Origin of the sequence: Acinetobacter sp. V115_6, assembly GCF_031799025.1 — a bacterium.
GTDB lineage: Bacteria > Pseudomonadota > Gammaproteobacteria > Pseudomonadales > Moraxellaceae > Acinetobacter > Acinetobacter pittii.
In genome coordinates this window covers 1-57,671 of the sequence record NZ_JAVQNO010000016.1, presented here as the reverse complement: position 1 = coordinate 57,671, position 57,671 = coordinate 1, and the positions used below count along the sequence as shown (strand labels likewise).

Here is a 57,671-nt window from a genome sequence, read left to right as displayed (position 1 = left end):
TGTTTCTTGTAAATGTATTTCACGACTTTTGGGCTGTTCATGCATGAATACAATAATAGGTTTAGCCTGACTTAACGCATATTCATATTCTAAAGACAAATAACTCACACCCGAAATCGATTGCTCTCCATACTGGCTACCTAAAAGTAGGATTACATAATCACATTCATCAATTTGTCGACGAGCAAGCGTAGTGGTTAGGGGTGTTCGTTGTTCTAATCCCCAAGCAAAGAAGCCCATCCCTACCAAGGTTTGAGACAGAACCATCCGCTCTGGCTGCATATCGCGGCCGGATGTTGAAATAAAAATCTGATAGCGTGTATCGAGCATAACAATACCCTTTCGCCCCATGATCTGTCCGTGACTTAATATCAGCCAAGATCATGAACCGCCCCAAATAAAATAATAAATCTAAAAAACACTAGTTTCTAAATGATGCTAAAAGATCAGTTCAGATTATGAAGTGTCCAAGTTAACTCTTGTGGAATCATATGTTGTAAAACAGGTTGCAGTGCCTCAGCATTATTACCGCTGACATAACATTCAATACGTGCAACATTCTGACCTATTTGGTCACATAATAACTCATTTTTTATTAAAATACGGGCTGTTTGTCGGGCAACTGCCAATCCAGAGTCAACCAGTGTGAATTGGTTATCAAAAAGATGATGAATTGCTTGATTTAAGAAAGGATAATGCGTGCAACCGAGCACTAAATAGTCGGCACCTTGCTCAGCGGCGGGCTGTAAAACTTCTTTTAATGCCTTTAAACATGCCTCACCCATTTGCTGACCTGCCTCTACACAGGGAACAAGTTCAAGGCTAGTTAAAGTCATCACCTTAACGCCAGCCGGAACAGCAAACTTCTTGACAACATCTTTAATGAGTTGGCCGCGAAAAGTAGCAGGTGTGGCCAACACAGCAACCACTTTAGAGCGAGTCTGTAATACAGCAGGTTTTAATGCTGGAACCAACCCTACAATTGGAAAGTGTTCACCATAATGCTCACGCAAATGATCAAGGCTAAATGCGGAAGCCGTATTACAGGCTACGACTGCAATTTTACAACCTTGACGATATAGCCAATCAACAGCACGTGCAGTCAGTTCCCTAATTTCTTCATCAGAACGTGGACCATAAGGCACGTAGGCAGTATCGGCATAATACACAATACGTTCATTTGGTAAATATTTGGCAATTTCTGCTGCAACTGACATCCCTCCAATTCCCGAATCAAAAATACCAATTGGAGCATCTGCTGATGCTTTAGGCATAGGTTCTAACTCGGAAAATAAAGGTTGTATGGCGGTCATAGCTGTACTGAAGTGTCAGAAAATTTCACTCCCTAAAGCTTAAACCTCAAGTGCCTAATTGCAAGAGCAAATTACCACTTTTTAGCTCTAAAATGGTTTCACCTTTATCGTTTTCAATTAGTGTTCCATAGTTCACCAAATGATAGAAAGCCTGACGTTGAATCAGCGCATTAATTCCAAAACGGACATGCACGTAAGGACGCAACTCTCCTGCATATTCACGCATAAAAATAGGATGTTCTGCATCAACCAAAATTACATCTTGGTTGGTGGTAGTCAGTTGTAAAAATTGCTCACCTGAAATTTCGACCTGATCTGCCTGATTGACTAATAAAGGTTCATCTTCAACTTCGATTTCAATTTGTTCTACAGGGGTTTTCAGGTAGAATTTGCCTTCTTCTTTCCATAGGACTTTGGTAAACAGATCTAATAGAGCTTGGCGCTTGATTAATTGACCTTCGTGCCACCATTCTCCATTGGATTTCACCGTCAAATCCATTTTGCCGCAATGCTTTGGATGCCACTGCTCTAAAGGTGGAATTGACCTTTTGTGACTTTGCTGTACACCTTTTAAGTATTGTGCAATGTTCATTAAGTTTTTATCATCAGATAACGGTATTTTTCCCATATCCGATGGTGAATTATTTTGATTTACCATAGTTTATGCCTTGCTGACGAAAAAATGTTACGACTCAGCCAATTGGCTAGATCATGGTTTAAAACTATACTAGCCCAAACGATAAAAGGCACAATAGCATATTTGCGCCTATGGATTAAAACACTCACGGCAGCACCGAATTATCTGAATATGACGGTTGCCACCTTTAAGTATTGAGGAGTCCTACATGGAACACATCGAACGTGAATCGATGGAGTTTGACGTTGTCATCGTAGGTGCAGGACCTGCAGGTCTATCTGCTGCGATTAAGATCCGTCAATTAGCGATTGAAAAAAACTTACCCGATCTTTCTGTTTGTGTAGTTGAAAAAGGCTCTGAAGTAGGTGCGCATATCTTGTCTGGTGCTGTGCTTGAGCCACGTGCCATCAATGAACTTTTCCCGAACTGGAAAGATGAAGGCGCCCCTCTTAATGTCCCTGTAACTGAAGACAAAACATTCTTCTTACTTTCAGACACCACCTCAAAAGAAGTTCCTCACTGGATGGTTCCTAAAACCATGCACAACGACGGTAACTACGTGATCTCTTTAGGTAACGTGGTTCGCTGGTTAGGTCAAAAAGCTGAAGAGCTAGAAGTTTCTATCTTCCCTGGCTTTGCTGCATCTGAAGTGCTTTATCATGAAGATGGTACTGTAAAAGGTATTCAAACTGGCGACATGGGTGTTGGTAAAGATGGCGAACCAACGCATAACTTTACTCCAGGCTATGAGCTTCACGCTAAATACACCCTCTTCGCTGAAGGTTGCCGTGGTCACTTAGGTAAACGCCTAATTGCGAAATACAACCTTGATAAAGATGCTGATCCTCAGCACTACGGTATCGGGATTAAAGAGCTTTGGGAAATTGACCCAGCAAAACATAAACCGGGCTTAGTTATGCACGGTGCAGGTTGGCCTTTAGCTGAAACAGCTTCTTCAGGTGGCTGGTGGTTATACCACGCTGAAAACAACCAAGTGACTTTGGGCATGATCGTGGACTTGTCTTATGAAAATCCACACATGTATCCATTTATGGAAATGCAGCGCTGGAAAACTCACCCACTGATTAAACAGTATTTAGAAGGTGGTAAACGTATTTCTTACGGCGCACGTGCGGTAGTGAAAGGCGGTTTCAACTCTCTTCCTAAATTAACTTTCCCGGGCGGTTGCTTGATTGGTGATGATGCAGGTTTCTTAAACTTTGCAAAAATCAAAGGCTCACACACTGCCATGAAATCAGGCATGTTATGTGGTGAAGCTGTATTTGAAGCGATTGCTGCGGGTGTAGAAAAAGGCGGTGATCTTGCGATTGCACGTGTTACTGAAGGCGAAGATTTATTCGTTAAAGAATTGACTTCATACACTGACAAATTTAACAACAGCTGGTTAAAAGAAGAGCTTTATAACTCTCGTAACTTTGGCCCAGCGATGCATAAATTTGGTCAATGGATGGGTGGTGCATTTAACTTTATCGACCAGAATGTCTTTAAAGTGCCATTCACTTTACATGACTTGAAGCAAGACTTTGCTGCATTGAAAACTGTTGATGCAACAAGCTTTAAGCCAAACTATCCAAAACCGGATGGCAAACTTACATTTGACCGTTTATCTTCAGTATTTATCTCAAACACTGTACATGAAGAAAACCAGCCAGCTCACTTGAAGCTTACTGATCCTTCAATTCCAGTGAATGTGAACTTACCGAAATGGGATGAGCCTGCACAGCGCTATTGCCCTGCTGGTGTTTACGAAATCATGGAAAATGATGATGGTTCTAAACGCTTTCAGATTAACGCAGCGAACTGTGTTCACTGTAAGACCTGTGATATTAAAGACCCATCTCAAAACATTACGTGGGTAACGCCTGAAGGCGGCGGTGGTCCGAATTACCCTAACATGTAATTCCTTGCGCCGCTTTAGCCGCGGCTCATATCCTAATATGTAATAAAAAAGCCCCGATTATTCGGGGCTTTTTTATTAGTATTCACTTATTGAAAAGGCGGTATTTTTGCTACGTTTAAATTAAAATTCTTTTTATAGAAAATAAATGTGCCTAATAAAAATAAGCCAAGAAAACCAAAGTTCCGCGCTAAATCGTAGTACCAAACCGATTTACCAAATAATAAATCAAGAATTAACATCAGCCCGAGAAACCTTGTATGCAAGATCAAACTCATCTTTATCTTTGGTTCAGGAGCAAAATATGTATTTCTATAACCGAGTAGAATTGAACCTAAAATAATAAGAATAGATTTAATAATGATAGCAACAGTTTCAGACAGCCAAGAGATCTCTAAATGTAATAAACCAGCAATAGTAAAAAACCAAAGACAGATTAATAAGCTTCTTTTCACAAAATAATCATTCATTTTTATACGTCATTTATATACTTAATTTTATAAATTATATAACGATTCTTATTTGTAAAAAATTATCATTTCAAATTAAAGTTGAATTACTCATGGCTTCTAATCATCTTTATTAGAAGCCTTATTATTCTATTAACCTTTCTTCACTAAGTAATGAAATTCTTTATGACCATTTTCATCTAAGCGTTCTTCTTGCAACAACAACTCATGTCCTAAATGCATACAAAACTTAGGAATATCCCACGAGGTCGAATTATCTGTTGCGAAGACTTCAACCACATCCCCAGACTTAGATTTGCGGATGGCTTGATGCAACATCATGACAGGTTCCGGACAACGTAAACCACGCGTATTGAGTTGTACAGTAGGTGAAATGGGTTGCTCTGACATAACAAACTCGAACAAATAGAATTTTCACATTTTAGCATAAACAAATTACTGAGCTGTTAACTGTAACTGGCTTTTACATAACAATATACGTTTTGTCTTTTAGCTTGTTTTATAGATGCATAAGCATCTTTTCTTCGGTATGATCTGTGTATTCATTTGATACATTGAGTCTTTAGGAAAGATCATGCAAGAGGAACCAAGTCCGTCGTGGGGAATGCGAGGCTTACGAAAATGGTTAGGTACAGCGCCAGAAACCCGTGATGAATTATTAAAATTAGTCCAAAATTCACGCCGCTTTTTAGAACCAGATACTGTTGCTATGCTTGAAGGCGTTCTTGACCTTCCAGCTACAAAAATTCGTGAAGTCATGACGCCACGAACAGCAATGATCAGTTTACAAGAAGATGATCAATTACTTGATATTCTTGATGTACTGGTTGAGTCTGCTCACTCACGCTTTCCAGTCTTCTCTGCCGATCAGCCAGACAATGTTGTCGGGATTTTGCTCGCAAAAGATTTGTTGCCGTTTCTAACTGAACCGAATACCAAAGTTGATATTCGAGTTCTTATGCGTCAACCGTTATTTGTTCCAGAAAGTGCGCGTTCCGATCAGGTTCTACGCATGTTGAAACATACTCAGACTCACATTGCGATTGTGATTGATGAATATGGCTCAACAGCCGGTCTTGTTACGCTCGAAGATATTCTTGAAGAGATCGTTGGCGAAATTGAAGATGAGCACGACACGGTCGATGAAGATGCTCAGTACATTGTTCCTGACAATGACCATACGGTAGCAAATGCGTGGATGGTGCAAGCACTTACACCAATCGAACATTTCAATACTGTTTTAGATGCTGATTTTTCTGACGATGAAGTAGAAACTGTCGGCGGTTTATTGCTTCAAGAGATTGGTCTGGTAAGTGATTTACAAGGTCAAACTGTTGAGCTTGGAAATTGGTTATTTACAATCGTTGAAGCAGATGCCCGCACTATTCATCTGATTCGAGCTGTACGTCAATGAGAGCATACTTTGAAAAGCTGTTAGATTCTTCGCAACAACAAAAACAGCTTCCTTTAATTTTTCCTTTACTCATTGCTTTATTTTCAGGTGCCGTGTTCAGTTTTTCACTGGCACCTTATTATTGGTGGTGGTTGGCAATTTTATCTCCAGCCCTACTCTATGCAACATTACATAAGCGCTCAGCTAAACAAGCCTTTGCGATTGGTTGGAGCTATGGCTTTGGCTTATGGTTTGTAGGCGCTTTCTGGCTCTACACTTCCATCCATGTATATGGCGATACCAATGCGTTTCTAAGCGTATGTATGATTGCTATTATGGCCCTTGTGATGGGTCTATTTACGGCATTTCAGACATGGGTTTACCGACGATTCTTCCCTGAAACACCACTTACTTTTGCCCCACTTTGGATTGTTTTCGAATGGGCAAAAACTTGGGTATTTACAGGTTTCCCATGGTTATTTGTAGGTTACGCTTTTACTGAACGCTTACTCGATGGTTATGCACCGCTATTTGGTATTTATGCAATTTCCTTCGTCGTCATTGTATTAGCATGTGCCTTAGTCGAAGTTCTTCGTAAACGTATTTTTTGGGTTATCCCTTCTGCCCTATTGGTTTTGGGTGCATGGGGAGCATCATATATACAGTTTGTAAAACCTAAAACTGCTAAACCACTTAGCGTTTCACTCATTCAAGGTAATATTCCACAAGATTTAAAATGGCTGACTGAATATCAAGTTAGAACATTAGAAATTTATGCTGGCTTGACACAATCTGAATGGGGCCGTGACCTGATTGTATGGCCTGAGTCTTCAATTCCGCTCTTCCAAACCGACATTGAACCGTTTTTGGATGCAATGGATGCACAAGCGAAAAAGAACCATACAGCTTGGGTAACCGGAATTCCCTACTGGGATGTTGCGAAATCACATCAAGTTGGTAGCCCACTGTATTACAACAGTATTATGGCTTCTGGCAGTGATTCAAGTGGACTCTATAAAAAGCAGCGTCTTGTTCCATTTGGTGAATACATCCCTCTTTCAGGTTTACTCTCTTGGGTGTTACCAGCCATGCAAAATGATATCAGCATGAGCGGTTTTACACGTGGTGAGAGTGACCAGAAGCCCCTCTTAATTAAAGGGCATGCACTTGCTGCTGCAATTTGTTATGAAGTGGCTTACCCAAACCTGACAAGACGTAATGCAGAAGATAGCGACTTCTTGGTGACTGTATCGAATGATGCTTGGTTTACGGGTACTGCTGGGCCTTGGCAACATTTACAAATGGTGCAGATGCGGGCGAAAGAAAATGGCCGCTGGTTTATTCGTGCAACCAACACAGGTGTAACAGCGTTTATTGATCAAAATGGTCATATCACTGAACAAGCACCAATCGATAAAGAGTTTGTCTTGAGAGGTGATTTACCTGCTATGCAAGGTCAAACTCTTTATAACCGTTTAGGTGATTATCCAATTTTAGGATTTGCGGTCTTACTGCTGATTTTAGGTTGGGTTTATCGTCCGCGTAAAGTTGACGTTTCTTTTAAATCTCGTCGCTAAATCATAATAACTTTGTACCCAGAGGCACTTCAAACTCTGGGATACAAAGTGCGACATCACCATCTGCATTATGAAATCCTGTCACCAAACATTCTGACTGAATAGGCCCTATTTGTTTTTTAGGGAAATTTACTACAGCAACGACTAATTTACCCACCAAATCTTGTGGTTGATAGAGCTTGGTAATTTGTGCACTTGATTTACGCACACCCAATTCTTCACCAAAATCTACATGCAAAATATAAGCAGGTTTACGCGCCTTTTCAAAAACCTCAGCTTGAATAATTTTACCAACGCGAAGCTCTACTTTTAAAAAATCATTCCAATCGATTTGTTCCATTTCATATTTCTCGTTTTCTTAAATTGCTGATTTGAAGCATATAATATGTACAAATGAAGAAACACCCTGTTTTTAAGTCCAGTTAAAAAATAAAACGTAGATGTTTAATCTACGTTTTATCTAAAAATTTGGTTTTAAAATATTATTAAAAAGCAATCGATAGTTGCAGAGATAAATAAGCAACTAAACTCGATAAAAAGACCATAGGTACATAACGGTAAGCTTTAAAAAGAAATTGCTCATATTGAGTAGATAATTGTTTAGCTTTCCAGACACTCGCTTTTAATGCTGTAAAGAAGCTCACCATTAACCATGCGCTCACAATACTTAATGCGAAGAAACCAATCATGATTTGGCTACTTCCCTCTGTACTCAGCCATAACTTTAATGAAACTTCAGCAATCGGCAATAAACCCAAAATCAATAGGACAGACTTGAGCATTACCCAATGAAACTGAGTCAGTTCATCTACTATGAGAAATGCTTTCATTTAATCTCTCCTTTTAATTGAATAAAGTGCTTTTTATTTATTATGCAAAGCTTTCATTTAAATATATAGCTTATTTTTCTCTATATTTTAACTTTCTTGTAACTATTAAATATGGGAATAATTCTTATTATAAATCTCAAATATCAATATTAATTTTAGTTTATAATTTTCAATTATTTATTATATTTTTCTGATTGAGAGAGATTATCAATTCGTATTTATCATTTTAACTGTTTAACTGAATTGATAATCTCCATTACATTTTAATTAAGGTTGGTAATAAATATCTGCATCATTACCTTCACCACCTTCTTTGCCATCTGCTCCAAATGAGTACAAATCAAAAGCTCGCCCGTCTGCCCCAGGAATGACATATTGAATATCATTTTTCCAGCTGTCTTTAGGATAACCACCTTTTACATAACCACCTGGCATCCAGTTTTTCGCTGTAGCAGGCTGGTTAACCAAAGCATCTAACCCACCTTCTTGCATGGTTGGGAAATGGCCATTATCTAGCTTGTACTGATCTAAAGCACCCGCCACACCCTTTAATGCAATTTGAGTCGTATCAATTTTAGCTTTTTCACTACGCCCCATGACATTTGGTACGATTAAAGCTGCTAACACACCTAAAATTACAATCACGACCATGACTTCAATGAGGGTAAAGCCTGAGGCACGCTTCATTCGAGCACCGCTCGAACGTGCCGCAAGTCCGAAAGCTGTGCTTGAGGAGCAAACATCTGATAGAGAGCAATGCTCGGAATGGCACGTTGGCTCAAACTGATTTGAAACCGCAGATTCACTATGTTGTTCCATCGCTGTTTCGCTTTGAATATTTTTTACTTTCATCATTATCTCTAATATCAAAGTTATTAAATCATATTGTTCATATTTACGATTGGCAGCATAACCGCGATTACAATAACCAGTACAATGCTTGCCATTAAAACCAGCATAAGCGGTTCAAGTAATGCCAGTAAGGTTGAAATAAATGTCGTCACCTCACGGTCTTGCATGGTCGATGCTCGTTCTAACATCCTGTCAAGCTCGCCTGATGCCTCTCCACTTCGAATCATTTGTACCATCATTGGTGGGAAATAACCACTGCGCTCCAGTTGCGTACCTAAGTTACCCCCCTCTGTCACTCGCTCAGCCGCATGAGCAATTGAGTCGCGAATAACCCAGTTATTGGTCACTGCTGCACCAATTTTTAAGGCATCGACCAAAGGGACACCTGAACGGGTCAAAATAGATAAGGTACTGGCAAATCGTGCAGCATTAATACCACGTGACAGTTTACCGAATAATGGCAATTTGAGTGTTAATCGATCAAAAGCATAATGTCCAGCAGTGGTTTTTAAAAACCGAACGAATGCGATAACCCCCACCACTGCAAAAAGAATAATAAACACCCACGCGTGGCGAATAAAATCACTCGCTTTCATTAAAGCGACTGTAATCCACGGTAAAGCATCTTTATTTTGATCAAAAGTTTTTACAATCTCTGGCACAACATAAGTCATTAAACCCATCACAATACCAAAAGACATTAGCATTAAAATAATTGGATAAATCATGGCGCCCTGAACTTTCTTTTGCATGGCAAAGCGGTTTTCGGTGTAATCCGAAAGCTGATCTAAAATGAGATCTAAATGCCCAGAACGCTCGCCAGCAGCCACCGTTGCAATATAAAGGTCAGGGAAACGTCCAGACTGCTGCATACCTTGTGCGAGTGAATGCCCTTCTAAGACTCGAGAACGCACAGATAATAAAAGATTTTGCACATGTGTTTTTTCACTTTGCCTACTCACGGCGCGCAAAGCTTCTTCAAGTGGAATAGCAGCGGCAACCAAGACCGAAAGTTGTCTAGTCATGAGCGCCAAATCGTAAGCGCTGAACTTTTTTTGGAATAATCCCTGACTCTGATGTTTATCTTTTTGTTCAACAGGGTCGACACTAATGGGAGTCCATGCTTTATCGCGTAATTGTTGGCGAATCTGGCGTGCTGAATCTCCTTCAAGCACTCCTTTTTGCTGCTTCCCTGAAGCATCAATGGCAGTAAATTGATATGCAGGCATGGTAATGTTCTAATTTTCCAAAAATAATAGTCGCTGCTGTTGCATCTATGCTACGCAATCATTCATATTCGTTCTATAGCCTGTGTAGAATACCCAAGTCCTCTTCACGACGCTATGCCGTTTTTTAAAATTGACGAAATGAGCCTCTATGACCATAACGCCAAAGCCTGATTCAGTTGTTCATCGTGTGCGTGTAGCCGTACCTGTACATCTGTACGACACTTTTGACTATACACTCACCCAAGCACAATATGAACGGGCTCATGTAGGCTCACGCGTCGCTATTTCATTTGGGCGCCAAAACCTGATTGGCATCATTACTGAAAAAGTTGATCCAAGTGAATCATTTACAGGCACCTTTCAGCTTAAAGCCATTTCTGACCTTTTAGATGAAGAACCAATTTTAGATGAACAAGTTTTAAGTTTATTGACATGGTCCGCGCAATATTACCAATTTCCAATTGGTGAGGTCATGCAAACTGCCCTACCTGCATTATTGCGTCAAGGCAAACCAATGGATGTTTTGTTCCATCTTTGGAAAATCACACCATGTGATAATGTTGAAGCACTTCTTAAACGCTCTGTTAAACAACAAGATGCGTATCAAATTTTAAAGTTACACCCTGCCGGAACTACAGAGAATATTCTTAATTTAAGTGGTGTAGAAACGGCTACGCTTAAAGCACTTCAAAAGAAGGGACTAGTCGACTGTACGCTTGAACCGCACGACTTTAGCCCATCACCTGTTCAATTGGCACAAATGCCACTTACACTCAATGAAGACCAAAAGAAAGCAACTCAGCACGTCGTAAACGCACAGCATCAATACCAAGCTTTTTTGTTAGATGGTTTAACAGGAAGTGGTAAAACTGAAGTTTATCTGCACATCATGCACGAAGTGCTCAAGCAAGGTAAGCAAGTACTGGTATTAGTCCCAGAAATTGGTCTAACCCCTCAAACGATTTCTCGTTTTAAGTCTCGTTTTAACTGTGATATTGCTCTATTGCACTCAGGCTTAAATGACTCCAAACGCTTACAAGCATGGCAACAGGCTCAGACTGGCAAAGCATCTATTATTTTAGGAACCCGCTCAGCCATCTATACGCCACTGCCACGTTTGGGCTTAATCATTCTAGATGAAGAACATGACCTCTCTTATAAACAGCAAGAAGGTTTCCGTTACCATGCACGTGATGTCGCACTGTACCGAGGTCACTTACAAAACTGTCCAGTTATTTTAGGTTCAGCAACACCGAGCATCGATAGTTATTATTTGGTCGAAACTGGTAAATTAACTTCACTGCAACTTAACCAACGTGCAGGCCATGCGCTTTTGCCTAAAATGCATTTGATTGACCTTAAAATTGTCAAAAAGCAACATGGAATTAGCCAACCTCTTATTGAGCAAATCAAGCATACGTTAGCAAGAAAAGAACAGGTTTTAATCTTTTTAAACCGTCGTGGCTATGCACCTGTACTGGTCTGTGAAAGTTGTGGGTGGCAAGCAAATTGTCCACATTGTGATGCACATTTTACGTTGCACACTCAGCCTTATTCTTATTTACACTGCCACCACTGCGGTACTGTTCATCGCTTACCCGATCACTGCCCTGAATGTCAGCAAAAAAGCCTAAAAACCCTAGGTGCTGGAACAGCTAAGGTTGAAGAGCACTTACAAGAACTATTTCCAGACTATGATGTGATTCGGGTTGACCGTGACAGCACCAGTCGTGTCGGTAGCTGGCAAAAAATCTATGATCGGATTCATCAAAACAAACCAACAATTTTGCTTGGTACTCAAATGTTGGCAAAAGGTCACCATTTCCCACACGTGACTTTGGTTGCTATTTTAGATATTGATGCTGGGTTACTCAGCGTAGACATTCGTGCGCCAGAACGTACTGCACAGTTAATTGTACAAGTCGCGGGTCGTGCAGGCCGTGGTGAACATAAAGGCCATGTTTATTTACAAACCCTAAGACCAGATCACCCTTTACTGACCACGCTCATCGAAAAAGATTATCGGGCGGTTGCCAAACAAACTCTTGCGGAACGTAAAGTCGCATTACTGCCGCCTTACCGTTATGCAGTACTGATACGTGCGGAATCCAAAGATCGTGACTATACCTTGCAATTTTTAAATGAAGCGGCAGAACATTTACGCCAAATTGCGGGTGAAATTGTTGATATTTGGGGGCCAATTCCAGCCCCTATGGAGCGTAAAGCTGGACGCTACCGCGCCCACATGGTGATTTTATCTGCTGACCGTGCTCGCCTCCATTTTTACTTAAGACAATGGTGGTCACAATTGGTTCATGCATCAAGGCAGCATCAACTTCGACTCTCAATTGATGTTGATCCGCAAGAATTTAATTAGATGGCTTGAATATCATAGTGTGAAGAAGCCTTTTTGGCTTTACACTTAAAAGAGACTAATACATTCGAGGCAATGAATGTCATTCTTACTGCAAGCAACAATTTTTCTTGGAGCTTCTCTGATTTTAGTCCCTCTTGGCAAACGCCTAGGGATAGCAACAGTTTTAGGCTATTTATTTACAGGAATACTTCTGGGCCCTAGTGTTTTAAATATTGCACATGACCCTGAAGCGATTATGGAACTTGCCGAATTTGGCGTTATCTTATTAATGTTCCTGATTGGTTTAGAGTTGCGCCCACAACGTTTATGGGAAATGCGTAACTCTATTTTTGTAATGGGAAGTCTGCAAGTCCTCATTAGTGGGGCTATTCTTATGCTGATCGTACTATTACTGTTTCAACAGCAGCTTTCTGTCAGCTTTGTCATTGGTTTTGCCCTTGCGCTGTCTTCCACCGCTTTTGTATTACAACTTCTGACCGAAAAGCAGCAACTCAATACGACTTATGGTCAGCAGTCTTTTTCCATTTTACTTTTCCAAGATATAGCGGCTATTCCTTTACTTGCCATTATTCCATTATTGGCAGGAACAGAATCAACCCATCATGGGGTAGCTTATTTTGCGGCTATCATTGCAACCTTTACTGGTCTATTTCTGTTTAGTCGCTATGTGATGCGTCCATTCTTCCGCTTTGTTGCCAAAAGTGGAGCGACTGAACTTATTACAGCAGTAGGATTATTTATTATTCTTGCTGTTGTCTTGCTTATGGACACTTTAGGAATTAGCACCACATTAGGTGCATTCCTCACAGGTGTATTATTAGCAGATTCAGAATTTCGCCACGAAGTTGAAGCGAGTATTGCACCATTTAAAGGTTTATTGCTTGGCTTATTCTTTATGACCGTTGGCATGACCACACAGCTGTCACTGCTCATTGAAATGCCTTTGCTTATTATTGGTGGTGCAGTCAGTTTATTACTCATCAAAACGCTGATATTGACCGCTATTGCCCGCTATAAAAAATACAGTTGGAATAACAGCTTGCTTTTAGGTACTTGCTTGGCACAAGGCGGAGAATTTGCTTTTGTAATTTTGAGTCTTGCCAAAAGTGAGAAGGTTTTAACTCAAGCTATATTAGAACCCGTGACTCTGATCGTGACGTTGTCGATGGTACTTACACCAGTAATTTACTGGATCATGGCAACTCAGGTCATTCCTCTGTTTAATAAAGAACGTCCTCCCGAGTATGATGAAATTCCTCAGCAGGATAACCCGATTATCATTGCCGGCTTTGGTCGGTTTGGACAAATCATCGCGCGTATTGCTCGCCTACAACATTTAGGCTTTACTGCAATCGACAACAATCTTCATCAAGTGGACTTTGTTCGCCGATACGGCGGTAAGCTCTATTATGGCGATGTGACCCAGCCCGATTTACTGCGTTCTGCTGGTATTGAAAAAGCCAAAGTATTTATTTTAGCAATCGATGATGTTGAAGACTCTATGAATGTCGCACGTCATCTTAGATTAAATTATCCAAACTTAACGCTGTTGGCTCGTGCTCGCGACCGTCACCATGTCCATCTTTTAAGAGATTTAGGTGTTGAATACATTTGGCGTGAAACGTATCTATCTTCATTAGGTATGGCTTACCGCGCTTTGCGAGAACTCGGTATCTCTGATGAACAAGCCTATAACAATATCGAAATCTTTCGGGATTATGATGAGAAATTGCTCATACAGCAGCAAAGTATTTATACAGACGAACAGAAGATCTTTGAAACACATCGTAATGCCTTAGCCGAGCTTGAACATTTGTTTGAAAGTGATGCGCAGCAACAGGCTACATCAAAACATGATGTTAATTTAAAGCGTCATTTACAACCAAATCGCATCGACATTACAAGAGATCATCTAGAATAACTTGAGATTTCAGAAAATGGCTATATTAAGGACTTATTCACATTGCCTAAATAATTGGACAATGGGCACAAAGCTGCCCCCTGTCCGGCTTGCGGCTTCGCTGCATTTCCTAAGCTTGATTAAAACGAAATAGTTATACTCTGCTTAGGGCCCTGGAGAATATTATGTCTGATTTACGCCAACGCTTTTATATAGAGAACTTTCCAGTACGTGGAGAAGTAGTTCATCTTGAAGAAGCCCTACAAACCATCTTAGCTCAACGTGACTATATGCCTGCTGTTAAAATTCTGCTAGGTGAAATGTTGAGTGCGACTGCATTACTTGCAAGTACACTAAAAATCAAAGGCCGTATCAGCTTGCAAATCCAGGCTAGCGGCACCTTCAAATGGGCGATGGCTGAATGTAACCATTTAGGAGAGGTTCGTGCTTTAGCGGACTATGAAACCGACCCTCGCTTTGTTGAAGCAACAGACAGCAGCACAGTTCTTGGCGCTTTAGTTAATCCGGTTTTATTTATTAATATTGAACCGGAATTTGGCGAACGTTATCAAGGGATCGTGCCGCTTGATCAAGTGACTTTAGCAGGTTGCTTGATGCAGTATTATGATTTATCTGCTCAAATTCCAACTCGTATTGTGTTGGCAAGTACAGATAAGCGTTCTGGCGGTTTATTGATTCAACTCTTACCACGTCATGATGAAGAAGAGCAAAACTTGGTCGATGAAGATTTATGGCCACGTTTGACGATGTTGACCGAAACATTAAAAGCTGAAGAGCTTACCAATTTAGATGCAAATGAAATCTTATATCGTTTATATAACGAAGAAGAAGTTCGTTTACCAGAAATTGAAGCATTAAAATTTGGCTGTACATGTTCAAAAGAACGCTGTGCAAATGCCCTGATTCAAATTGGTGTAGACGCTGTTCATGAAACCCTAGAACATCAGAACCCGATTCGTATGGACTGTCAGTTCTGTAATACGCAATATACCTTTACCGCTGAAGAGGCTTTAGCGTTATTTGGTGAACATTTAAGTTAATATTTTAACTTTATAAAAAGGCGGTTATACCGCCTTTTTATTTACCTGTATTTTTTGATGATAATTTTCAACATGTTAATTTAAATAGGATAATATAAGGCTACTTTTTAGCCTAATAAATAAGATGCCTAAATACCATGAATTATTTTGATTATTTTCTCTTTATTTTTAGCGTAGTTATTATGATTGCGACCCCTGGCCCTGTCATGATTTTAGTTGCAAGCGCTGGACTTAAAGGGGGCTATAAAAAAGCACTGGAAACCATTTTTGGTACAAACCTAGCATCCCTTGTCTTAATTTTTATTTCAGTACTAGTTTTAAAAGGAGTACTGAGTGTCAATGATAGTTACCTCAATATCATCCGTATTTTAGGCTGCCTATATATTGGCTATCTGGGGTTGAGTATTCTCAAAGAAGTTATTCAGGCTCCTCATCCAGAAGCGATACAAACAGTTTCAGCACAAAATGGTGGCTTTAAAAAAGGCTTTCTTGTCGGTATTTCAAACCCAAAAGATATTATCTTTTTCTCGGCTTTCTTTCCGCAATTTGTCTCTATTACCCCTCAATTAAATTTAAGTTTAATCCTACTTACGCTGACATGGATTGTTTTAGACTTCCTCACCCTATCTTTGGTTTATATCTTTTTCCGCCGCCTTTCTAACAGTCATTTATATCCAAAAATATTAGGCCTCTGCGGTTTATTACTTCTACTTATTGCTCTGTACGGCTTATATCAGAGTTTCATCTAATTCATTAGAGGTATAGTCTAATTTTGCTATACCTCCTTACGTTCCGCTGGATTTCGTAATAGAACAACTCTTATACAATCTAGCTTATTGAAAACTCTAAAAATCGTTTCATAATGAAATAAACAACACCATCGTGATAAAACATTATGGCAAAAAATTATTATGAAGAATTAGGGGTTACACGCAAAGCCTCTGCTGATGAAATTAAAAAAGCTTATCGAAAATTAGCCCGCAAATATCATCCAGACATCAGCAAAGAAAAAGATGCCGAGGAAAAGATGCAGGCCATTAATGTTGCCTACGACACATTAAGCAATGCAGAAAAAAAAGCCGAATATGACCAAATGTTAGATCATCCTCAAGGTTTTAATAACTTTGGTCAGGGTGCTGCACAAGGTGGTTTTGATGGAGCACAGTTTTATCGCCAAGGTTTTACAGGTGGTGAACAAGCAGACTTTAGTGGTTTTGAAGATTTATTTGGTCGCTTTGGTGCAGGCTTTGGCGGTGGGCAACAACAATATCAAAGACAACAACGTAGTTATCGCGGTGAAGATCAACATGCCAGCATAGAGGTTGATCTTGATATTGCCTATCATGGTTCAACACAGCAAATTACTTTGCAAATTCCAACCATAAACGCTTATGGCGAACCTGAAGTTCAACGCAAAACCTTGCAGGTGAAAATACCAAAAGGCATGAAAGAAGGTCAACAAATACGCTTAAGTGGACAAGGCCAAAGCGGGATTAATGGCGGTGCCAACGGCGATCTTTATATTGAAATCCAGTATAAAGATACAGACCGTGTTCATGTTGAAGGCAGTGACGTATATCTGACCGTAGATGTAGCTCCTTGGGAAGCGGCACTAGGTCAAGGTATTGAAGTAAAAACTCCAGCAGGATCCTTACATGTCAATTTACCTAAAAATGCCAAACAAGGACAACAGCTACGCTTAAAAGACAAAGGGATACCAAATAAAACGCCAGGCCATCTTTATTTAATTTTAAATATTGTATTCCCCCCAGCAAATTCTGAAAAAGAAAAAGAAGCGTATCAGCAACTGGCAGAAGCCTTTGCTTCATTCGAACCTCGTTCATCTCATTAGGGAGCAAGATCATGACAACCATTCACTATCGAGAAATTGTATATGACGGCCATACCTTTAGTGCAGAGGTCGTTGATGAACAATCGACATTTGATTTACAACAATTTGCCCAAGCTTGCGGCCAAAGTCCTGACTGGATTCTTCAGCTCATTGAATATGATATTTTATCAGTCGAGAACACACCTGAGGCACACCAGTTTATGGGTGAAGATGTCGCACGTGCACGTAAAGCGTATCGTCTACAACGTGACTTTGACGCAAGTTTGGCAGCAGTTGCTGTGATGTTAGATTTGATTGATGAAGTGCAACAACTTAGAAAACAGTTGAAGCATTTTCATTAGATTAGATAGTGACGACGGAGTCCTACGGGCACTCACTATCTATTTCATCAGCCAATTACGTTACTTTTGTTTTGGCAAAAGTAACCAAAACCATTGTCATCCACAAAACCTGTTCACTTCTTTCATTTAAAATATTACTTTGCAAAAACAATAACTTCTAAATTATGGGCAGGTTGTGGATGACGCTTAGCTCAAGCAAATTTGGAAAAAATTCAATAAAAATTGAAGAATTATTTCAACCGAGTAATCTTTTCCACTTCCTTCAAAGTCTGCTTAATCGGTTCATATTCCAGAAACCAAAACAAATTCATCCGATCTTGGCGATGCTGTTGAGCTAGTAAATCAATCACACTTTTTTCACCGCGCCCCACTAAATGTTGTCGATAAAAATAGTACAGTAACAAAACAGTACTTAGCAGCATAACACCGAGCATAATCCAGAAACCTACTGGTGATTTAAGCCCTGGAATAAACTCAAAGTTCATTCCATAAATACCGGTTAAAAGCGTAAGCGGTGCAAATACAGCAGTAATAATGGCAAGAATACGCATATTCTCATTGGTCTGGTTGGCAATTGCTGAGAAGTGCAAATCAATCGCCGACTGAATGGCGCTACGTAAACGCAAAGTATGTTTTTGAATACGTTCGACATGACTCATTAAATCATTCAAACGAACTAATAAAAGATCTTGAGAACTATGCGTCTTCTCACCAATAACATGATGATAGTTTTCTACAATTTCATCACGAAACTCTTGTAAGGTTTCGATTTGTTCTTCGCATAGATTTTCGACCTGCTGAAAGGCCATATTTTCATGAAACAGTTGATGCCACTGCTTAAAACGCCGATTCCCTTGTAATAGCTGTTGTTGCCAATGCTCAACCCTTCTAGTTAAAGGTGAACGAATATCAAGGTAGCCATCCACCATGCTATTCAGCAGGCGTAAACATAAATCTACAGGCGAATTAGGCAGCTTACGGGTTTTGTTTTGTTCTTCCAAAGTTTTACATAAAATATTTTCGAGACGTTGAATATAGTTTTCAATCGACTTATTGCCTTGCTCACGAACACTAATCAGAACTTTAGGGGTAAAAATAAAGCTAATCGGCGTGGTTGCTAGACCAAATACACTCTCATGGGATTCCCCATTTTTAATTTCATCATCAGGTGTAACGAGCTTTCTAAAAATAAGCAGGTCGTATTCTTCAAGCGTATCAAATGCACAAGGATGCTCAATATTCGCAATATCTCGCATATGAAATTCATTGATAACCACATCTGAAAGCTGTTGAATTGTTTGTTGCCATTCTTCGTTATGGTTCACCACATCCGTTCTGACACTATCAATCCAGAAAAACTCCAGAATGTGTTCATTATGTTGCTCACGGCTTAAAAAGACATAGCCGTCAGCGTGATGACGATAAAAGTAATAAACCTGCATACCACAATGATCTGTTTTTGTATTACTTGCATCATGCCATAAAAAAAGTCCGCATCAAGCGGACTTTTTCATGTCACCAGAACAATTATGCTTGTTCAATGTCTTTCATAGTCAATTTGATACGACCACGATTATCAACATCAGCAACTTGTACTTTCACTTCCTGACCTTCTTTAAGAACATCAGTTACGTTCGCAATACGTTCATTTGAAATTTGCGAAATGTGAAGAAGACCATCAGTACCCGGCATGATGTTTACAAACGCACCGAATTCTACAATACGAATTACTTTACCGTCATAGATCTTACCTGGTTCAACTTCAGCAGTAATTGCTTGAATCTTAGCAATTGCAGCTTTAGCAGCAGCTTTAGTTTCACCAAATACGCGAACAGTACCGTTGTCTTCGATATCAATTGCAGCTTTAGTTTCTTCAGTAATTTGACGGATAGTTGCGCCGCCTTTACCAATAACATCACGGATCTTGTCTGGGTTAATGTTAATAACTTCAAACGTCGGTGCATGAGCACTGATTTCAGCACGCGCACGTGAAATGACTTTATTCATTTCGTTTAGGATGTGCATACGACCAGCAAATGCTTGATTTAATGCAACTTCCATAATTTCTTCAGTAATACCTTCAATCTTGATATCCATTTGAAGCGCAGTAATACCGTTTGCAGAACCTGCTACTTTAAAGTCCATATCACCTAAGTGATCTTCATCACCCAAGATGTCAGAAAGTACTGCGAAACGCTCGCCTTCCTTCACTAAGCCCATTGCGATACCCGCAACTGGTGCTTTAAGCGGAACACCTGCATCCATAAGTGATAATGAAGCACCACATACAGAAGCCATTGAAGATGAACCGTTAGATTCAGTAATGTCAGATACAATACGAATTACATACGGGAAGCGGTCAGCAGCAGGAAGAACTGCTTGAACACCACGACGTGCTAAACGACCGTGACCAATTTCACGACGCTTAGGACCAGATTCACGGCCTGTTTCACCTACAGAGTATGCAGGGAAGTTGTAGTGCAACATGAAGTTGTCAGTTTTAGTACCAGCAAGGGTATCAACCATTAACGCATCACGAGTATTACCCAAAGTTGTTGTTACCAACGCCTGAGTTTCACCACGTGTAAATAATGCAGAACCGTGTGCACGATCTAATACGCCAACTTGAACGTCGATAGCACGAACAGTTTTAGTATCACGGCCATCAATACGTGGCTTACCTGACAAGATGTTGTCACGTACTGTACGGTATTTAAGGTCTTCGAATAATTCGTTTACTTCATCAGCAATACCAGTTTCGTCATTTTCTGGAACGAACTGAGCTACAGCTTCTGCATAAAGTGCATCAAGTGCTGCATAACGATCTTGTTTAACCGCAATTGTATATGCTTCAGAAATTTTAGCTTCGAAAGCTGCTTTTAATTGCTCAAGAAGAGCTTCGTTTTTAGTTGGAGCAACCCAAGTTGACTCAACAGCACCAGCAGCGGCAGCAAATTCTTTGATCGCTTGAATTGCGATTTGCATTTCGTCATGACCGAAAAGAACAGCACCCAGCATTTGGTCTTCTGAAAGTTCTTTCGCTTCAGATTCAACCATCAATACAGCAGATTCTGTACCTGCAACCACAAGGTCAAGGTCACTTTCTTTCAACTGTTCGAAGTTCGGGTTAAGAACATATTCACCGTTGATTAAACCAACACGTGCGCCACCAATTGGACCACGGAAAGGAGTACCAGCAATAGACAATGCTGCTGATGTACCAAGCATTGCTGCAATGTCAGCATCCATAGTTTTGTCAGAAGAAACAACAGTTGCTGTTACTTGGATTTCGTTGAAGTAACCTTCTGGGAACAACGGACGAATTGGACGGTCAATAAGACGTGAAATTAAAGTTTCAGCTTCAGAAGCACGACCTTCACGCTTACCGTAACCACCAGGGATACGACCAGCTGCATATTGTTTTTCTTGATAGTTAACTGTTAACGGGAAGAAGTCTTGACCCGCTTTTGCTTTAGGTTGAGCAACAACTGCAACTAAAACAGTTACGCCACCCATAGTGATTAAAACTGTGTTTGCTTGACGTGCAACGCGACCCGTTTCTAAAACGACTTGATGTTGACCGAATTGGAATTCTTTACGAACGATATTAAACATTGACATGTATTGTATTTTCCTAATTTTATTCTAGTGAGACCCCTAAGGTTTGGCATTCAGACTACACCGATTGGTAGATAAATGACAAAGCTTAGAAGCCATCACACTAGATCAATTATTTAAAATAAGTTAAACGCAAAGAAGGAGCGCACAAGCGCCCCTTCTAAAAATCACTTAACCTAACATTAAGTGAAACTCTCTTTTCAGCGATAAAGCATTGCGACATGCGAAATAGCGAAAACAAAGTAAAAATCGAATTAACGACGTAAACCTAAAGCACCGATCAAAGCAGTGTAACGACCGTGGTCTTTACCATTTAAGTAGTCGAGCAATTTACGACGTTGGTTAACCATACGGATCAAACCACGACGGCTATGGTGGTCGTGTTTGTGAGCTTTGAAGTGACCTTGTAAATCATTGATTTGAGCAGTCAATAAAGCTACTTGTACTTCTGGTGAACCAGTGTCATTTTCAGCGCGAGCAAATTTAGCAATGATCTCTGCGCGGTCTGCATTAGTTAAAGCCATTCGATTTCTCCGAGATGCTTAAAAAAGTAAACGATATGAATCAGTTGAGGCAACTGACTGCCGTGCATCACTACAGCAAGTCGCCTATTTTAAGGTATCTATAGGTGGATTGCAAAATAGTTTTCAGTAACTTGTCATTTTAGACACTGACATGAAGACCTTAACCCTGCACACTAGCCTCGAATAAAAAGAAAGAAGCGCGAGGGACGTGTGAAAATTTTTTCAACCAACACTTGTCCAGTACCGGACAATATTGAGCAAGTCATTCGACAAAAAGATGAAGTTGCTGCTGAACAGGGTGGAATGAGCGATCACCAGATTCAAAAAATCTGGAAAAGTATAGAAGGACTATATAAAACCGGAAACTATCCACTCATTACCTTTTGTTTACGCAGACAAGGTAAAATTTTACTCAATCGAAGCATTGGATATGCTCAAGGGAACTCTCCAGCAGGCCTTCAAGAAAATGCCCTGATTGCAACACCTGACACACCTGTTTGCCTATTTTCAGCATCAAAGATGATTACAGCCATGTTGATTCATCTATTAGATGAAAAAGGCGAAATCAACTTGCTTGATCCCGTGAGCTATTATGTTCCTGAATATGGGGTAAATGGTAAGCGTCGTGCAACGATCTTTCATTTATTAGCACATCGTGGCGGCATTCCTTATATTGATGGCGATGTCACACCAGATTTATTATTTGATAAAGACGAAATTTTAAAACGTTTATATGCTGCCCGACCTGTGTCTCCTGCTGGTAATCACCTTGCCTATCATGCTGTTACGGCAGGTTATATTTTAGGAGAAGTTATTGAACGGGTGACTGGGCAGGATTTACGTGAGTTTGTACATCAAACTATCGAAAAACCAATGGGGATGCCTTATTTCAATTATGGCTTAAAACCAGAATACCGTTCAGAAGTCGCCTTAAACTGTGCAACAGGTCTGCACCCACGCCTTGGTACCGATCACTATCTGAATCATGTATTAGGTGGCGGTTTACAACTTGCAGTTGATGTAACTAACGATAGTCGTTTTATGGACACCATTTGCCCAGCTGGGAACATCTATACCAGTGCAGAACAAGCTGGCCGCTTCTTTGAAATGCTTTTAAGTGGAGGAAGCTACGGCGGTCGGCAAATCTTTAGTGAGAAAACAATTTTCAGAGCAACACTGCCAACCACAGGCGTTAACATTGACCGTACTTTGCTGATTCCAATGCGCTATGCTTTAGGACCAATGTTAGGTAGCAATCCTGTAGGTCTTTTTGGCCCAATGACAGGACAAGCATTTGGTCATTTAGGATTCTCTAACATTTTATGTTGGGCCGACCCTGAAAGAGATATCAGTGTTTCCTTATTAACAACTGGTAAATCTGTAGTGGGTACTCACCTACCTGCTTTAGCTAAAGTGCTCTATCAAATCTCAACCCAATGTCCACGTATACCGAGAGATCAACGCCGTTCGTTATTTGGTAGTGATTCTCATGAAACTGACTTAGTGTAGAAACAAATAAAAAACCCAAGCATTTCTGCTTGGGTTTTTTGCGCTGTAGTTTTTGTTTATCGTGTTATTACTGTTTTTATTGTCGTTGGTGAGATGCTAGTCACATCCTTCTTGTTGTTTTAACTCACTTCCGATGTTTTCGTTTCTATTTCCTTATGTGATGTATTGTGACATATCCAATTATGAAGAAAAGTAGTATTTTTCTTATCATCATGTAAGTGAAAACGTACAGGTCTGTATAATATTTGGTAAATAGCCATTTTTTACCTTTAACGTACAGTTCTGTATAACATATAACTTAACAATTCACAGGAAAAATGCCTGTTTTGAAATCATATTATAGATAAATATATTGATATTATTGATTTAAATCTTTAGACAAAAACAGAGTGAAGATAGTGTTAAAAACGAAACGTTCGAATGCTTTTTGAAACATGGTGAAAAGTAGAATATAAAAAAGCCCTGTAGTCTCTCCCAAAACTACAAGGCTTAGCGGCTGTAAGTTTCCTCTTTATACACCTACTTCATTGTAAGTTCGCAGTCTCTCGACTTAAGTTATTATTATTGTGCGATTTTGCCCGACATTCCGTGCCAAGCTCGTTGTGCGTTTATAATCTCAAAAACACGGGGTGTACTCTAGCAGCAAATATCTCGAATCTATGTAAGCTTTTTCTTACAAGGGTAAAAATATTAAGTTTGTCTTAACGAACTAACCGATTAACTTTTTGAACTAAACCGCTTTTTCGTGTAGTACGAACTGTAAATGCTTGTAATAAAGCCTCTTGATGCACTAAAAGACTGACTACTTTCTTAGCTCGTGTAATCGCAGTGTAAATAAGTTCTTGGCTTAATAAGTTCTTGGCAGCCTGATCTAAAACGACAGCAGTATGGGTAAATTCAGACCCTTGCGATTTATGAATTGTTAAGGCAAATGCACTTTGAATACTTTTAGGTAATCGATTTGCAGCAACCCATTTGTTCAAACTTGGAAAATATACTTCGAACTGCTGTGGCTGAGTTCTGTGCTCAAAACACAAACCAATATCGCCATTTGAAATACCGAGCTGATAATCGTTATAAGTCATCATTACAGGACGACCCACATACCATCCTCCAAGAGTCACTATTGAAAGTTGCTGCTGCAACCAACGCTGCGCACATTGGTTTAACTGCTGCAACCCAAACGGGCCATGCCGAACCGCGGTTAAAATCCGGTAGTCATCAAATGCTTTTACTACATTTTGGACCTGTTCAATCGAGCGCTCTTCTTTTAAATAATTTTTTAGACTCTGTACATACCCTTGGAAACCGAGCATTAGCTTTTGATAATAGGTATCTAGGTCTAATAGATTCCCTTCTGGTAAATATTCAAGCTGAACAACATCAGGCATATCTCTTTGTAAAAGTATGGGCTTTAATTCTGAAACCTGAACAATATCAACTTCAAACCGCTGTAAAACCTCTACATGGTCTTGTTGATAGCTTTGAGCCTGAATAAATTTAGCCACTTGTCCAATCAATGCCCCTTCAGCAAAACGACGACTGGTTTGTAATTGTACTCGGTTATCAGCCAACGCCTGTATTTGCTGCAAATCTGCAAGAACCGCGCCGACATCGACAGAAGCAAGCTGATTTGCATCTCCTAATAAAATAATTCGACAAGACTCAGGCACAGCTTCAAATAAAAGAGTAGCCAGATTTAAATCCAGCATGGAAGCTTCATCGACGACAATCACGTCATAAGGCAAAGGCTGTTTTTGATTAAACCGTGGTGTCTGGCTATGTCCCATCCCCAACAAACGGTGAATCGTTTGTGTTCCCTGATTTCTGAGCTCTTCGCCAACTAATCCGGACTCAAGCAATTTAGGATCATTAAACGAGTTCTGTAAAGCTTCTTGCATTCGCTGTGCTGCTTTACCTGTTGGAGCAGCCATCGCTACACGAATATGTGGAATTGCTTGGCTAAGTACAGCAATAATACGTGCCAGCGTATAAGTCTTACCTGTACCCGGCCCACCGGTAATAATACTCAGGCTCTGCCGAGCAACCATTTGTAAAGCTGCCTGTTGATGAGGATCGGTAAGCAGGTCTAAATAGTCATCACAAGAGACAGGTTGAATTAATTGTTGCTTTAATCGACAAATTTGTTCTGCAAGTCGTTGCTCTAGGTGCCAATATCGGTATAATGCCAACCCCTGCTCATCGTAGACGCACGGCGCAACTTTTGAGGTTGCTTGATCGGCAGATATAGCAAGCTGACCAAGTGCTGCAATTTGCTCTGAACTGATATCAATACAACTATCGCCTTGTAAGCTCGCTTCAATAAGCTGCTGCAAGTAAGAAGTAGCTTCTGTCACTTGCGATTGTTCAGTAAATGGAGCCTGATTTAAGAAGTTACTCCACGTTGTTAACCAGCTTAAATCGGCTTGTTCAGGGCTGTTTAGATTGTCCACACACTTATCCACCTAGTTTTCCACACGCTTGTCCACATGGTTATAGACAGGCTTATCCACATGCCAAGTATTTGTTAATCTTCAAATTACGCATTTTATCAGCATTTTTCATGCTATTTTATCCTCAGCAAAATACCCCAAAATGGCATCAAGACGCAGAATAAACTCAATGCTAGGCTGCCAGTAATAATAGCCCTGCTCAGCTTCACCATTCATGCCACGTAAATAAAGATAAGTTGCCCCACCTAAGTGTTGCTCAATTTGGTAATCCTGCATTTTGACTTGCAAATAGCGATGTAATGCAACGAGATATAAACCTGCCTGTAGCCAATAACTTGCCAAAGACATGCTTTGGGCAATGCTATCGCTACGATAATCTGCAAGATCATCACCTAAATAATTACTTTTATAATCGGCAATGTGGTAACGCTGCCCATCAAAATAAACTAAATCGATAGAACCATTGAGGTAACGCGCTGAACGTGCTTCAAGTAATTCAGGCATATTCAAACCATACTCAGCGAAAAGCTGCTGAATACGTGTCATCGCTAGAACCCGATCTGAGAGTGCTAAATAAAAAGGAAACTCTGACAAATACTGCTCTTGTTTAAGCTGATTTAGTCGGAAACCTTGATCAAGCGGCGTTTGCAAAATATCTTTCAGCCACTCTGCAACGGACTGGTAAAGCAGATTCTCGGCATCTTCTTGCTCTGGGAAGCTCTCGTTATATTTATTAAGTAAATCTTGCCAAAGACTACTATAGTCATTTTTAAAACGACGACGTATTTCACTTACCCAGTCATCTGAACATTGAAAATCGATGTGCTCAAAGATTTCATGTAAGAAATTACCAGCAAGCGTTCCTCGAGGGAAGTTACTCTTGATCCAGTCAATCGGCTGAGCACTGATTGCCTCAGCAGTGTTAATTAAATCTAGCTCATCTTCTGCCAATACAGCATCATTGCTCTGACTCGCCAATAAATCTGTGCCAGCCTTATGTTTTAAATGCTGTGCCAAATAACTGAAACTGGTTTTACCTCTCGAATAAAAACGTTGTTCAGGAAACCGTTGCGCTTGTATTTCAATAATACTTGTTTGTTTGGCTAAATGAATTGCCTGTGGAATCTGCTCCAAAACCATTTCATCCGTACAGCAACGGTGTTGAAAAGGCTCAGTCCTATTTTTCCAAAACGCGAGGCCTGATACTGATTTACCATCCACATCTTGTAAAAGTGCATAGACGCGGTGGCTTGCTCGCGTTAAAGCGACATACCAAAGACGATTCTGTTCAGCGAGCGCTCGCTCTTCATGTTGCTTAAGTTCAACTTCATTCAAATAAGTCTTATCAGCAATCGCAACTACACGTTGAGTCAAGGTCTGACTTGAGTCTGGTTGAACTATATCTTGGGTCGAAAAATTGAGTGTTTTATTATTTTCTCGAAAGGGCTTGTCTGCACCTAATAAAAATACAATCTTAAATTCCAGCCCTTTTGACTGGTGAATTGTCATGAGCTGAACACCAGCTTCACTCGATAATTTACGTTCTAATTCCCAATCACGGTCAAGAGGAGAACGCAACTGTTTGAGATACCAGTGATAAAGGTTCTGAGCACCTGAGTATTTCTCACTGTGCTGACTCAGAATTTCAGTTAAATGACGCAAGTTCACCACAACCCGTTCATTATCTTTACTTTGAGCTGCAACCAAATTTTGCCATATATCAAACTGGATGAGGCATTGTTGCCATGCCACTAAAAAGCCTTGAGTGGACCACAACTCTCTAATCGTGTCAAAACCAGTCATAAACTGGCTTAACCCTTCGGCTGTCTGCTCAAGTTGCAAGAGTTGTTTTAAATCCATGGCAAATAGACGGCTAATCAAAGCTCGCTTCACTTTTGCTTCATCGTAAGGATGAAGTATGGCGGTCAGCAAAGCCCCCACGTCTTGAGCAATCGAGCAATCGAAAACACTTCGTTTTGATGGCCTATTAACCCTAATTCCTAAACGTTCTAGCTCAAATTGAACTTTATCCAGCCCATCATGATTACGAGACAATACCGCAATATCATCTTCGTTTAAGGTTTGAGTCTGAGTATCTTTTTGAAAATATAGTTGTCCAGCATGTGACTGGTTAAGTAGATCTCGAATCTTCCATGCAACTTGCTGAGCCTCTGTTTCTTTATCTTTGAGCATTAACCAGCGTAAAGGGTGAGGATTATGATTATTCTGCTCAATCAGTACAGGATGAGGCCGAGTGCCTGCTCGAATTGGGTCATATTGAACTTCTTCACCAAAATCAATTTGTCGTTGAAATAAGGCGTCGACCACATCAACCAGATCAGCAACAGAACGATGGTTATGAATTAACTTATATTCACGACCATGTTTGGCTTGAATATCTTTATAGGCATTTAAGAAGGTGAGCATATCCCCACCGCGGAAACCGTAAATCGCCTGTTTACGGTCACCCACCATAATCATGCAACCTTTTTGGTAGCGCTCTGGATGGCGCCAAATGCTCGCCAGCATATCGTCTTGATCTTGGTTGGTATCCTGAAATTCATCAACCAAAATTAAGGGATAACGCGCCTGCACAAACACAGCGAAACGCTGTCCCTGTTCACCTTTTAAAGCTTCAGAAAGTGTTCGAATTTGCTGAGAAAAAGTAGTTTCACCTTTATTTTGTAAAACTTGTGGTAAACGTTTTTTAACCTCAACACATAAATAGGCTTTTAAAAAAATATGAAGCTGGTCGAACTGCTCAGCGTAGTTTTTCAGCACACCAAATAGCTGTTGAATCTGTTGAATACAAGGATGTTGATAGAAACCATCTGAAATTTCAGCAGGACATTTCTTAAAAACTTTCTGATCGGCAAGTTGACCTAAAAACTTAAAAACAAGTTCTCGTTGTGCGGCTAATGACCCATCAAAAACCAAAATGCTGTCGCTTTGCTTTAGAACTTGTAGTAGCTGCGGTAAACATTCACTAAATAGTTTATTAAATGCCCCATTTCTAAATACTGTCCCGCTCACATGTTTATAGTGCTCGCCATCAAGCAAGTAATATGCTTCTAAAAGACTGATATCAATTTCTGTCGCTAATTGTTTGAGCTGAGCAAGTTGTTCAAACTGAATGGTTGGCTTTTCAGGAAGTTTAAAATGAGCAGAACTAAAGTTAAGTGAGTCTTCGACCAGTTTGACAAAACTATCGACACTTTTTAATTCACCTGCCAGATACAACGCATCAATCACGGTCTGAGGTTGAGACTGTATCCATTCACGCAGTACATCATGAATCAGTTGTCGACTATAGGTTTTAGCATCATCGGTGATTTGAGCACGTTCAATTTTGCCACTCTCAAAGGCAAACTCACGTAATAGTTTTTGGCTAAAGCTATCGAGTGTCCCGACAAATAACTCGTCTAACTGATCTATAACCAATTTCAAACGTTCACACGCATAGGCAATACGCGTCGCAAAATGCTTTAGAATATGCTGGAGTAATAAATCAGGTTCTTGCTCTGCCTGCATAAGTAATTCTTGTTCTGTAAAACTACGCTTGGCATCTAAATAACGGTACGTTTCAACCAAACGTGCACGAATACGGCTTTTTAACTCGGCAGCAGCAGCACGGGTAAACGTGGTCGCAATAACTTGTCTAGGCAAGTACTTTTCAAGAAAGATACGGACCATCAAGCTCGATAAGGTATAGGTTTTCCCTGTTCCTGCCGAAGCTTCAATTAAATGTAAGCCACTAAATTCAATATCAATAATAGGTTGATAAGACACCTGTACTCTTGAGTTCATGTCTTACTCCGAATGTTGAAATTGAAAAACTGGATGATACAAATCATATGCAAACTCATCACAAGCATGTTGAAGCAAAGCTTGAGCATCTTGTTCTTGTAAAATAAAGCTCCAGTCTTGATGCAACTTACAAGCTTCATTTTGAGTCATATCCATTGTGGTAAATGACCCTGTTTCATTCCAGTATTTTAACAGCTCAGTGTAGCTCTTCTCATCCAGTTTTGCTTTTTCTGCCTGATTTGTTGTTTCCCACTGATATGCTTTGGCTTTTTCTAATGGTTTTAATAATAAGGCTGCTGGTAGAACCAATGGTTGTTGCTGTGCATGACGCCAGATTTTAAACCATGGCTGTAAATATTGCCGAGCTTGCTCAGAACTTACACCACTACAAATCACAGTTTGATCGCTAAAAACCACAATACGGCGTTTTTCAGCTCCTGCACTACCCTCATTCAAATAAGCTAACCAGAGCAGATATTCTAACCAAACTTTAGCCCGTCTTTTTGCGCGAGCACTTGAAGGTTCCATGCTGACCCAGTCCCGAGTTTCAGACTTCGGAACGGTAATATTCATATGAAGCTGTTTAGCAATTCGCCAAATACGCTGAGTTGTTTGTGTCACTGCAGGTGCATAATGATGAAGGCGTTCAAGCAAACATTCTTGCTCGAACACACCTTGTTGCCATGCGCTATATTTGACTTTACCTACAGGCAACTGATCAATTAATACTTCAGGTTGTGCTTGCTGTTTAGATTGTTGTAAAAAATGTCGAATCGCATAACGCCCTAAACCATCTAATAGCAAAGGTTCATTTTGGTCGAGCACTCCAACACTTCCTAAGTTTTCTACCCCTAAAGTCTTCAAATATAACCGTGCAGGGAATGTCACATCCTTTATCCACTGCTGACTTTCTAAAACCAACATATCCGGTGCTTGTAGCGGATAGGCTGTGTTCGCCCAAGGTTGACGGTTTCCTGAAATTTGCTGAATTTGTGAAGCGACCTTAAACCAGTGATCTTGGTAACGGATAACACTTTTTTCTACAGTGAAACCTTTCGGGTCGAAGGGCTGTAAATTATGTAAGTGATAGAGTTGTTTTAATTGTGATGGAATTTCAATCCCTTCAATAACGACACTTTCAGGTACACCGTCTTCAGCTTTCACAATCAAGGCAAGATGTTCACGGAACTCTTGAAGAATACTGGAGGGTTCGCGCACCTCGCCATCGTTCACATCAAAGCCGTTATAAAACAGCCATAAATTTTCTTGGGCTAATAATAAAGCATCTAAAAACGCCCCTTGATCATCTTCAAGTCGAGAGCGATCGCCTAACTGTTGACGCAGTGCATCCATTAAATCAAATGGAACATGGGTATCGCGGTTTGGAAATTGCCCTGCATCCAGATTTAGCAGGACCATTAAACGATAAGGTAACGGTCGAATGTGTCCAATTTGGGCAAAAGTAATTTGCCCAGTCGGCTCAGCTTGCGCACTTTGACTTTCTAAAGTCCGTTGAATTTCTTCAATAATATAAGGCAGAGGCAAAGTAATTTTGCGCAAAGTTCCTGTTTCTGTCTCGGCGTAATAGCTTGCGAGCGTTAACATTCGTTCTTGTTTTTTAACAATTTCACGCACAGCTTTTAGAGCAGCAACACCGACCTGCTCAAATTCAACAATATCTTTGCCCAGCACTTGGAGCCAATATTCAACCGTATAGACTTTCCCTTGTTCATGCAGAGTCAGCCAATCACGGCGCTCGTTCAAATCTTGATAAATCTGAATGAGTGTACCCACCAGCTCAAAATCACTCGGTTGAACTTTCGCATAACTCAACACTTGATTGAACGTTGCATGCACAGGCACAGCAATGCCAAGAGCCAATCGCTCTAAGGCAAATTTAAAGCTATATCGGTAATCATCATCCCCTTCACACAAACTACGTTTGAGATGCTCTGCATCTAGCCCTCGTTTAAAGCCCGCATCGGCAAGTAAATTTAAAATTCGCTCAACCTGAACATACTCAAGTTCATAACGTTGCTGGGTCGCATGCAAACTTAACCAGTCAGCAAAATCATCAAAGCTAAAACGGCCCTGCATCAGTTGAATACGCCCAATTACGGCACGCCAAGCGTTAAGTGCATCGAGTGATGCAACACCTGCAATTTTCACTGGCAAATGTACACCTTGCTCAGTGGCAGTAGCGGGAAATACACTTCGAATTAAAGGCTCTATATCAGCCAAATTAGGAACTAGAACTAAAATATCGTTTGGACGGCGCGGCTGTTCATGTGGTTTAGACAACCAACCAATTAACTGCTCTTTTAAAACTTCAAGCTGACGTAAAGTTGAATGACAAACATGAATCTGAATCGAGTCATCGTCTGGAGCGAGTTCATATTGTTTCGCTTGAGGTTCCACTAAATGCAAAATATCTGACTGAACTTTACCGAGCAGACTTTCAGGAAAATCATCCACAAAAGCATCAACCCACTTACCTTCTTCACCCGTAGATAAATTCGACAATAGTGAAAAGTGGTCGCGGGCTTGTTTTCCTAATCTGGTTAAAAGCGGATGTCTAGACTCACGCGCTTCAGCATTAAAATTGAGTGTAAATTTATTAAAGAAATCGCTAATTTCAGCATCAGTAGCCTTTGGATTTTTCGCAATAAAACGCTCTTTTACACCTAAATCATAACGCTGCTTCCAGAGCGGATCGACACTATCGGCCCAATATTCTTGTGAAGGGTTATAGTGCAAAATCAAGACATCAATATATTGACCTAAACGGCGCAAGAACTGTAACTGACTTGGTGGTAAATCTAATAATGTAAAAATCACTACTTGATTAGGTAATCTTGAAATAGCACGCTTACTGCGGTCCGGATGATCTAACTCTTGCCAAAACAATGCATCAATTTGCTGCATTTGCAAAAAGTCATCATGAAAATGTTGCTGCCACAACCAACGCTGCCAACGTTCTAGCTCCTCAGTTTGATGTAATGCAAAAGCAGTCACTTCTTCATCTTTCTGCACAATATATTTTTCAATATCGAGTGCTCGGCCCTGTCCCCAAGCAGATAACCAGTTTTCCGGACAGGTACAACTATTTTCACAACCACGCTGGCACTGTCCACGATAAATCATATAGTTGCTAAATAGATCGGCAACCTGCTCAGCGACCCAATACAGCATTTTTTGTTTTTTTAATTGTTTATCTATGCCTTGTTCGAGTCGATCTGCACTGTCATAAATACGCTGAACAATAGAATGTAAAGGATGCGACGAATCTATACTTATCGTGTCTGGTTGAATGAATTCGTGCAAAGCTTGATGCACTCGCCATTTAAAAATTAAACGTGGAATGTTCGCTTTACGAACCTGTTCTTTATGCGCAGTTAAAACTTGCTGGTAGGCGTACCACTGGAAGCCACGTACCCGTTGGTGAAACTGGTAATTAGCACTCATGCCTTGCTGTTCTGCAAGTTTTTGTATCAGCCACTGCTCGACCGCAGGACTTGGAACAATAAAATGCTGGGTTTTCAAAACCTGTAATGGATGCGTTGAAGCTTGAGATGTAGACGTCAATACACCTTGCAACAACACATCAATACGTTGACTTTGAATAACATGAATCCCCATTTATTTCATATCCTGCTTGCATAATTTATGCACAAAATCATAAACATTCATTACTATACAACTGAATCTGACTATGTCACGTTGGTTTAAACACAGCATAATTTAACTTTAGGTGTCACTTACACTTGGTTTAAATGACGCCATCAAGAAACTTATACAGGTAGACATTATGAAAATTGACAAGATTCCTGACTATATTGATCCTAGCCTAAATCTGGAACAAATTCGCGATGAGTGTCATGATCTCATCAAAAAAAGAGCTTACGTCTCAGCAGGAGCGGCAATTGTACCGATTCCTTTTTTTGACGTGGCAGTCGATTTGGGAATTTTGTCGTACCTTATTCCAGATATCAATTCCCGTTTTGGCTTAGCACCTGAACACGTGAGTGTCTACGACCCGAAAACTAAAACAGTTCATTGGGATGAACTACGTAAACGCGGTTTTGAATTTTCAGGCTTTGTAGTAGCGCGTACTACAGTTAAAAAAACATTTAATGGCTTTCTTGGCAAAATCGTAACGAAACAGGTGACTAAATTTATACCACTAGGTGGGCAAATTGTAGCAGCAAGTTTAGGCTATTTCATGATGAAAAAAATAGCAGAAACTCATCTGAATGATAGTTATAACCTTGCAAAACGTATTCAGCAAAAAAGCCGTAGCACTATTGTAAATTAATGTTTGCCTTGTAGCTGAGAGCTTAGTCTGCTCTCAGCTGTTTTAAAATGGCCTTCAACACTTCTAAACGTGCCGTATATTTATCATCGGTTGCGACAATATACCAAGGTGCATATTCAGTACTAGTTCGCTCAAACATATCTGCGGCCGCTTTTAAATAATCGTCCCACTTATCACGATTACGCCAATCTTCCGCAGTGATTTTAAAGCGTTTATGCGGTGTTTCTTCTCTGGCTTTAAAACGCTGCTCTTGCTCATCTTTACTAATCGCTAGCCAAATTTTTACCACTATCGTTTGACTATCAAATAAATCTTTTTCAAAGCGATTTATTTCATCGTAAGCACGCTGCCATTCTAAAGGTGAAGCAAACCCTTCAACTCGCTCTACCAGCACTCGGCCATACCAAGTACGGTCAAAAATCGTGATTTTTTCAGCTTCATTAATGCGGTTCCAAAAGCGCCATAAGTAAGGATGTCGAGCTTCAAAGCGTTCAGGTGCACCAATACAATGAATATCATATTCACGCGGGTCTAAGTTTTTAACGATTCTCTTAATGGCCCCACCTTTACCAGCAGCATCCATGCCTTCAAAAGCAATCACGACATTGCGTTTATCAAAACGCATGGCATCGGCAATTTTTTTACTCAGCTTATCCAGCTCTTTTTTATATTCAGCTTTTTCAAGTGGTTCATTAGAAGGTTTTAATAAACTCTCTGGAATTTTAGCTTGCTGCCATTTTCCTTTAACTTCAGTTTCATGCTCTGGAAGTTGACGCATGTGTTGTAAAAGGTATTGAGCAAAAAATTGATCACGCTGCTTTTCATCTTCGCCATCAATAATGTACCAATCATCGGTAAAACGACGGCGTAACTTTTGCAAAGTGTCATATTGTTTTTTATTACGCCAGTCTAGACCATGCAGCTTATGCCAGTGTTGCTCTGACGGATCTATTTTATCTAAACGTTTTTGCAGCGATTTCCATGATAGATCGAACCAGACTTTAACCACATCGACATAGTTATTTTTTAAATCTTGCTCAAATGCCCGCATATTTTCAACGTATTCATCAAAACGCGAATCATCTAAAGGCTCGGAAACATGCGTTGCGGTGACGAGCAAATCGCTATACCAGTTGCCGAACATCACCACAATTTGTCCTTCAGTCGGAATAAACTCCGAGTAAGATTGCCAAAATGCTTCTGTGTCTGTCAGCACACGTGGCGCGTCTGCTTTGACTCGTAAATATCGTGGATCTAGCCACTCACGAAGCTGCTTAACGGCCTCGCCTTTTCCAGCCAGTTCAATACCACTCATTAATATCAGTGTGCTTTTAGCGTTGGGTTTGCCCCGACTTTCTTTTAACGCATATTGTGCTTCAATCAAATCGACTGAAAGCTGTTCTTCATCACGAATCTCAAATTTTGGTTGTTGTTCACTCATAGTCCACGGCTCTAATCTTTTATTGTTTAATTTCGATGATCTTTAACTTATGCGGTTAAATGATGAATTGCTATACAAATTATGTCATTGCGACAAAATTCTGTTTAAAAATTGACGCATGAATCATTTTTTTTACATCTACTCGCCATAGTACAAGGTTACAATGCCTTTTATGATTTTTTGCAAATAGCCCAATATTAGAGCCTTAAATGTCTAAACTCGCTGCTTTTGATGATCTTTTACAACAATATAAAACATTTAATTATCACGATAATCCAGTACTTGCTCAGCGTTTGCAAGATGTACAAACATGGTTAAAAGAGCGGATGAAAGATACGCATCATGACTTTTTTAATCTGCCAGCGCACAAGCTCATGTCAGAGTACTTTTTAAATCGTTTATATGGTGGCCCAGAATTTGATGCTCTTGCAGCTCAAATCGAACGCTTATTGAAATATGCGCATAAAGCAGAAAAAGTCTTGCCTGAGAATGCAATTAAAACAGGTACTAAATCAGTAAGTTTGGCTGTACTTGCAACCCAACTTGATGAGCAAGTAGCAATGCAACTTCTTGAGGACTATCCGGCAGATACAGTACTCACTGATGAAATTATGCGTTTAACCTTAATCAAGCTTGATCAGGCCGAAGCTCGTTACCAGCAACTTGCTCTTCTTGACGATTTAGGAGCAGCGCTCGATAAATACATGCGTTCATTTATGATGTTTACTGCTTTTAAAATGTGTAAAGGTATTGCCCAAAAATATCACTTCGAATTGATGTATGATTTCATTCAAGATGGTTTTAGTGCGATGAAACCGTTAAAATCGGCCGAGACCTTTATCAAGACTTTTACTGAAAAAGAACGCCAGATTATTGAAAATGTACATTCAGGGCATCCGAATCCGTTTAGAGTGTGATAAGGTCGGCACATAGAAAAACTCAACCTCGCGAAGTTGAGATTTTATTCATTATATTTGCATGATGATGCCTGTAAAAATAGACAAAATCTGTCATCATGCAGAACTTATTCCGTTTCACTTGAGTTTGAGTCTAGGAGAGACAATATGTCTAACGAAAACCAAAAGCCAACATCTCCAACTGAGCAGGCACAAAGTTCAGACAAAGTTAGCCCATTCCTAAGCTCACCTTTACCTCAAGGTACTCCTCAAGGGCAACAACAAACTTTACAGCAAACCTTAACAGACACACCTGTGAATGGTTCTGTACCTAAATACAATTTACCTCGTGGTGCTGGTAATACTGGCAACGTTGGTGAAACAACACACTTCGGTTACTCAACCGTTAGAACTGAAGATAAAGCACAAAAAGTTGCAGAAGTTTTCCACTCAGTTGCAAGCAAATATGACTTGATGAATGACTTGATGTCATTTGGTATTCACCGTTTGTGGAAGCGTTTTGCAATTAACATGTCTGGTGTCCGCCGTGGTCAACACGTGTTAGACATTGCTGGCGGTACAGGCGACTTAGCAAAAGTATTTAGCCGTGAAGTTGGTCCGCAAGGTCATGTTGTACTTTCAGACATTAACGAATCTATGCTCAATGTTGGCCGTGACCGTCTAATTGATGCAGGCTGTACCAATGTTGACTTCGTTCTTGCCAATGCTGAAACATTAGAACCTTTTGCAGACAACAGCTTTGACCTTGTAACCATTAGCTTTGGTTTACGTAACGTGACAGATAAAGACGCAGCACTTGCTTCTATGTTCCGTGTATTAAAACCAGGTGGCCGTTTACTGATTCTTGAATTTTCTAAACCTGTATTTGAGCCATTCTCAAAACTTTATGACCTCTATTCATTCACTGCTTTACCGATTATGGGTAAATTGGTTGCAAATGACTCAGAAAGTTATAAGTATTTGGCTGAATCTATTCGTATGCATCCAGACCAACGCACCTTAAAAGGTATGATGGAAAATGCTGGCTTCCAGAACTGTGACTATCACAACCTTACTGCTGGTATCGTTGCCGTTCACCGTGGCTTCAAACTGTAAGGGATAACGATATGTGGTCGATTTTGGCACTTGGTGCAGTCGAACGTATCATTCATCATCTGATCGATTTGGATGCGGTTACTCGCATTCAGCTTAATCAGTTACAGGGCAAAATGTTGCGTGTTGTGATTGATAGCCCGCAGCTTTCTGTCGATGTGTTCTTTGACCAAGAAAAAGTACGTCTTGAACCTACCGTAACAGGTCATAGTGAAAAGCCTTCTATTTTTGAACAGCGTCCTTTTGATGCCCAATTCAAAATTTCTGAAGCAACCGCAACTTTGCATGTTAAAGATGTCGTTGAACTGATTAAATTATTGGTCAGCGATCCAGACCAGATTGGGAATATCCCGCTCCAAGGTGATTATCACCTATTACAGGATATTCAAAAAATTATGCAGCAAGCTGAACCTGATTTAGCTGCGCATTTATCAAGATGGGTGGGTCCTCAACTCGCTCATGAAATTGGCAAGATTCAACTTGCACCAAAACATTTAAAACGCTCGGTGCAAAGCCATCTGTTTTTTGCTGAAGATGCCTTAAAAGAAGATAGCGGCCTATTCGCCCCTCGCTGGGAAATGGATGACTTAACTCAAGCAACTCGCAAGCTTAATCAAGACATTGACCGTCTTGAAGCAAGATTGCAGCAACTCAATGCACAACTACAACCCTCTCAAGACTAGGTAAGACTTTATATGATTCCGCACGTTTCACGTTTACTCGAACTTTGGCGTATTGCAGCGCACTATAGACTCGATACGTTGTTCCCTGCGGATGAATTACCAGTTAAAGCTCAGCATGCATTAAATATTATTAAAATGCATCCAGCTGCATGGTCGAGTCGTGAACGTAAAAATCCTTTAAAGCTTAAAGAAGCTTTAGAAGATATGGGACCACTTGCAATCAAGCTTGGTCAATTACTGTCTACTCGCCGTGACCTAATTCCACCTGAGGTACTCGCTCAACTGGTTTTACTTCAAGATCAAGTAAAACCTTTTGATGGAGATGTTGCCAAACAACGTATTCAAGATTCGTTAAAAGCTGACGTTAATACATTGTTTGCTCGCTTTGATGACCAGCCATTAGCTGCTGCATCAATTGCCCAAGTGCATACTGCTGCATTGCATGATGGTCGCGAAGTCGTTGTTAAAGTGACTCGCCCTGATATTCGCAATCAAATCTTACAAGATTTTGAGATTTTGGCATGGTTAGGCAATACCTTAGAAAGCCGCCTTGAAGCTGCTCGTGCATTGCATCTCACCGAAATTATTCAAGACTACCGCCAGATCATTTTAAATGAACTGGACTTGAGTATTGAGGCAGATAACACACGTCGTATGCGCCATTACTTTACTGGCTCAACTATGATGTATGTGCCAGAAGTCTACATGGACACCAAAGATGTCATGGTGGCTGAGCGCATTACTGGTGTGCCTATTTCAGATACGGCAACCTTTGACCGTCTAGGCATGGACCGCGCACAACTTGCAGAAAAAGGATTAACCATTTTCTTTACGCAAGTCTTCCGCGATAACTTTTTCCATGCCGACATGCATCCTGGTAATGTTTTTGTAGAAACCATTAATCCAAACAATCCACGTTTTATTGCGTTGGACTGTGCGATTATGGGTGAGCTATCTAAACACGACCAGATGACGGTTGCCCGCATGTTGCTTGCTGTCATGAACAGCAACTTTATGCAGCTTATTCAAATTGTGCATCAAGCTGGCTGGATTCCACCGGGTACAGATCAAGACGCGTTAGCACGTGAAATGCGCCGAACTGTTGGGCCAATGGTGTCTAAACCAATGGATCAACTTGATTTTGCGGGTATCTTAATTCAAGTGATGGACATTGCTCGTCGCTTCCATTTAGAAATCCCACCACAGCTCATGCTGCTACTCAAAACTTTAGTGCATGTAGAAGGCTTAGGGACTGACCTTTATCCGCAGCTCGACATCTGGAAATTGGCAAAACCAATTTTGACGGAATGGGTCAAATCCAACATGAACCCAGTCAAAAATGTAAAAGAGCTCGGCCAGCAATTACCTGATCTGCTTTTAGGTGCTCAAGATTTCCCAAGCTTAATTATTGACAGCCTAAATGGTTTAAAAAATCAGTCAGCTTGGCAAGACCGTCAGTTACGTGAAATTCAGCAACTTCGTTTGCAAATGGAACACCAACAACGCCGCAGTTGGATGTTCGGTAGTAGCATGCTGATTTTACTGACTATTGCGATTATTAGTCCTTGGTTTGTCTCGATTATTCTGATTGTGCTGAGTAGTTTATTAGCACTTTGGCGCATATTGAAATAAGTTCAAAATCCCTTGCCAGTGCAAGGGATTTTTTATGGAAAAACTTTAGTTTTAAAAAAATTTATAGCTCAACTATTCATTCATTGCTAAATTGAACCCATAAATGCTTCAAAAGAATAAACAATGAAAACACCTCATTTTGCCATTATTGGTGCAGGCACGGCAGGTTTAGCCACTGCGATTTTGCTCGCCCGTGAAGGCAACCACGTTACTATTTTTGAACAAGTTGATGAGTTATCTCCAGTAGGTGCAGGTTTACTGCTACAACCTGCGGGCTTAGCCGTATTTGAGCACTTAGGTGTGCTCGACAAAGCCCTAACCTTAGGTGCGAAAGTCACAGGCTTAGAAGGACAACTTCCAGACAAGCGTCTTTTAGTGAACAGTCACTATCACGAAGCATCAGCAAATCTTTATGGTTTAGGTATACACCGTGCCACTTTATGTCATGTGCTCACTCAAAAGCTTAGTGAATATTCAAGCCAAATTACTTGGCGTATGAACCACTCTGTTGAAAGTTTTGAAGAACGTAACGATGAAATTCGGCTATTCAGTATACATAAAAACCAAAAGGTTGATGCTCGCTTTGATGCCGTACTTATTGCCAATGGTGCTCGTAGCCAATTACGCCCCAAAGCATGGGTAAAGGTTGACCAAGCTTACCCTTGGGGTGCGGCGTGGAGTATCGTGCCTGAGTGCCAAGTACTCGACTCTGAAATTCTGCATCAATTTTATGATCGCTCGAAAATTATGATGGGAATTCTTCCTACAGGAGCTATTCCAACCGAACCTCAACAACGCCTTTCAAGCGTTTTTTGGAGCTTACCTACTCCACAATTACAAAGCTTTTTACAAGATGAGCAGGCTAAACAAGCTTGGTTAAAGCAAGTCTCAGAACGTTGGCCCACAGTTGCAGAATGGCTAAAAGAGATTTTATATAACAGTCCAACTCAGCCCAAATGGCTATCTGCAAACTACCGTGATGTCGTTATGACTCAATTTGGTCAAGGTCGAATTGGGGTAATTGGCGATGCAGCTCATGCAATGAGTCCACAGTTAGGTCAAGGTGCAAATATGGCATTATTGGATGCTTGGGCTTTCTCTCAATCATTACAACATGCTCAAAAGAACCAGAATATTGATTGGTCCCTGCTCTGGCAGCACTACCACCAGCTTCGCCGTTCATCCACCCAGTTTTATCAATTTCTTAGTCGCTTATTAACACCACTTTATCAATCTGATCATTGGTGGGCTGGAGTTTTAAGAGATCTAGTTTTTCCGTGGATGTATCAAATCCCTTATTTTCGAAAAGAAATGGCAATCACAATTTCAGGCTTAAAAACAGCGCCATTCCAACAAATGGCCTATGATCAGGTTGCTCAATTACCTAAAGAAAACAGTGCATTTCATTTAGAAAGCCAATCTTTGTCTGACTATTAATCCCACCAAATAATAGTGATTAACACATGAAAATCAGCCATCTTGATCATCTTGTTTTAACTGTCTCAAATATTGAATCTACCTGTCATTTCTATCAAACCGTATTGGGGTTTGAAGTTATCACGTTTAAAGGTGATAGGAAGGCTCTAAAGTTTGGAAATCAAAAGATAAATTTACACCAGCAAGGCAACGAGTTTGAACCCAAGGCATTACAGCCAACTCCCGGATCTGCCGACTTGTGTTTTATTTCAGACACTCCCATTTCAGAAGTGGTTGCACACCTTAATCAATTAAATATTCAAATTGAAGAAGGTCCGATTGAGCGTACTGGTGCAATGCATCCTATTCTTTCAGTTTACATTCGCGATCCAGACCAAAATTTGATTGAGATTTCAAATATCCTCACGCCCTAGTCATTTGAATAAGTTACAGATTGGTAAGTGTTACAAGCTATTCATTACGCTAGCAGAGACAAAAAGGACAAAGAATTTTTCCGCAAAGCGACGTTGATGCCGTACACTATACAAGCTATTTTTTAGCATCAGATTGAAATCAATTTATAGTTCATATTTCTTTGGTGATTCCTCATGAATAACACGCAATGGCTCGATGAAGTAAAATTTAACGAACAAGGTCTTATCCCTGCCATTGCTCAACATCATCAAACCGGACGTATTTTGATGGTGGCGTGGATGAACCGTGAATCACTTGCGCTCACAGCAGAAAAAAATCAGGCGGTGTATTTCTCTCGCTCTCGCCAAAAACTTTGGCACAAGGGTGAAGAATCAGGTCATTTCCAAACAGTTTATGAAATTCGTTTAGACTGCGACGGCGATGTAATCATATTACAAGTTGAGCAACACGGCGGTATTGCATGCCATACAGGTCGTGAGTCTTGTTTCTACCGTAAACTCACCCCACAGGGCTGGGAAATTGTCGATGCACAATTAAAAGACCCTACTGCAATTTATGGTGACAAAGCCAAAACTGAAAGCCACGATCATGCTCATACTACTGAACAAGTTGATGTACTTGCTCACTTAGGGCAATTGATGCAAGAGCGTAAACAAGCTGAAGCGGATACGTCATATGTTGCAAGCCTCTACAAAAAAGGCATCAATAAAATCTTGGAAAAAGTCGGCGAAGAAAGCGTAGAAACTATTATTGCTGCGAAAGACTACGCTGCTCAAAATACAGAAAGCAATTTAAATGACTTGATTTATGAAACTGCCGATTTGTGGTTCCATAGCATTGTCATGCTGGGTTATTTCGATCTTAATCCACAACTTATTATTGACGAATTAGCTCGTCGTCAGGGTTTATCTGGTTTAGTTGAAAAAGCTAACCGCAACAAGGTTTAAAATCACTCAGTGTCGAATATCGAAAAACCTAAAGCCACCTATGAGCAAGCTATTGCCATAGATAACGGACGTCTTGGGCAATCATTTAAAGTGATTGCCTATGCGGGTACAGGTAAAACTACTACGTTACAAATGATTAGCGATGCCATGCCTGAACGGCGCGGTATGTATTTGGCTTTTAACAAAGCCATTGCTGGTGAAGCACAAAACAAATTTCATCGTAATGTAGACTGCCGGACTTTTCACTCACTCGCGTTTCGCAGTGTGCCACGAGGTGTGACTGATAAATTACGCTTACCTCGCTTAAGTCCAAGCTTTATTGCCAAAGAATATCGACTAGAACCTATTACTTTACGACGCATGATGGGTGGACGTTATGAAAAATACGTCTTAATGCCAAGTCGCCTCGCAAGCCTTGTCGCTAATGCTGTCAGCTATTTCTGTTCAACCAGTTCTCAATACCCTGCTCCTCGACATATTCAGGCACCAAACTGGTTACATCCAGACGATATTACCGAGCTACAAACTCATCTTTACCCTGCTGTTGAACGCCGCTGGTTAGAGTCGATCGACCCAAATCATCAAGCAGGAATTGGTCACGATATTTACCTCAAACTTTGGGCATTGTCTGAACCGAACATTCCAGCCGATTATGTACTATTTGATGAAGCACAAGATGCCGATCCTTTAATGTTGGGCATTTTGCTTCGTCAAAAAAATACTCAGGTTATCTATGTTGGCGATGCACATCAGCAAATCTACGCGTGGCGTGGTGCAATTAATGCCATGCAGCAATTACCATTGCCAGAGTCTCGCCTCACCACTTCTTTTCGTTTTGGTGAAACGATTGCCGATGTTGCCAATGCATTGCTGGGCGGCTTAAATGAAACTGTTCCTCTGCTTGGTAATCCAAACCAGAAATCAAGTGTTGTAAATAAACCACACACTAAAATGCGTGATGCGATTTTGTGCCGCACCAATGCTCGTGCAATGGAACTTTTATTAGCTGGTTTAGTTCACGGCGATAAAGTGAGTTTGCAGGCTGACCATCAAAAACTAAACCGTTTTGTAGATGCCGCAAGCCTCTTAAAGCAAGGAAAACGGGTTACTGATGTACCTGAATTAGCATGGTTTAATTCATGGCATGATGTCCATGAATACTGTGAAACTAATGAAGGTAGTGATATTAAGCCATTGGTTAAACTTGTCGATGACCACGGCACCGACCCACTAAAAAAAGCGCTTGCAAAGATTACACCACTTGAGCAAGCTGACTACGTCATCTCTACAGCCCATAAAGCGAAAGGCTTAGAATGGAACCGCGTTCATATTGAAGATGACTATCAATTTAAAATTAATGGGTTAGAACACAAGATTACCGATGAAGAATTAAGATTACTGTACGTTGCCTGTACTCGTGCTAAAGTAAGTCTAAATATCCATCATCTTTATGATCTGATACAACAATTAAAACTAAGGGCGCCTTTAAGTCTTCGTCAGTCGGTTGGTTGAAGCGCTCATATTTAGGTGAGCCTATGAAACTTGAATCTGTCCAATTTAAACATATTGCTCTGTTTCACGACCTTAAAATACACTTTCACTATGAAAAACAGCCAATCACCTTAATTTTAGGTGAACAGGCAACTGGTAAAAGTATGTTACTCAAACATACTTACCATGCTTTAACTTGGCTCCCTGCTCGCCTTAAAGATTTGCGTAGTCCCGGTATTGTCATGCCTGATCAAGACATTACTCAGTCGCGTCTACAATCAAAAATTGAAGTGACCATTCAAGTTCCTTCTGAAATTGGCCATTTACCGGAAAGCACCTCTGCTCAGCAGGTAGATTCTTCGCTGTGTAGCTGGAAACTTTTTAAAACCCTAAATGCAAGTGGGATTGGAGTGAGCCAAGTTGAAACTCAGCAACTTGACCAAACCATGGCTCTTTATCAACAAGTCATAAAAAAAGATCCATTACAAGGACTTCCCTTAATCGCTTACTACCCAGCCGAGCGATTTGTAAATGATATTAATCTGCTTAATAAAAATTTACCTGGCATTACTCAAGCCATTTCAGCCTATGACATCAGCCCACTACCGTTTACAACTTTTACACGCTTTTTTGAATGGCTACGAGAAATCAGTGATATTGAAAATGCTCAAGCTGCATATCTAGTACAACGAATTAGATCTAAACAGTCAGATCAGCAAGATCAAACAGAATTATTAAATGAGCTCCAAAAAGAGTTATCAGGACAACCTAAACAGCTCACTTCACCCAATCTCTACGCCCTCAAGAATGCATTGAATATCGTTTTGCCTGAGCTTAAAGACCTCTATCTACAGTATCAGCCTCGACTACAACTCATGGTCGACTATGAAGATCAAACTTTACCTTTTCAGCAACTTTCAAATACAACAAAAACTTGGATTGCTTTAGTAGGCGATATAGCCCGGCGACTCTGTTTACTCAATCCTTTAAGCCTAAACCCTTGCCTTGAGGGGGATGGCGTTTTACTCATTGACCAGATTGATGCACAGCTCGACTCGACTCATTGCTCCGAGATCTTAAATCGACTTCATCAAGCATTCCCTTGCCTACAAATTATTGCAACAGGAAGTCGTGAAGAACTACTCGAACATGCCTCGACCTATCAATGTCTAAAATTAGAGCATGGTAAAATTAGCCATCTGGACCTAAATACGACCAAGCAACAGCTTGAACATATCTATACCTTACTTCAAAGAAGCGAACCTTTAACACCCTCTATAGAAGCACAGCCTCCGAGCTTAATAGACCCAACACCAGCACAGATTGAGGTTTTATTTCAGCAGATTCAGGGTTTGAATGAACAACAGAAAAATGAATTATTAAGAATGATTCATGCGGGAGACACACCGGAAGAGAGCCCCTCGGTTTGAGTTTTATAATCAAAAAACTGCACTCACAAAATATATGGTGGAATACGGTTTTTTAAGTACTCAAATAACTAGATGTTGTTACTACATGTAATAACATCAGATTTTCAATGCTTTTTTAGTGTACAATAAATTTCATTTTGCGTTTTTATTCTTCAAGTTGCGCAATACAACTTGTTTCTCGCTTTATTTTCTAATTTGGTTGGGTTTTCGGAATAATAAGCTTTGGAACTCTCTTTGAATTCCTATCTATTCTGAAATTAAAATTTCACCTTTAGGTTTCGGCCTAAATCACATATGGATACGAGTGTGCTACCGATAATTATCTTATTACCGTTAATATTAGGCACCACCCTTGTTTCATTGCTTCAACGGTTCTCGCGTGGAGTAACGGCTTTAGGGGCAATTGGAGTCAGTTTAACCAGTTTTGGTTTATTACTGACTCAAGCTAAAACTGTGCTTGGTGGTGCAAGCATTCAACAAAGTTGGGATTGGTTACCTCAATTAGGGATTAATCTAAGCTTCAGGCTCGATGCTCTTGGTTTATTATTTTCTCTTCTTATTACCGGTATCGGTACACTCATTTATATATACGCCTATTATTATTTAGGCCCTAAAAATTCATTAAGTAAACTCTATACGTTACTCATGCTGTTTATGGCAGCAATGCTGGGTATTTCGCTCTCTAATAATCTTATTATTTTATTAGTCTTTTGGGAGCTCACCAGTATTTCATCTTTCTTGTTAGTGGGTTATTGGAGCCATTATGAAGCTGCTCAACGTGGCTCTCGGATGGCGCTTACTATTACAGGGATGGGTGGTTTAGCAATGCTAGGTGGATTTGTTCTCTTGGGACAAATCACTGGGACCTATGAAATTAGCGAAATCATGGGCATGAAAGATGCAATCCAAGCTCACACTCTTTTTATTCCAATGTTATTGCTTATTTTGCTTGGCGCATTTACGAAGAGTGCTCAGTTTCCATTTCATTTTTGGTTACCTAACGCAATGGCGGCACCCACACCAGTGTCTGCTTACCTACACTCTGCGACCATGGTAAAAGCCGGGATTTTTCTACTTGCCCGCTTACTTCCAATCTTTATAGGCGCTGCGATCTATCACAATATCGTTACGTTTGTCGGCTTATTTACGCTCTGTATGGCAGCGTGTTTTGCCATTTTCAAAGAAGATTTAAAAGGACTGTTAGCCTATTCAACCATTAGTCATTTAGGGCTTATTGTTTGTTTACTTGGGATCGGTTCTCCTTTAGCGGTTGCCGCTGCTATTTTCCATATTATTAACCATGCAACATTTAAAGCAGCGCTGTTTATGCTTGCAGGGATTATTGATCATGAAACTGGCACACGTGATCTTCGAAAACTCAGTGGTATTTGGCAATTACTTCCTTTCACTGCCACACTCACCATGATCACCGCTGCCTCTATGGCAGGTGTACCACTTACCAACGGCTTTATTTCTAAAGAGATGTTCTTTACCGAGCTATTGGCAAATCTTTCAGGCTCAACGGTTATCTTTGCCAGTATCATTGCAACTCTGGCTGGTATCTTTGCAGTAAGTTATTCAATTCGCTTAGTGCATGGTGTGTTCTTTGACGGTCCAATCGGTAAACAAGTGCCAAATAAAGATGCACATGAGCCACCAATGGGGATGCGTGCTCCAGCCATTCTTCTTGCTGTACTCTGTATCTTGGTCGGCATTCTGCCTTCGTTATTGGTAGAACCACTGGTCAATAGCGTAACTAGAGCAAGCTTAATGCAACCAGAATTTGCAGGTACACACCTTGCAATTTGGCATGGATTCAACGCTCCTCTTGTGATGAGTATTATTGCTTTAGTGGGCGGTACGCTGTTCTACTTTGCTTTAGCAAAAGACGGCATGATTCGTAAAATTGACCTTGATCCGCGCCTAGGTAGATTACAAGGCCGCATCTTATTTGATTTATTTTTAAAACATCTGTTGCTGACAAGCCGAAAAATCAAACAAAAAACTGAAAATGGCTCATTGCAAAGTTATTTGTTCTGGATCATCGCTTTTAGCATCATCATAGTGACAATGCCTTTACTCAATCAAGGACTGAGCACAGGTACACGTGAACTCACCCATGCTCCATGGATTGCTGTAGTTCTTTGGCTGACGTTGTTCTCAGGCTGTTGGATGATGCTCTGGTTCCATCATGAACGTATTAAGGCGGTACTTATTAGTGGTGCAATTGGTCTAGTTGTAACGATGGTATTCGTTACTATGTCAGCACCAGACTTAGCACTGACTCAAATTACAGTAGATGTAGTAACCACTGTTCTCTTACTAATGAGCTTATCGTTACTTCCACAGCTAACACCGTATGAGTCTCTTCGCTCTAGACGTTTAAGAGATGCAGCTTTAGCAATTATTGGAGGTTTAGGAATTGGTTGGATTACGTGGCTCATTTTAACCCGTGATCACAATTCGATTTCTTGGTTCTTTGCCCAACAGTCTCTACCACTTGGTGGTGGCTCAAATATTGTAAATGTCATTTTAGTTGACTTCCGTGGCTTCGATACCTTCGGTGAAATTACAGTATTAGGCATCGCTGCGATTGGTGCTCTATGTCTTATGGATGGTATGCGTGTACATGGCACAACCATGACGCAAGGTCTCACCTACCGTTTTAATCCATCTCCGCTTATGTTCCGTATTACAGCCTCTTGGGTATTACCACTAGCGCTTGTGGTCAGTGTTTATATCTTTTTGCGAGGACATAACTATCCAGGCGGTGGCTTCATTGCAGGTCTAATCACCTCAATGGCGCTAATCATTCAATATATTGCACTAGGTCAAGATCAAGCAGAACAGCTGTTAAAAGCGAAGTCTGGCCGCCTTTACGAAGTCTGGATTGGCATAGGATTAACGATTGCAGGTCTGACTGGTATAGCAGCATGGTTCTGGTTACGTCCGTTCCTCACCAGTGCTCATGTCTATGTTGAATTACCAATTCTAGGAAAACTACATCTAGCTTCAGCTGCAAGTTTTGACTTGGGTGTTTATATCACCGTTGTAGGCGCGACAATGTTGCTCATCTCTGTATTAGGCGACTCTCGTCATTCGAGTATGTCCGGTCCAGTACCACATCGGGAGGAATCATCATGATCAGTTTAGAATTTTTATTGGCTTCTGCTATTGGTTTACTTGTTGCCACAGGTATTTATCTGATTTTACGTGCTCGTACTTTCCCTGTTGTGCTTGGATTGGCTGTAATCGGCTATGCAGTAAACCTATTTTTATTTGCTATGGGTCGATTACAAATCAGCTCACCGGCAATTTTAACTGAAACAACAAAAATAACCGATCCACTTCCTCAAGCGCTGGTGTTAACTGCTATCGTGATCGGTTTTGCAACTACAGCGTTTATTGTGCAACTAGCGCTACGTAGCCGTTATGAGTCAGGTAGTGATCATGTTGATGCTAAAGAAGATGCTTCCCCAACATACGACCCACGTGAGGATGAGCCGTGATGTTTGATTTTTTATCTTTTTGGCAACAACACACGCCTATTTTTAGCATTCTCATCCCAGCGTTTACTGCTTTTATCTTATTATTGTTAGGTAACCCTGGGGCAGGTGCTTTAAAAGATGACTGGCGCCAGCCTTGGCGTCGTGGCATTAGTCTTGTTTCAGCAATTTCCGGATTAATTACAGCTATTGTTTATCTTAGTTACGCCAGCACGGGTCAAATTACTGTTTACCAACTAAGTGAATGGTCAGCGCCATTTGGTATTGTGCTTGTACTTGATCGTCTTTCAGCCTTTATGCTGGCACTGACCTATGCATTAGCAGTACCAGTTCTATGGTATGCAAGCGACAATTGGGACACCCGTGGTCGCTATTTCCATGCCATGGTACATTTTCTATTAATGGGGATCTGTGGAGCATTTCTAACAGGCGACTTATTTAACCTTTTCGTCTTTTTTGAAATCCTGTTGATGGCTTCGTATGTGTTGCTCTTACATGGACAAGGCAAACCTCGTTTTCAGCTTGGTGTTCACTATGTCATTATCAATCTTTTAGCCTCTGCCCTCTTCTTAATTGGGCTTGGTATGATTTATGGCAGCGTGGGTAGCCTCAACATGGCGGATGTCTCACGCCTTATACCGACACTCGAAGCAGATCAACACAAATTAGCAGTCGCTGGTTCCTTACTTCTTTTTGTTGTCTTCGGTATTAAAGCAGCAATGCTTCCTGTCGGTTTTTGGCTACCAAAAACTTATGCCGTTGCAAGTACGCCTGTAGCTGCGATTTTCACCATCATGACTAAAGTCGGGATCTATTCTATTTTACGTGTAAATGGAACAGTATTTGACGATGCACTTAGTCAAGAAATCTTAAAAAGCTGGTTACTCCCTATTGGCTTAATTACTTCACTCTATGGTGTGATTGCCGCAATTGGGGCAGATCGTTTACGTCGCTTTGTCGGCTTTATGGTCCTTTCTTCAATTGGCACCTTGCTTACAGCAATTGCCATGTCTAATACACAGGCATGGTCTGGCGCTTTATATTACTTAGTACACAGTACATTGATCGGAGCAGCTTTTTATCTATTTTGTGGATGGATCACTTCACAACGTGGAGATTTTAAAGATCATTTAAAAGTTGCACCAAGAATTAAACAAGAAAAAGCGGCTATGCTGACTTATTTCTTGATTGCGATGATGATGGCTGGATTACCACCTTTTAGTGGTTTTCTTGGAAAAGTATTCATTTTACAAGCGACAGTTGAAGCTAGTTATCAAGGCTGGATTATTGGTGTTGTGCTTGTTGTGAGCCTATTAAGTATTATTGCTCTCACACGTGTTGGTTTTATCTTATTCTGGCGCGCTACTCCTCCAGAAGAAGATCCAATCCAGCCAGCTTATGTTCTTTATCGTGCTTTACCGGAACGCGCACCGCCACGTAACGATCAAGTCATTTATCTATTACTGGCTGGTTTAATCGCTTATGTTGTTTTTGCTGCACCAATTCAGCATTACACATTAAGCACCGCACAACAGATCCAAGACCATGCGCTTTACCAACACTCTATTCTTAAAGTAGATCAAAACGGTGAGGTCATCAGTGTACAGCCATATGACCCAAGTTACTTACCGGAAACGAAGTATGGCGGTGAGGTTGAAGATCATAATGCTTATCTTGTTCCAGATATTATTTCGAAAGATACGCTCAATGGCGAACATATTTCTGAATATAAACAACGACAAATTCAGCAACAGGACAAACTCCAAACGCCTACCATTGTTGATGAAAGTCAATTGAAACCTATGGAGCCATAACAATGCAGTTATCTCATTTGCTTGAACGCTGGTTTCCACATCCATTTGTTTCTGTTCTCATCATTTTATTTTGGTTGATGCTGGCGCATAGTCTGGATGCGAGTGATCTTTTGACTGCTATGCTTTTGGGCTTAATTATCCCTCGCTTAGTCAAACCGTTTATTACTCGCACACCGCATATTCACTGGAAACCTGCGGTTAAACTATGTTTTGTGGTTCTTTGGGATATTATTATTTCTAACTTTAAGGTCGCAAAACTTGTTTTGGGACCTACTAAAAAATTACATCCTAAATGGTATCGCGTACCTTTAGAAACAGAACATGAGCAGGTTAATACCTTACTGGCAATGATCATTACCACAACACCAGGTACAGTTTCTGCAGGTATCGATCAAGAACGTGGGGATATTCTGGTTCATGCTTTAAGCACGGATAATACTGAATCTGATATTCAAGACATCAAACAACGTTATGAAATTCCTCTTATGGAAATTTTTGATGTGAAAAGTAAAACGGAGGCAAGTGCATGACAATCCTACCCTATGCTCTAGGTATTAGCTTGATTGCCATTACAATCTCGATGCTACTTTGCCTTTTTAGACTGGTTATGGGGCCTTCAATTGTAGACCGCCTTTTAGCGCTCGATACGCTTTTCCTCAATGCAACTTGCCTGATTGTTGTGTTAGGCATTTATTGGATGACGACTTCTCTATTTGAAGGAGCACTGCTGGTTGCGATGCTAGGTTTCGTATCTACAGCTGCCTTAGCACGCTACTTCACAACCGGTCATGTTATCGATTAAGGAGAGGTCAAATGCAATTTACAATGGAAATTATTGTTTCGGTCTTTCTGGTTTTTGGTGCCTTCTTCATGTTAGTTGGCTCAATCGGTATGGTCCGTTTACCCGACTTATTCATGCGCTTACACGCACCAACTAAATCGAGTACGCTTGGCTTAGGAAGCTTTCTGATCGCTTCAATGATCTTTTTTGCTTTCCAAGGGCGGTTCGGTTTTGCTGAGCTACTCATTACCCTTTTAGCTTTCATTACCGCGCCGGTTTCAGCTAATTTAATTGCTCAAGCTGCGCTACATTTACGTTTACGCTCACTGAGTGGTGAAGTACCTGAAGCTATTGAACGTCCTCTACCTTGGGATCGTTATAAAATTGGCCAGCGCTTTTCACAAAACAAACCACCAATGGAACCTCCTAAAGAATAAAAAATTGAATCAATAAAAAAAGCCACCCGAAGGTGGCTTTTTTTATTTTGAGTTTTAATTACTCTTCATCATCTGACTTACGTTCTGGTAAATCTTGTACCGCTTTTTCGATTAGACCAAACATATAGTTACCATATGCATTCGTCTTATCGTAATGGAAACGTAAGCGAGGCGTAATACGAGTCTTAATGCGACGGCTCAATTCATGACGCAAGAAACCAGAAGCTTTATTTAATACATCTAAAGTTTCTTTATTTGCTGCTTCACTTTGCTCATCACCTAGTTCACGTCCCATAACAGTGACATAAACTTCAGCATAACCCATATCCGCACTGACTTTCACCGCAGAGATGGTCACTAGACCACCTAAGCGAGGATCTTTAAGCTCTTGACGGATTAGATCAGACAACTCACGTTGTACTGAATCCGCCATGCGCTTTAAGCGTTGGCTACCCGCCATTAAAGACTCCGTTTAATCAATTGAACATCATACACTTCGATCTTATCTTGTGGTTTGATGTCTTTATAACCTTTCACTGCAAGGCCACATTCCATACCAGCACGAACTTCATCAACAACGTCTTTATAACGACGAAGAGATTCAAGCTCACCTTGGAAAATTACAACATCATCACGTAATACGCGAATCGGTTTATTACGATGTAATGTGCCTTCAAGTACCATACAGCCTGCTGCTGCACCAAACTTACTTGAGTGGAATACTTCACGTACTTCCGCAACACCCAAGATTGTTTCACGATGTTCAGGAGCAAGCTTACCGCTCATGGCATCTTTCACATCATCAATCAATTCATAGATGATGCTGTAGTAACGAATATCGATACCATCTTGGTCACTTCTCTGACGAGCAGTAGTATCTGCACGAACGTTAAAGCCTAATAATACAGCTTCTGAAGATTCAGCAAGAATCACATCAGACTCGGTAATCGCACCAACACCTGAGCTAATTACACGAACTTTTACTTCATCAGTAGATAATTCATGTAGAGCTGCATTCAATGCTTCTAAAGTACCACGTACGTCTGTTTTCAAAACAACGTTCACTGTAGGAACATCTTTTTTGCCCATTGACGACATGATATTTTCAAGGCGCATTGCACTTTGACGATCAATACGTTTTTGACGCTCACGGTCAGCACGAGCATCGGCAACTTCACGCGCTTTCTTCTCGTCATTTACAACAAGAACTTCATCACCCGCCATTGGAGCATCTGGAAGACCCAGAATTTCTACTGGAATAGATGGTCCTGCTGATTTAATCGGCTTACCGTTTTCATCAGACATTGCACGGACACGACCATAAGATGAACCTGCAAGAACAAGGTCACCAATGTTTAATGTACCGTTTTGAACAAGAATTGAAGTTACTGCACCACGGCCTTTATCTACACGTGCTTCAATAACAACACCTTGCGCAGCACCTTCAGCAGATGCTTTTAATTCCATCAATTCTGATTGAATAAGAATTAAATCAAGGAGTTCATCAATACCTTGTCCGCTGTGTGCAGAAACTTTAGCAATCGGAACATCACCACCCCATTCTTCTGGAACGATTTGTTTCGTTGTTAATTCATTTAACACACGGTCTGGATCAGCAGATTCTTTATCCATTTTGTTGATTGCAACAATAATTGGAGTACCTGCTGCACGAGCATGGTCAATTGCTTCTGCAGTTTGTGGCATTACACCGTCATCTGCAGCAACAACTAATACAACGATATCTGTTGCTTTAGCACCACGTGCACGCATTGAAGTAAATGCCGCATGTCCCGGTGTATCAAGGAATGTAATAATTCCTTTGTCTGTTTCAACGTGATATGCACCAATATGCTGGGTAATACCACCTGCTTCCCCAGCCGCTACTTTCGAACGACGGATACGGTCAAGCAATGATGTTTTACCATGGTCAACGTGACCCATAATGGTAACAACTGGCGGACGAGTTGTTTGCTCACCACGAGCTTCTTCAGCTGCTTCAAGCAAGTTATCTTCCGCTTGTGTATCAGAAACTAAAACAGGGTTGTGGCCCATTTCTTCTACAACAAGTGCCGCTGTGTCTTGATCAATAGCTTGATCTTGATTAACCAATTCACCCATTTTCATAAGTGTTTTGATAACTTCACGTACTTTAATCGCCATTTTTTGAGCAAGATCGGCAACAACAATGCTTGAACCGATTTCTACATCATAAACTTGCTTTTTAACTGGCTTTTCAAATCCATGCTTATTCGCTTGGCTTGATTTTAAACCACGTTTGTTATGGTTAACAAAGCTTTGCTCTTCTTGACCACGACGACCACCTTTCTTCCCAGCACGTGGGTTAGTGGTTGCGCCACCGCGTTTAATTTCACGGTCTTCTTGCTTAAATGAATCTTCATAAGCTTGGCCAACTAGACCTGAAGCAAGTGGAGAATCATCAATCACACGAATTGTCGTAGTAGCATCGTCATTTGAATACTTAGACGCCATTTTGCGCATTTGTTCAAGTGTACGTTGCTGAGCTTCTTCAGCTGCTTTACGACGTGCAGCTTCTTCAGTTGCTTTTAACTGAGCTGACTGCTCTTCACGAGCTCTTTTCTGTTCTGGAGTTTCAGCTGGTTTTGGTGCAGGTTTTACTGTACCACCACCACGCTTTTTCACTACAACAGCAGCTTTTGGAGCTGTCTGTGCAGCACTATCTTGTTGATGAGCAGCACGCATCGCATCTAAAGTTGCTTTAGCTTTTTGCTCTGTTTGAAGACGCGCTTTTTGCTCGGCAGTTTCACGCGTTTGCTGTTCTACACGTGCTTTAGCTTCAGCTTCTGCACGTGCTTTAGCTTCAGCTGCAATTTGTTCAGGGTTTGGTTTAGCAAAAACCTGTTTTTTACGTACTTCTACGTTAATCGTTTTTGCTTTACCTGAAGTACTTGCAACTTTAGCGGTACTGGTTGTTTTACGTTTCAACGCAATTTTTCCTGTGTTACCACTTTCCTGACCATGAACTTTTTTCAAGTGATTGACCAAAGTATCCTGTTGTTCAGTGGTAATAATGTCGTCTGCTGTACGTTGAGGCAAACCTGCTTCACGAGCCTGTTCTAGGAGCTTCTCAACAGGACGTCCTACACTGAGAGCTAACTCTTTAATCGACTTGTCCGTCATATTTCATCTCCTAGTTAAACCATGATTCGCGAGCTTTCATGATCAATTGACCTGCTTTTTCATGACCAAGTCCTTCAATATCAGAGATATCGTCAGTAGCTTGATCTGCCAAATCGTCGACAGTAATAATACCGCGAGCGGCAAGCGAGTAAGCGATCTCAGAAGTCATGCCTTCCATAGTGAGAAGGTCTGCGCTCGGTTCTTGAATATTTTCTTGCTGTTTCAAAGCATCAGTAAGGGCTGCTTCTTTTGCACGACTTTGCAATAACTCAACCAATTCAGCATCAAGCTCAATTTCGTCAAAAGTCTCAGCAGGAACATAAGCAATCTCTTCTAAAGAAGTGAAGCCCATTTCCACCAATGCCATTGCTAAATCTTCTTCAATATCGAGACGTGATACAAACATATCAAGATATTGCTGAGCTTCATTTTGCTGACGAGCACGATACTCTTCTTCAAGCATCATGTCGAGTTTGTAGCCAGTTAAATCAGAAGCTAAACGAACGTTTTGACCTTGAGAGCCAATCGCACGAGCTAATTGATCGCTGGTTGCAAAAATAATGTCGGCACTTCTTGCATCTTCATCAAGCACGATGCCTGAAACATCAGCTGGTTCTAATGCACTAGCAATGTATTGAGCCGGATCATCAGACCAGACCACTACATCAATACGTTCACCATTTAACTCTTGTTGTACAGCTTGAATACGCGTACCACGCATACCAATACATGCACCTACAGGGTCAATACGGTGATCATTTGTTTTCACTGCAATTTTAGCACGAACGCCCGGTTGACGTGCCGCTGCTTTAATTTCAATAATTTCTTCAGAAATTTCAGGAATTTCTTTTTTCATTAAAGCAATTAACATTTCAGGCTTAGCGCGTGATAACAACAACTGAGCGCCACGACCTTCACGGTTAACATTATATAAAATAGCGTTTACACGTTGTTTTGGACGAAGAATTTCTTTTGGAATCATCTCTTCGCGTGCAAGATAAGCTTCTGCATTGTCGCCTAAGTCGATAATGAAGCCATCTTTGGTTTGTTTTTTCACTTCACCGTAAATTAACTCACCAACTTTAGACTCATATGCATCAGCAACTAAAGCACGCTCAGCTTCACGAATTTTTTGTACAATAACTTGTTTTGCAATTTGTGCAGCAATACGACCAAACTCAATAGATTCTACTTCGAGTTCACGCACGTCACCAATTGACCATTTAGCTGGATCAACATCAGAAATTGCATCTTGGCAAGCTGGCATCTCGTGATCTTCATCTGCCACAACAGTCCATTGACGGAACGTACGGTAATCACCAGTTTTACGATCAATTTCTACACGGAGCTGAGCTTCTTCAGCATGCGTACCTTCGTAAAATCTTTTCTTCGTGGCAGCAACTAGAGCTTGTTCTAAAGCTTCGAAGATCGCTTCACGACTAACACCTTTTTCATTACTAACCGTTTCAACAACGGTAAGAATTTCGCGGCCCATAAGTCACCTACCGATTTCTTATAAAATTTAAATAAATTTAATCTTGATAGATCAAGTTTGCTTTATCGATATTGTTGCTGTCGATCACAAGCACATGCTTCCCATCAACTTCAACCTGAATTTCTTCATTTTCAAGGTCTACTGCGATAAGTTTTGCTTGAAATTTACGACGGTTTTCTACTGCTGCAATTAAACGCAAAGCAATTTGTTGTCCGATGTAGCCTTGTAACTGTTCTAGTTGAAAAAATGGACGATCCCAACCTGGTGAAGAAACTTCTAATGAATATTCACCTGAAATTGGATCATGAACATCCAACATTGCGCCAACTTGTTGTGTTACACGCACACAATCTTGTACACCAATACCACGGCCTAGTTCTACTTCACCATCTTCATTAATTACAGGCTCAGCATCTTCACTTACCGCTTTATCGATATAAATACGCAATAATGAACGTTTACCTTGTGGGAGAAACTCGATTCCCCAAAGGTCGACACCACATGCTTCCACTGCAGGAACAATTAAGTCATGCAATGCTTGGGATTTATTTGATAATTTCATTTACTCTCGTCATTCTCGTGCGATTCAATCGGTTGTTTTAACCGACACAGACCTACTATAGTGAAGCATGACTATTTGACCAATTGATGTCGACACTACACGATAGCGATACGATAACCAATAAAAAAGGGCGTTAATCGCCCCTATTTAGCACAGAAAACAATAGTCCACTGTGCAAAAAGGCCCACCTGTCTGTGAGCCTCTTTTAAGAAACTTGGTAGCGGGAGCTGGATTTGAACCAACGACCTTCGGGTTATGAGCCCGACGAGCTACCAGACTGCTCCATCCCGCATCAACGTGCAAAAATTATATACAAATATCGAAAAAAGTCAATGTAAACTTATCCAATATTCGCTTGATTAAGTTGCACCTTAATCAAATTGGTAGCGGGAGCTGGATTTGAACCAACGACCTTCGGGTTATGAGCCCGACGAGCTACCAGACTGCTCCATCCCGC

46 protein-coding genes and 1 tRNA gene (1 of these 47 running past the window's edge) are annotated in these 57,671 nt (G+C 40.6%); 26 read left to right on the top strand and 21 right to left on the bottom strand.

What is annotated here, in order from left to right:
- From RMA94_RS03465 to RMA94_RS03455, 3 genes are all read right to left on the bottom strand, one after another.
- Positions 1-330, bottom strand: the start of a protein-coding gene (locus RMA94_RS03465) for a DUF4062 domain-containing protein (RefSeq protein WP_311082005.1). Its footprint begins 675 nt before the window's first position; only the first 330 of its 1,005 coding nucleotides appear in the window; it begins with the start codon at positions 328-330; its stop codon lies off the left edge, out of view.
- 116 nt (positions 331-446) lie between these two features.
- On the bottom strand, positions 447-1,313 hold the full coding sequence (gene murI / locus RMA94_RS03460; RefSeq protein WP_311081867.1) for a glutamate racemase: 867 nt from the start codon (positions 1,311-1,313) through the stop codon (positions 447-449).
- 46 nt (positions 1,314-1,359) lie between these two features.
- A complete protein-coding gene (locus RMA94_RS03455; RefSeq protein ID WP_002114653.1) occupies positions 1,360-1,971 on the bottom strand; it encodes a DUF1285 domain-containing protein in 612 nt (203 codons plus the stop codon).
- Positions 1,972-2,158: 187 nt separating this feature from the next.
- Between RMA94_RS03455 and RMA94_RS03450 the strand changes: the two genes are divergently transcribed.
- Positions 2,159-3,871, top strand: a complete 1,713-nt coding sequence (locus RMA94_RS03450) for an electron transfer flavoprotein-ubiquinone oxidoreductase (protein ID WP_061874200.1) — start codon at positions 2,159-2,161, stop codon at positions 3,869-3,871.
- Positions 3,872-3,957: 86 nt separating this feature from the next.
- On the opposite strand, the gene RMA94_RS03445 is transcribed toward RMA94_RS03450, so the two are convergent.
- Entirely contained in the window at positions 3,958-4,338 is a 381-nt protein-coding gene (locus RMA94_RS03445) for a hypothetical protein (protein ID WP_311079717.1), read from the bottom strand.
- A 132-nt stretch (positions 4,339-4,470) separates the two neighbouring features.
- Positions 4,471-4,728, bottom strand: coding sequence for a sulfurtransferase TusA (tusA, locus tag RMA94_RS03440; RefSeq protein ID WP_002053527.1), 258 nt, complete (start codon positions 4,726-4,728; stop codon positions 4,471-4,473).
- Positions 4,729-4,912: 184 nt separating this feature from the next.
- On the opposite strand from tusA, the gene RMA94_RS03435 reads away from it, so the two are divergent.
- Both RMA94_RS03435 and lnt read left to right on the top strand, forming a co-directional pair.
- On the top strand, positions 4,913-5,752 hold the full coding sequence (locus RMA94_RS03435) for an HlyC/CorC family transporter (RefSeq protein WP_002114976.1): 840 nt from the start codon (positions 4,913-4,915) through the stop codon (positions 5,750-5,752).
- Entirely contained in the window at positions 5,749-7,308 is a 1,560-nt protein-coding gene (gene lnt / locus RMA94_RS03430) for an apolipoprotein N-acyltransferase (protein ID WP_068930422.1), read from the top strand. Before RMA94_RS03435 ends, lnt begins: the two co-directional genes overlap by 4 nt.
- A 1-nt stretch (position 7,309) precedes the next feature.
- Here lnt and RMA94_RS03425 read toward each other — a convergent pair whose 3' ends face one another.
- From RMA94_RS03425 to gspF, 4 genes are all read right to left on the bottom strand, one after another.
- Positions 7,310-7,648, bottom strand: coding sequence for a tRNA-binding protein (locus tag RMA94_RS03425; protein WP_005079284.1), 339 nt, complete (start codon positions 7,646-7,648; stop codon positions 7,310-7,312).
- A gap of 145 nt (positions 7,649-7,793) precedes the next feature.
- Complete coding sequence (locus RMA94_RS03420; protein ID WP_199113740.1) at positions 7,794-8,138, bottom strand: hypothetical protein; 345 nt, start codon at positions 8,136-8,138, stop codon at positions 7,794-7,796.
- A 267-nt stretch (positions 8,139-8,405) separates the two neighbouring features.
- Positions 8,406-8,990 (bottom strand): type II secretion system major pseudopilin GspG, encoded by a 585-nt coding sequence (gene gspG / locus RMA94_RS03415; RefSeq protein WP_005079288.1) that lies wholly within the window; start codon positions 8,988-8,990, stop codon positions 8,406-8,408.
- Between the two features lie 23 nt (positions 8,991-9,013).
- Complete coding sequence (gspF, locus tag RMA94_RS03410; protein ID WP_005065941.1) at positions 9,014-10,219, bottom strand: type II secretion system inner membrane protein GspF; 1,206 nt, start codon at positions 10,217-10,219, stop codon at positions 9,014-9,016.
- 148 nt (positions 10,220-10,367) lie between these two features.
- On the opposite strand from gspF, the gene RMA94_RS03405 reads away from it, so the two are divergent.
- From RMA94_RS03405 to RMA94_RS03380, 6 genes are all read left to right on the top strand, one after another.
- Positions 10,368-12,596: a primosomal protein N' gene (locus RMA94_RS03405; protein WP_311081863.1), complete on the top strand. Its 2,229-nt coding sequence runs from the start codon at positions 10,368-10,370 to the stop codon at positions 12,594-12,596.
- Between the two features lie 76 nt (positions 12,597-12,672).
- Entirely contained in the window at positions 12,673-14,517 is a 1,845-nt protein-coding gene (locus RMA94_RS03400) for a monovalent cation:proton antiporter-2 (CPA2) family protein (RefSeq protein ID WP_311081861.1), read from the top strand.
- A 164-nt stretch (positions 14,518-14,681) separates the two neighbouring features.
- Positions 14,682-15,557, top strand: a complete 876-nt coding sequence (locus RMA94_RS03395) for an Hsp33 family molecular chaperone HslO (protein WP_017481969.1) — start codon at positions 14,682-14,684, stop codon at positions 15,555-15,557.
- 137 nt (positions 15,558-15,694) lie between these two features.
- Positions 15,695-16,306, top strand: a complete 612-nt coding sequence (locus RMA94_RS03390; protein ID WP_311081859.1) for a LysE family translocator — start codon at positions 15,695-15,697, stop codon at positions 16,304-16,306.
- Between the two features lie 146 nt (positions 16,307-16,452).
- Positions 16,453-17,409: a DnaJ C-terminal domain-containing protein gene (locus RMA94_RS03385; protein ID WP_063098020.1), complete on the top strand. Its 957-nt coding sequence runs from the start codon at positions 16,453-16,455 to the stop codon at positions 17,407-17,409.
- Positions 17,410-17,420: 11 nt separating this feature from the next.
- Positions 17,421-17,750 carry a chaperone modulator CbpM gene (locus RMA94_RS03380; RefSeq protein WP_002114963.1) on the top strand — a complete coding sequence of 110 codons (330 nt, stop codon included), beginning with the start codon at positions 17,421-17,423 and terminating at the stop codon, positions 17,748-17,750.
- Positions 17,751-17,980: 230 nt separating this feature from the next.
- Here the strand turns inward: RMA94_RS03380 and RMA94_RS03375 are convergent, their stop codons facing one another.
- The 3 genes from RMA94_RS03375 to rpsO form a co-directional block, all read right to left on the bottom strand.
- Positions 17,981-19,192 (bottom strand): magnesium transporter CorA family protein, encoded by a 1,212-nt coding sequence (locus RMA94_RS03375; RefSeq protein WP_086264328.1) that lies wholly within the window; start codon positions 19,190-19,192, stop codon positions 17,981-17,983.
- Between the two features lie 85 nt (positions 19,193-19,277).
- Positions 19,278-21,365, bottom strand: a complete 2,088-nt coding sequence (pnp, locus tag RMA94_RS03370; RefSeq protein WP_170814194.1) for a polyribonucleotide nucleotidyltransferase — start codon at positions 21,363-21,365, stop codon at positions 19,278-19,280.
- A 257-nt stretch (positions 21,366-21,622) separates the two neighbouring features.
- Positions 21,623-21,892, bottom strand: coding sequence for a 30S ribosomal protein S15 (gene rpsO / locus RMA94_RS03365; protein WP_002114951.1), 270 nt, complete (start codon positions 21,890-21,892; stop codon positions 21,623-21,625).
- A gap of 210 nt (positions 21,893-22,102) precedes the next feature.
- On the opposite strand from rpsO, the gene RMA94_RS03360 reads away from it, so the two are divergent.
- Complete coding sequence (locus RMA94_RS03360; RefSeq protein ID WP_014208246.1) at positions 22,103-23,401, top strand: EstA family serine hydrolase; 1,299 nt, start codon at positions 22,103-22,105, stop codon at positions 23,399-23,401.
- Between the two features lie 701 nt (positions 23,402-24,102).
- On the opposite strand, the gene recD is transcribed toward RMA94_RS03360, so the two are convergent.
- The 3 genes from recD to RMA94_RS03345 all read right to left on the bottom strand — a co-directional run bounded on the left by recD (position 24,103) and on the right by RMA94_RS03345 (position 33,300).
- Complete coding sequence (gene recD, locus RMA94_RS03355; RefSeq protein WP_311081854.1) at positions 24,103-25,854, bottom strand: exodeoxyribonuclease V subunit alpha; 1,752 nt, start codon at positions 25,852-25,854, stop codon at positions 24,103-24,105.
- Between the two features lie 108 nt (positions 25,855-25,962).
- Positions 25,963-29,661 (bottom strand): UvrD-helicase domain-containing protein, encoded by a 3,699-nt coding sequence (locus tag RMA94_RS03350; protein ID WP_039763475.1) that lies wholly within the window; start codon positions 29,659-29,661, stop codon positions 25,963-25,965.
- A gap of 3 nt (positions 29,662-29,664) precedes the next feature.
- A complete protein-coding gene (locus RMA94_RS03345; protein WP_311081852.1) occupies positions 29,665-33,300 on the bottom strand; it encodes an exodeoxyribonuclease V subunit gamma in 3,636 nt (1,211 codons plus the stop codon).
- A 169-nt stretch (positions 33,301-33,469) separates the two neighbouring features.
- On the opposite strand from RMA94_RS03345, the gene RMA94_RS03340 reads away from it, so the two are divergent.
- A complete protein-coding gene (locus tag RMA94_RS03340; RefSeq protein WP_311081850.1) occupies positions 33,470-33,976 on the top strand; it encodes a hypothetical protein in 507 nt (168 codons plus the stop codon).
- A 22-nt stretch (positions 33,977-33,998) separates the two neighbouring features.
- On the opposite strand, the gene RMA94_RS03335 is transcribed toward RMA94_RS03340, so the two are convergent.
- On the bottom strand, positions 33,999-35,417 hold the full coding sequence (locus RMA94_RS03335; RefSeq protein WP_005065911.1) for a polyphosphate--AMP phosphotransferase: 1,419 nt from the start codon (positions 35,415-35,417) through the stop codon (positions 33,999-34,001).
- A gap of 209 nt (positions 35,418-35,626) precedes the next feature.
- Between RMA94_RS03335 and RMA94_RS03330 the strand changes: the two genes are divergently transcribed.
- From RMA94_RS03330 to RMA94_RS03260, 15 genes are all read left to right on the top strand, one after another.
- Positions 35,627-36,334 (top strand): FFLEELY motif protein, encoded by a 708-nt coding sequence (locus RMA94_RS03330; RefSeq protein WP_005079311.1) that lies wholly within the window; start codon positions 35,627-35,629, stop codon positions 36,332-36,334.
- A 147-nt stretch (positions 36,335-36,481) separates the two neighbouring features.
- Positions 36,482-37,429 (top strand): bifunctional demethylmenaquinone methyltransferase/2-methoxy-6-polyprenyl-1,4-benzoquinol methylase UbiE, encoded by a 948-nt coding sequence (gene ubiE, locus RMA94_RS03325; protein WP_002114829.1) that lies wholly within the window; start codon positions 36,482-36,484, stop codon positions 37,427-37,429.
- 11 nt (positions 37,430-37,440) lie between these two features.
- Positions 37,441-38,109, top strand: a complete 669-nt coding sequence (locus RMA94_RS03320; protein WP_017481961.1) for an SCP2 domain-containing protein — start codon at positions 37,441-37,443, stop codon at positions 38,107-38,109.
- 12 nt (positions 38,110-38,121) lie between these two features.
- Positions 38,122-39,741 (top strand): AarF/UbiB family protein, encoded by a 1,620-nt coding sequence (locus tag RMA94_RS03315; protein WP_311081847.1) that lies wholly within the window; start codon positions 38,122-38,124, stop codon positions 39,739-39,741.
- A gap of 123 nt (positions 39,742-39,864) precedes the next feature.
- Entirely contained in the window at positions 39,865-41,178 is a 1,314-nt protein-coding gene (locus tag RMA94_RS03310; protein WP_311081846.1) for an NAD(P)/FAD-dependent oxidoreductase, read from the top strand.
- 26 nt (positions 41,179-41,204) lie between these two features.
- Complete coding sequence (locus RMA94_RS03305; protein ID WP_029423711.1) at positions 41,205-41,591, top strand: VOC family protein; 387 nt, start codon at positions 41,205-41,207, stop codon at positions 41,589-41,591.
- 174 nt (positions 41,592-41,765) lie between these two features.
- Complete coding sequence (hisIE, locus tag RMA94_RS03300; protein WP_014208235.1) at positions 41,766-42,539, top strand: bifunctional phosphoribosyl-AMP cyclohydrolase/phosphoribosyl-ATP diphosphatase HisIE; 774 nt, start codon at positions 41,766-41,768, stop codon at positions 42,537-42,539.
- Positions 42,540-42,548: 9 nt separating this feature from the next.
- On the top strand, positions 42,549-44,051 hold the full coding sequence (locus tag RMA94_RS03295) for a UvrD-helicase domain-containing protein (RefSeq protein ID WP_017481956.1): 1,503 nt from the start codon (positions 42,549-42,551) through the stop codon (positions 44,049-44,051).
- 23 nt (positions 44,052-44,074) lie between these two features.
- The gene (locus RMA94_RS03290; RefSeq protein ID WP_311081841.1) at positions 44,075-45,460 is read left to right on the top strand and encodes an AAA family ATPase; all 1,386 of its coding nucleotides are present in this window, start codon (positions 44,075-44,077) and stop codon (positions 45,458-45,460) included.
- A 294-nt stretch (positions 45,461-45,754) separates the two neighbouring features.
- Complete coding sequence (locus RMA94_RS03285; protein WP_130625603.1) at positions 45,755-48,604, top strand: monovalent cation/H+ antiporter subunit A; 2,850 nt, start codon at positions 45,755-45,757, stop codon at positions 48,602-48,604.
- The gene (locus tag RMA94_RS03280) at positions 48,601-48,969 is read left to right on the top strand and encodes a Na+/H+ antiporter subunit C (RefSeq protein WP_002115033.1); all 369 of its coding nucleotides are present in this window, start codon (positions 48,601-48,603) and stop codon (positions 48,967-48,969) included. The genes RMA94_RS03285 and RMA94_RS03280 overlap by 4 nt, the downstream gene beginning before the upstream one ends.
- Positions 48,969-50,780: a monovalent cation/H+ antiporter subunit D gene (locus RMA94_RS03275; RefSeq protein WP_126645062.1), complete on the top strand. Its 1,812-nt coding sequence runs from the start codon at positions 48,969-48,971 to the stop codon at positions 50,778-50,780. Before RMA94_RS03280 ends, RMA94_RS03275 begins: the two co-directional genes overlap by 1 nt.
- Before the next feature lie 2 nt (positions 50,781-50,782).
- Positions 50,783-51,310: a Na+/H+ antiporter subunit E gene (locus tag RMA94_RS03270; RefSeq protein WP_004794999.1), complete on the top strand. Its 528-nt coding sequence runs from the start codon at positions 50,783-50,785 to the stop codon at positions 51,308-51,310.
- Positions 51,307-51,582, top strand: coding sequence for a monovalent cation/H+ antiporter subunit F (locus tag RMA94_RS03265; RefSeq protein ID WP_016142368.1), 276 nt, complete (start codon positions 51,307-51,309; stop codon positions 51,580-51,582). The genes RMA94_RS03270 and RMA94_RS03265 overlap by 4 nt, the downstream gene beginning before the upstream one ends.
- A gap of 11 nt (positions 51,583-51,593) precedes the next feature.
- Positions 51,594-51,998 (top strand): Na+/H+ antiporter subunit G, encoded by a 405-nt coding sequence (locus RMA94_RS03260; protein WP_005065884.1) that lies wholly within the window; start codon positions 51,594-51,596, stop codon positions 51,996-51,998.
- A 58-nt stretch (positions 51,999-52,056) separates the two neighbouring features.
- Here RMA94_RS03260 and RMA94_RS03255 read toward each other — a convergent pair whose 3' ends face one another.
- The 5 genes from RMA94_RS03255 to RMA94_RS03235 all read right to left on the bottom strand — a co-directional run bounded on the left by RMA94_RS03255 (position 52,057) and on the right by RMA94_RS03235 (position 57,506).
- Entirely contained in the window at positions 52,057-52,458 is a 402-nt protein-coding gene (locus RMA94_RS03255) for a ribosome-binding factor A (protein ID WP_002157043.1), read from the bottom strand.
- Positions 52,458-55,157 carry a translation initiation factor IF-2 gene (infB, locus tag RMA94_RS03250; protein ID WP_002114697.1) on the bottom strand — a complete coding sequence of 900 codons (2,700 nt, stop codon included), beginning with the start codon at positions 55,155-55,157 and terminating at the stop codon, positions 52,458-52,460. The genes RMA94_RS03255 and infB overlap by 1 nt, the downstream gene beginning before the upstream one ends.
- Before the next feature lie 10 nt (positions 55,158-55,167).
- Complete coding sequence (gene nusA / locus RMA94_RS03245; RefSeq protein WP_002115134.1) at positions 55,168-56,652, bottom strand: transcription termination factor NusA; 1,485 nt, start codon at positions 56,650-56,652, stop codon at positions 55,168-55,170.
- A 37-nt stretch (positions 56,653-56,689) separates the two neighbouring features.
- Positions 56,690-57,214, bottom strand: coding sequence for a ribosome maturation factor RimP (gene rimP, locus RMA94_RS03240; RefSeq protein WP_002114922.1), 525 nt, complete (start codon positions 57,212-57,214; stop codon positions 56,690-56,692).
- A gap of 215 nt (positions 57,215-57,429) precedes the next feature.
- Positions 57,430-57,506, bottom strand: a tRNA-Met gene (locus RMA94_RS03235).
- Positions 57,507-57,671: the final 165 nt, after the last annotated feature.

What these genes read in the sequence shown, in the direction of transcription:
- RMA94_RS03260 (WP_005065884.1), top strand. Translation starts at nt 51,594, where the DNA reads ATGCAATTTACAATGGAAATTATTGTTTCGGTCTTTCTGGTTTTTGGT.
- RMA94_RS03255 (WP_002157043.1), bottom strand. Translation starts at nt 52,458, where the DNA reads ATGGCGGGTAGCCAACGCTTAAAGCGCATGGCGGATTCAGTACAACGT.
- RMA94_RS03390 (WP_311081859.1), top strand. Translation starts at nt 15,695, where the DNA reads ATGAATTATTTTGATTATTTTCTCTTTATTTTTAGCGTAGTTATTATG.
- RMA94_RS03400 (WP_311081861.1), top strand. Translation starts at nt 12,673, where the DNA reads ATGTCATTCTTACTGCAAGCAACAATTTTTCTTGGAGCTTCTCTGATT.
- RMA94_RS03445 (WP_311079717.1), bottom strand. Translation starts at nt 4,338, where the DNA reads ATGAATGATTATTTTGTGAAAAGAAGCTTATTAATCTGTCTTTGGTTT.
- gspF (WP_005065941.1), bottom strand. Translation starts at nt 10,219, where the DNA reads ATGCCTGCATATCAATTTACTGCCATTGATGCTTCAGGGAAGCAGCAA.
- RMA94_RS03425 (WP_005079284.1), bottom strand. Translation starts at nt 7,648, where the DNA reads ATGGAACAAATCGATTGGAATGATTTTTTAAAAGTAGAGCTTCGCGTT.
- RMA94_RS03380 (WP_002114963.1), top strand. Translation starts at nt 17,421, where the DNA reads ATGACAACCATTCACTATCGAGAAATTGTATATGACGGCCATACCTTT.
- RMA94_RS03310 (WP_311081846.1), top strand. Translation starts at nt 39,865, where the DNA reads ATGAAAACACCTCATTTTGCCATTATTGGTGCAGGCACGGCAGGTTTA.
- infB (WP_002114697.1), bottom strand. Translation starts at nt 55,157, where the DNA reads ATGACGGACAAGTCGATTAAAGAGTTAGCTCTCAGTGTAGGACGTCCT.
- RMA94_RS03320 (WP_017481961.1), top strand. Translation starts at nt 37,441, where the DNA reads ATGTGGTCGATTTTGGCACTTGGTGCAGTCGAACGTATCATTCATCAT.
- RMA94_RS03395 (WP_017481969.1), top strand. Translation starts at nt 14,682, where the DNA reads ATGTCTGATTTACGCCAACGCTTTTATATAGAGAACTTTCCAGTACGT.
- RMA94_RS03280 (WP_002115033.1), top strand. Translation starts at nt 48,601, where the DNA reads ATGATCAGTTTAGAATTTTTATTGGCTTCTGCTATTGGTTTACTTGTT.
- lnt (WP_068930422.1), top strand. Translation starts at nt 5,749, where the DNA reads ATGAGAGCATACTTTGAAAAGCTGTTAGATTCTTCGCAACAACAAAAA.
- RMA94_RS03455 (WP_002114653.1), bottom strand. Translation starts at nt 1,971, where the DNA reads ATGGTAAATCAAAATAATTCACCATCGGATATGGGAAAAATACCGTTA.
- RMA94_RS03340 (WP_311081850.1), top strand. Translation starts at nt 33,470, where the DNA reads ATGAAAATTGACAAGATTCCTGACTATATTGATCCTAGCCTAAATCTG.
- ubiE (WP_002114829.1), top strand. Translation starts at nt 36,482, where the DNA reads ATGTCTAACGAAAACCAAAAGCCAACATCTCCAACTGAGCAGGCACAA.
- RMA94_RS03335 (WP_005065911.1), bottom strand. Translation starts at nt 35,417, where the DNA reads ATGAGTGAACAACAACCAAAATTTGAGATTCGTGATGAAGAACAGCTT.
- RMA94_RS03305 (WP_029423711.1), top strand. Translation starts at nt 41,205, where the DNA reads ATGAAAATCAGCCATCTTGATCATCTTGTTTTAACTGTCTCAAATATT.
- rimP (WP_002114922.1), bottom strand. Translation starts at nt 57,214, where the DNA reads ATGAAATTATCAAATAAATCCCAAGCATTGCATGACTTAATTGTTCCT.
- hisIE (WP_014208235.1), top strand. Translation starts at nt 41,766, where the DNA reads ATGAATAACACGCAATGGCTCGATGAAGTAAAATTTAACGAACAAGGT.
- RMA94_RS03345 (WP_311081852.1), bottom strand. Translation starts at nt 33,300, where the DNA reads ATGGGGATTCATGTTATTCAAAGTCAACGTATTGATGTGTTGTTGCAA.
- RMA94_RS03405 (WP_311081863.1), top strand. Translation starts at nt 10,368, where the DNA reads ATGACCATAACGCCAAAGCCTGATTCAGTTGTTCATCGTGTGCGTGTA.
- RMA94_RS03420 (WP_199113740.1), bottom strand. Translation starts at nt 8,138, where the DNA reads ATGAAAGCATTTCTCATAGTAGATGAACTGACTCAGTTTCATTGGGTA.
- RMA94_RS03285 (WP_130625603.1), top strand. Translation starts at nt 45,755, where the DNA reads ATGGATACGAGTGTGCTACCGATAATTATCTTATTACCGTTAATATTA.
- RMA94_RS03350 (WP_039763475.1), bottom strand. Translation starts at nt 29,661, where the DNA reads ATGAACTCAAGAGTACAGGTGTCTTATCAACCTATTATTGATATTGAA.
- RMA94_RS03270 (WP_004794999.1), top strand. Translation starts at nt 50,783, where the DNA reads ATGCAGTTATCTCATTTGCTTGAACGCTGGTTTCCACATCCATTTGTT.
- pnp (WP_170814194.1), bottom strand. Translation starts at nt 21,365, where the DNA reads ATGTTTAATATCGTTCGTAAAGAATTCCAATTCGGTCAACATCAAGTC.
- RMA94_RS03435 (WP_002114976.1), top strand. Translation starts at nt 4,913, where the DNA reads ATGCAAGAGGAACCAAGTCCGTCGTGGGGAATGCGAGGCTTACGAAAA.
- RMA94_RS03290 (WP_311081841.1), top strand. Translation starts at nt 44,075, where the DNA reads ATGAAACTTGAATCTGTCCAATTTAAACATATTGCTCTGTTTCACGAC.
- RMA94_RS03315 (WP_311081847.1), top strand. Translation starts at nt 38,122, where the DNA reads ATGATTCCGCACGTTTCACGTTTACTCGAACTTTGGCGTATTGCAGCG.
- RMA94_RS03265 (WP_016142368.1), top strand. Translation starts at nt 51,307, where the DNA reads ATGACAATCCTACCCTATGCTCTAGGTATTAGCTTGATTGCCATTACA.
- RMA94_RS03385 (WP_063098020.1), top strand. Translation starts at nt 16,453, where the DNA reads ATGGCAAAAAATTATTATGAAGAATTAGGGGTTACACGCAAAGCCTCT.
- murI (WP_311081867.1), bottom strand. Translation starts at nt 1,313, where the DNA reads ATGACCGCCATACAACCTTTATTTTCCGAGTTAGAACCTATGCCTAAA.
- nusA (WP_002115134.1), bottom strand. Translation starts at nt 56,652, where the DNA reads ATGGGCCGCGAAATTCTTACCGTTGTTGAAACGGTTAGTAATGAAAAA.
- RMA94_RS03375 (WP_086264328.1), bottom strand. Translation starts at nt 19,192, where the DNA reads ATGCAGGTTTATTACTTTTATCGTCATCACGCTGACGGCTATGTCTTT.
- rpsO (WP_002114951.1), bottom strand. Translation starts at nt 21,892, where the DNA reads ATGGCTTTAACTAATGCAGACCGCGCAGAGATCATTGCTAAATTTGCT.
- RMA94_RS03450 (WP_061874200.1), top strand. Translation starts at nt 2,159, where the DNA reads ATGGAACACATCGAACGTGAATCGATGGAGTTTGACGTTGTCATCGTA.
- RMA94_RS03275 (WP_126645062.1), top strand. Translation starts at nt 48,969, where the DNA reads ATGTTTGATTTTTTATCTTTTTGGCAACAACACACGCCTATTTTTAGC.
- RMA94_RS03330 (WP_005079311.1), top strand. Translation starts at nt 35,627, where the DNA reads ATGTCTAAACTCGCTGCTTTTGATGATCTTTTACAACAATATAAAACA.
- gspG (WP_005079288.1), bottom strand. Translation starts at nt 8,990, where the DNA reads ATGAAAGTAAAAAATATTCAAAGCGAAACAGCGATGGAACAACATAGT.
- tusA (WP_002053527.1), bottom strand. Translation starts at nt 4,728, where the DNA reads ATGTCAGAGCAACCCATTTCACCTACTGTACAACTCAATACGCGTGGT.